The sequence below is a fragment of the Shewanella sp. LC6 genome, from assembly GCF_006385735.2.
Lineage (GTDB): Bacteria > Pseudomonadota > Gammaproteobacteria > Enterobacterales > Shewanellaceae > Shewanella > Shewanella xiamenensis.
This window is the reverse complement of sequence record NZ_CP043902.1, coordinates 4,737,501-4,795,171: the sequence shown is the minus strand read 5'-3', so window position 1 is coordinate 4,795,171 and position 57,671 is coordinate 4,737,501. Positions and strand designations below refer to the sequence as shown.

General features: G+C 46.9%; 45 protein-coding genes, 1 rRNA gene and 1 pseudogene (2 of these 47 cut by a window edge). 23 read left to right on the top strand and 24 right to left on the bottom strand.

Annotated elements, in window-relative coordinates:
* Window positions 1-437, top strand: the end of a protein-coding gene (locus FJD32_RS21395; protein WP_037423563.1) for a multidrug effflux MFS transporter. 772 nt of this gene lie to the left of the window's left edge; the window shows 437 of its 1,209 coding nt (coding positions 773-1,209); the start codon falls outside the window, past its left edge; it ends in the stop codon at window positions 435-437.
* Window positions 438-509: 72 nt separating this feature from the next.
* Here the strand turns inward: FJD32_RS21395 and FJD32_RS21390 are convergent, their stop codons facing one another.
* Window positions 510-1,346, bottom strand: coding sequence for a putative porin (locus FJD32_RS21390; RefSeq protein ID WP_099457259.1), 837 nt, complete (start codon window positions 1,344-1,346; stop codon window positions 510-512).
* Between the two features lie 199 nt (window positions 1,347-1,545).
* Here FJD32_RS21390 and FJD32_RS21385 point away from each other — a divergent pair, with 199 nt between their 5' ends.
* Window positions 1,546-2,139 (top strand): tRNA-uridine aminocarboxypropyltransferase, encoded by a 594-nt coding sequence (locus tag FJD32_RS21385; protein ID WP_099458482.1) that lies wholly within the window; start codon window positions 1,546-1,548, stop codon window positions 2,137-2,139.
* Window positions 2,140-2,438: 299 nt separating this feature from the next.
* Here FJD32_RS21385 and pdgA read toward each other — a convergent pair whose 3' ends face one another.
* A complete protein-coding gene (gene pdgA / locus FJD32_RS21380; RefSeq protein WP_099457260.1) occupies window positions 2,439-4,556 on the bottom strand; it encodes a diguanylate cyclase PdgA in 2,118 nt (705 codons plus the stop codon).
* Window positions 4,557-4,838: 282 nt separating this feature from the next.
* On the opposite strand from pdgA, the gene FJD32_RS21375 reads away from it, so the two are divergent.
* Both FJD32_RS21375 and FJD32_RS21370 read left to right on the top strand, forming a co-directional pair.
* Window positions 4,839-5,186 carry a hypothetical protein gene (locus tag FJD32_RS21375; protein ID WP_099457261.1) on the top strand — a complete coding sequence of 116 codons (348 nt, stop codon included), beginning with the start codon at window positions 4,839-4,841 and terminating at the stop codon, window positions 5,184-5,186.
* 66 nt (window positions 5,187-5,252) lie between these two features.
* On the top strand, window positions 5,253-5,888 hold the full coding sequence (locus FJD32_RS21370) for a class I SAM-dependent methyltransferase (protein ID WP_099457262.1): 636 nt from the start codon (window positions 5,253-5,255) through the stop codon (window positions 5,886-5,888).
* 20 nt (window positions 5,889-5,908) lie between these two features.
* Here the strand turns inward: FJD32_RS21370 and FJD32_RS21365 are convergent, their stop codons facing one another.
* Window positions 5,909-6,265: a hypothetical protein gene (locus FJD32_RS21365; RefSeq protein WP_226770055.1), complete on the bottom strand. Its 357-nt coding sequence runs from the start codon at window positions 6,263-6,265 to the stop codon at window positions 5,909-5,911.
* A 93-nt stretch (window positions 6,266-6,358) separates the two neighbouring features.
* On the opposite strand from FJD32_RS21365, the gene FJD32_RS21360 reads away from it, so the two are divergent.
* The 6 genes and pseudogenes from FJD32_RS21360 to FJD32_RS21335 all read left to right on the top strand — a co-directional run bounded on the left by FJD32_RS21360 (window position 6,359) and on the right by FJD32_RS21335 (window position 11,238).
* Entirely contained in the window at window positions 6,359-7,336 is a 978-nt protein-coding gene (locus FJD32_RS21360) for a hypothetical protein (protein WP_055647308.1), read from the top strand.
* A gap of 228 nt (window positions 7,337-7,564) precedes the next feature.
* A pseudogene (locus FJD32_RS21355) lies at window positions 7,565-7,732 on the top strand (transposase); the annotation flags it as partial.
* Window positions 7,733-8,255: 523 nt separating this feature from the next.
* Entirely contained in the window at window positions 8,256-8,756 is a 501-nt protein-coding gene (locus FJD32_RS21350; protein ID WP_099457264.1) for a hypothetical protein, read from the top strand.
* A gap of 186 nt (window positions 8,757-8,942) precedes the next feature.
* Window positions 8,943-9,227, top strand: coding sequence for a hypothetical protein (locus tag FJD32_RS21345; protein ID WP_088585668.1), 285 nt, complete (start codon window positions 8,943-8,945; stop codon window positions 9,225-9,227).
* Between the two features lie 2 nt (window positions 9,228-9,229).
* The gene (gene tnpB / locus FJD32_RS21340) at window positions 9,230-9,586 is read left to right on the top strand and encodes an IS66 family insertion sequence element accessory protein TnpB (protein ID WP_057786146.1); all 357 of its coding nucleotides are present in this window, start codon (window positions 9,230-9,232) and stop codon (window positions 9,584-9,586) included.
* 92 nt (window positions 9,587-9,678) lie between these two features.
* The gene (locus FJD32_RS21335) at window positions 9,679-11,238 is read left to right on the top strand and encodes an IS66 family transposase (protein WP_088585667.1); all 1,560 of its coding nucleotides are present in this window, start codon (window positions 9,679-9,681) and stop codon (window positions 11,236-11,238) included.
* A 238-nt stretch (window positions 11,239-11,476) separates the two neighbouring features.
* Here FJD32_RS21335 and FJD32_RS21330 read toward each other — a convergent pair whose 3' ends face one another.
* Window positions 11,477-12,367, bottom strand: coding sequence for a LysR family transcriptional regulator (locus FJD32_RS21330; protein WP_050991407.1), 891 nt, complete (start codon window positions 12,365-12,367; stop codon window positions 11,477-11,479).
* A 280-nt stretch (window positions 12,368-12,647) separates the two neighbouring features.
* On the opposite strand from FJD32_RS21330, the gene FJD32_RS25290 reads away from it, so the two are divergent.
* The 4 genes from FJD32_RS25290 to FJD32_RS21310 all read left to right on the top strand — a co-directional run bounded on the left by FJD32_RS25290 (window position 12,648) and on the right by FJD32_RS21310 (window position 22,104).
* A complete protein-coding gene (locus FJD32_RS25290; protein ID WP_099457265.1) occupies window positions 12,648-17,543 on the top strand; it encodes a S8 family serine peptidase in 4,896 nt (1,631 codons plus the stop codon).
* A gap of 205 nt (window positions 17,544-17,748) precedes the next feature.
* Window positions 17,749-19,161 carry an amidohydrolase gene (locus FJD32_RS21320; RefSeq protein WP_055647310.1) on the top strand — a complete coding sequence of 471 codons (1,413 nt, stop codon included), beginning with the start codon at window positions 17,749-17,751 and terminating at the stop codon, window positions 19,159-19,161.
* Between the two features lie 136 nt (window positions 19,162-19,297).
* Complete coding sequence (locus tag FJD32_RS21315; RefSeq protein ID WP_037423533.1) at window positions 19,298-20,629, top strand: pitrilysin family protein; 1,332 nt, start codon at window positions 19,298-19,300, stop codon at window positions 20,627-20,629.
* A complete protein-coding gene (locus FJD32_RS21310; RefSeq protein WP_055647311.1) occupies window positions 20,626-22,104 on the top strand; it encodes a pitrilysin family protein in 1,479 nt (492 codons plus the stop codon). The genes FJD32_RS21315 and FJD32_RS21310 overlap by 4 nt, the downstream gene beginning before the upstream one ends.
* Before the next feature lie 136 nt (window positions 22,105-22,240).
* Here the strand turns inward: FJD32_RS21310 and FJD32_RS21305 are convergent, their stop codons facing one another.
* A complete protein-coding gene (locus FJD32_RS21305) occupies window positions 22,241-24,268 on the bottom strand; it encodes a S9 family peptidase (protein ID WP_099457268.1) in 2,028 nt (675 codons plus the stop codon).
* 244 nt (window positions 24,269-24,512) lie between these two features.
* Here FJD32_RS21305 and FJD32_RS21300 point away from each other — a divergent pair, with 244 nt between their 5' ends.
* Window positions 24,513-25,067: a hypothetical protein gene (locus FJD32_RS21300; RefSeq protein WP_099457269.1), complete on the top strand. Its 555-nt coding sequence runs from the start codon at window positions 24,513-24,515 to the stop codon at window positions 25,065-25,067.
* A 987-nt stretch (window positions 25,068-26,054) separates the two neighbouring features.
* On the opposite strand, the gene trmL is transcribed toward FJD32_RS21300, so the two are convergent.
* Window positions 26,055-26,519 (bottom strand): tRNA (uridine(34)/cytosine(34)/5-carboxymethylaminomethyluridine(34)-2'-O)-methyltransferase TrmL, encoded by a 465-nt coding sequence (trmL, locus tag FJD32_RS21295; protein WP_099457270.1) that lies wholly within the window; start codon window positions 26,517-26,519, stop codon window positions 26,055-26,057.
* A 196-nt stretch (window positions 26,520-26,715) separates the two neighbouring features.
* On the opposite strand from trmL, the gene FJD32_RS21290 reads away from it, so the two are divergent.
* Together FJD32_RS21290 and FJD32_RS21285 are read left to right on the top strand one after the other, a co-directional pair.
* Window positions 26,716-27,570 (top strand): EamA family transporter, encoded by an 855-nt coding sequence (locus FJD32_RS21290; RefSeq protein ID WP_037423508.1) that lies wholly within the window; start codon window positions 26,716-26,718, stop codon window positions 27,568-27,570.
* The gene (locus FJD32_RS21285; RefSeq protein ID WP_037423506.1) at window positions 27,571-28,506 is read left to right on the top strand and encodes a LysR family transcriptional regulator; all 936 of its coding nucleotides are present in this window, start codon (window positions 27,571-27,573) and stop codon (window positions 28,504-28,506) included.
* On the opposite strand, the gene FJD32_RS21280 is transcribed toward FJD32_RS21285, so the two are convergent.
* Together FJD32_RS21280 and FJD32_RS21275 are read right to left on the bottom strand one after the other, a co-directional pair.
* Window positions 28,499-29,371 (bottom strand): patatin family protein, encoded by an 873-nt coding sequence (locus FJD32_RS21280; RefSeq protein WP_099457271.1) that lies wholly within the window; start codon window positions 29,369-29,371, stop codon window positions 28,499-28,501. The two genes, FJD32_RS21285 and FJD32_RS21280, sit on opposite strands and share 8 nt — an antisense overlap.
* A gap of 80 nt (window positions 29,372-29,451) precedes the next feature.
* Window positions 29,452-30,414, bottom strand: coding sequence for a LysR family transcriptional regulator (locus FJD32_RS21275; RefSeq protein ID WP_099457272.1), 963 nt, complete (start codon window positions 30,412-30,414; stop codon window positions 29,452-29,454).
* Window positions 30,415-30,535: 121 nt separating this feature from the next.
* On the opposite strand from FJD32_RS21275, the gene FJD32_RS21270 reads away from it, so the two are divergent.
* On the top strand, window positions 30,536-32,527 hold the full coding sequence (locus FJD32_RS21270) for a ligand-gated channel protein (RefSeq protein WP_099457273.1): 1,992 nt from the start codon (window positions 30,536-30,538) through the stop codon (window positions 32,525-32,527).
* 56 nt (window positions 32,528-32,583) lie between these two features.
* Here FJD32_RS21270 and FJD32_RS21265 read toward each other — a convergent pair whose 3' ends face one another.
* The 4 genes from FJD32_RS21265 to FJD32_RS21250 all read right to left on the bottom strand — a co-directional run bounded on the left by FJD32_RS21265 (window position 32,584) and on the right by FJD32_RS21250 (window position 36,763).
* Complete coding sequence (locus FJD32_RS21265; RefSeq protein WP_099458551.1) at window positions 32,584-33,966, bottom strand: IS4-like element ISUnCu8 family transposase; 1,383 nt, start codon at window positions 33,964-33,966, stop codon at window positions 32,584-32,586.
* A gap of 136 nt (window positions 33,967-34,102) precedes the next feature.
* Window positions 34,103-35,044, bottom strand: coding sequence for a DUF4424 domain-containing protein (locus tag FJD32_RS21260; protein ID WP_099457274.1), 942 nt, complete (start codon window positions 35,042-35,044; stop codon window positions 34,103-34,105).
* Window positions 35,045-35,074: 30 nt separating this feature from the next.
* The gene (locus FJD32_RS21255) at window positions 35,075-35,308 is read right to left on the bottom strand and encodes a hypothetical protein (RefSeq protein WP_037423496.1); all 234 of its coding nucleotides are present in this window, start codon (window positions 35,306-35,308) and stop codon (window positions 35,075-35,077) included.
* 117 nt (window positions 35,309-35,425) lie between these two features.
* The gene (locus FJD32_RS21250) at window positions 35,426-36,763 is read right to left on the bottom strand and encodes a coproporphyrinogen III oxidase family protein (RefSeq protein WP_037423493.1); all 1,338 of its coding nucleotides are present in this window, start codon (window positions 36,761-36,763) and stop codon (window positions 35,426-35,428) included.
* 386 nt (window positions 36,764-37,149) lie between these two features.
* Here FJD32_RS21250 and FJD32_RS21245 point away from each other — a divergent pair, with 386 nt between their 5' ends.
* Complete coding sequence (locus FJD32_RS21245) at window positions 37,150-38,076, top strand: bile acid:sodium symporter family protein (RefSeq protein WP_055648485.1); 927 nt, start codon at window positions 37,150-37,152, stop codon at window positions 38,074-38,076.
* Between the two features lie 844 nt (window positions 38,077-38,920).
* A complete protein-coding gene (locus FJD32_RS21240) occupies window positions 38,921-40,978 on the top strand; it encodes a TonB-dependent receptor (RefSeq protein WP_037429215.1) in 2,058 nt (685 codons plus the stop codon).
* 79 nt (window positions 40,979-41,057) lie between these two features.
* On the opposite strand, the gene FJD32_RS21235 is transcribed toward FJD32_RS21240, so the two are convergent.
* The 12 genes from FJD32_RS21235 to FJD32_RS21180 all read right to left on the bottom strand — a co-directional run bounded on the left by FJD32_RS21235 (window position 41,058) and on the right by FJD32_RS21180 (window position 54,756).
* On the bottom strand, window positions 41,058-42,041 hold the full coding sequence (locus FJD32_RS21235) for a formate dehydrogenase subunit gamma (protein ID WP_037423443.1): 984 nt from the start codon (window positions 42,039-42,041) through the stop codon (window positions 41,058-41,060).
* A gap of 76 nt (window positions 42,042-42,117) precedes the next feature.
* Window positions 42,118-42,687, bottom strand: coding sequence for a formate dehydrogenase FDH3 subunit beta (gene fdh3B / locus FJD32_RS21230; protein WP_099457275.1), 570 nt, complete (start codon window positions 42,685-42,687; stop codon window positions 42,118-42,120).
* A 29-nt stretch (window positions 42,688-42,716) separates the two neighbouring features.
* Complete coding sequence (locus FJD32_RS21225) at window positions 42,717-45,569, bottom strand: molybdopterin-dependent oxidoreductase (RefSeq protein WP_037429193.1); 2,853 nt, start codon at window positions 45,567-45,569, stop codon at window positions 42,717-42,719.
* Between the two features lie 17 nt (window positions 45,570-45,586).
* Entirely contained in the window at window positions 45,587-45,787 is a 201-nt protein-coding gene (locus FJD32_RS21220) for a twin-arginine translocation signal domain-containing protein (protein WP_037423451.1), read from the bottom strand.
* 380 nt (window positions 45,788-46,167) lie between these two features.
* On the bottom strand, window positions 46,168-47,196 hold the full coding sequence (locus FJD32_RS21215; RefSeq protein ID WP_037423454.1) for a formate dehydrogenase subunit gamma: 1,029 nt from the start codon (window positions 47,194-47,196) through the stop codon (window positions 46,168-46,170).
* 49 nt (window positions 47,197-47,245) lie between these two features.
* Window positions 47,246-47,842 (bottom strand): formate dehydrogenase FDH3 subunit beta, encoded by a 597-nt coding sequence (gene fdh3B / locus FJD32_RS21210; protein ID WP_007651894.1) that lies wholly within the window; start codon window positions 47,840-47,842, stop codon window positions 47,246-47,248.
* Window positions 47,843-47,868: 26 nt separating this feature from the next.
* Window positions 47,869-50,718: a molybdopterin-dependent oxidoreductase gene (locus FJD32_RS21205; protein ID WP_037429190.1), complete on the bottom strand. Its 2,850-nt coding sequence runs from the start codon at window positions 50,716-50,718 to the stop codon at window positions 47,869-47,871.
* A gap of 17 nt (window positions 50,719-50,735) precedes the next feature.
* A complete protein-coding gene (locus FJD32_RS21200; RefSeq protein ID WP_011074127.1) occupies window positions 50,736-50,933 on the bottom strand; it encodes a twin-arginine translocation signal domain-containing protein in 198 nt (65 codons plus the stop codon).
* A 166-nt stretch (window positions 50,934-51,099) separates the two neighbouring features.
* A complete protein-coding gene (locus FJD32_RS21195; protein WP_037429186.1) occupies window positions 51,100-51,777 on the bottom strand; it encodes a molecular chaperone TorD family protein in 678 nt (225 codons plus the stop codon).
* A gap of 10 nt (window positions 51,778-51,787) precedes the next feature.
* A complete protein-coding gene (locus tag FJD32_RS21190; protein WP_088586298.1) occupies window positions 51,788-53,464 on the bottom strand; it encodes a 4Fe-4S binding protein in 1,677 nt (558 codons plus the stop codon).
* A 171-nt stretch (window positions 53,465-53,635) separates the two neighbouring features.
* On the bottom strand, window positions 53,636-54,292 hold the full coding sequence (locus FJD32_RS21185) for a DUF3306 domain-containing protein (protein WP_037429184.1): 657 nt from the start codon (window positions 54,290-54,292) through the stop codon (window positions 53,636-53,638).
* Window positions 54,292-54,756 carry a DUF3305 domain-containing protein gene (locus FJD32_RS21180; protein WP_037429183.1) on the bottom strand — a complete coding sequence of 155 codons (465 nt, stop codon included), beginning with the start codon at window positions 54,754-54,756 and terminating at the stop codon, window positions 54,292-54,294. The genes FJD32_RS21185 and FJD32_RS21180 overlap by 1 nt, the downstream gene beginning before the upstream one ends.
* Before the next feature lie 298 nt (window positions 54,757-55,054).
* On the opposite strand from FJD32_RS21180, the gene FJD32_RS21175 reads away from it, so the two are divergent.
* The 3 genes from FJD32_RS21175 to FJD32_RS21165 all read left to right on the top strand — a co-directional run.
* A complete protein-coding gene (locus FJD32_RS21175; RefSeq protein WP_055646686.1) occupies window positions 55,055-55,951 on the top strand; it encodes a formate dehydrogenase accessory sulfurtransferase FdhD in 897 nt (298 codons plus the stop codon).
* 38 nt (window positions 55,952-55,989) lie between these two features.
* The gene (locus tag FJD32_RS21170; RefSeq protein WP_037423474.1) at window positions 55,990-56,895 is read left to right on the top strand and encodes a helix-turn-helix transcriptional regulator; all 906 of its coding nucleotides are present in this window, start codon (window positions 55,990-55,992) and stop codon (window positions 56,893-56,895) included.
* 720 nt (window positions 56,896-57,615) lie between these two features.
* Window positions 57,616-57,671: ribosomal RNA gene (locus tag FJD32_RS21165) — 16S ribosomal RNA — on the top strand; it runs 1,487 nt beyond the window's last position.

The window sequence follows — 57,671 nt, the reverse complement described above, 5'->3', positions numbered from 1 at the left end:
CTTGTTTTGTTGCGCCAGTAGTGATCCGTAAATTAGGTAATCGTCCCACCGCGATCTTCGCATTAGCACTGCTGGTGCTCTCGGCGATATTAATTGTCACAGCGCAAGCCTTTGGCCCGAGTGTAGGAATGGCTGCTGCTTTTGCCTTTATGTTGCCTATGATGTTGTTGTGTATTGGTTTTGCATTCTTGTTAGGCCCAGCAACCAGTATGGCGCTTTCTGCCTTTGGCGAGCGAGCGGGAACGGCAACGGCAATGTTAGGTTTTATCCAAATGAGTGGCGCATCAGTGATCGCAGGCCTAGTTCAGCAAACAAGCCTGACTGCACCCTATGCGGTGGCGTTAGTGATGGGATTTTTCTCTATCGGCTTACTGTCAATGATGGCGTTAAGCCGATTCGACCACTGGCACCAAGAGCAATTAGCCGCAGAGCATTAATACGCCCTAAACGGCTAATTAAAGAAACACCCTTTGCCCGTAGCTTATTTGACCATAGCTACGGGCATTTTTTTAGAAGCGACCGTTAATTCCCAAGCTTAAACTAACGCCATCTTCATCGGGCTCGAAGGATTTTGAGGCGCGGGCGATGGCACTAAATGAATCGCTAATACGCCAATGATATGTTGTGTTGATACCGTAAGGGTCGGTTTCTTCTTGGACGCTATAATTGGCGCCTACAGACCAAGATCGTGTGAGATACCAATCTGCTGACAACATAAGCGCTGTGGTTTCATCGCTGTCCCTGACATCGCCGTTAGGGGTATTCTTTACCGTGAACTCCGATTGGCCAAAATAGAGTTGTGCGGTTAAATCTACGCCTGCGGTGCTTTGTAATGGAAGAAAACTTCGAACACCGAGGCTCAAGGTATCAAGGTCTGCACTCGCTCTGTCATCAAAGCCAATATCATAGTCTTTGTCGCTCTTGGTATAACCCAAGTAAACGCTTGAAGTTGAATTGAAGTAATAACCTACTGAGACACCATAAGTATCACTGTCAAATAAGTCTGTGCCTAGATTTTGGTAATTCGCACCTACAAACCATTTGGAGGTAAACACGTATTGGCCGTTCATTCCATAAGCATCTAAGTCGCCCTCAAAACCAGCATATTTGGCACCAATATTAGATGTTTGCGCTAAAAATCCGCTAAGTGCATAGGGAGTCGTCTCTTGGCTCACCGCGGTAAAGTAATAGCGGTAACCCGCATTCCAAGTACCCTCACTGAATTCTTCCGTTGAGCTAACGTAATCTAAGCTTGCATCGTGCTGATAAATATTATCTGTTGCGGCGAAGGTTGTTGAGCTGGCAAGAGCAAATAGAAGGGCGAGGTTAAGTCTTTTAATAAGCATTGCATTTCCTTTTGTTATGCTGACTGAGAGCGGTTTCCGGCAGTAGTGGAGACTTTTATCAGTCGTTGCGTCCTGTTAGCGGAAGATACACTTTGTTAATTTATTGTCAATAATGCTTTAGATTCAACCAGTAAACTGGATGTGATTCTTGATAATTCAAGCTGCTATACTGCTAGAAATTGTTTATCGAGAACTCGCTTTGAGCCGCCACTATTGCCCTACTTGCTGTTATCCAATCAATGCGTGCTTATGCTCCCATGTACAGCAGATAAAACCGCAGACGCAGTTGTTGGTATTACAGCACCCCGCTGAAGTCGAACATAAAAAGAATAGTGTTAGGGTGTTAAGCCTAGTGATACCCAATACTCAAGTGTATGTGGGTGAGTCTGAAGCGGATTTTGCCTCGCTGCGAGAGCAATTAAGCCGATGTCAGTGCCCTGTTTATCTTGTATATCCCTCAGAGCGGAGCGCGAGTGTTGAAAGTCAGTCTATATGCGCTGATTGTGTGTTGCTATTAATCGATGGAACCTGGCGAAAAGCCTTTAAAATCTTGCAATTAAATCCATGGTTAACACAATTTCCGGCAGTGCATTTGGCCGAAGGCTATACGTCAAGATACAAGATCCGCAAATCAAGCCGCAGCGATAGTCTCTCAACCTTAGAGGCGTGTGCTTACATGTTAAAAGCGCTTGATGAGGGTTTAGATGTGAACCCGTTATTGGTCGCCTTTGATGCTATGGTTGCGATGCGATTGCAGTCGATGCCCGCAGAGGTGAGGTTGCGCTATGATTAATTTCACTTTTTAGAATTGCGACAAGTGATTTTCATTTTTTGCATTTTTGAGACTCTGTACGAATTAAAATAGTTAAAATCTTATTCAGATCACGCTAACGTAACGTAAAACAAGGTTTAATAGTGACGATTCATTTGCACGGCAAATGATGAGATAGCTTTGCCAGCCAATTGCTTTGCAGGGGAGTGATTCCATATTTTATGGTGTGCTGGCAGGGCTATCGAGCCTATCGATAGCCAATCTATATTATCTTAATAAACAATCAGTCACTGTGTTTAAGCGCCTTTAATTGTCTCTATTTAAGCAATGTATTTCTCGGCTAAATAGGACTGAGTAAACTGCTCAACATAACTTGGATAACCAAATAAAAAGCCTTGGGCAAAGCCTTGTCCCATATGGGTAATAATGTCTTTTTGTTGTTGTGTCTCAATGCCTTCTGCCACAAAGTGGATGTTGAGCGCCTGTGCTAATTGCACAATGGCATGGCAGAGTTTTTGGCCTGATACATCATTCAAACGTAGAACAAACTCAGCATCAATCTTGACACTATCAATGGGCAAGGTACCTAAGCGGCTTAAAGAAGAAAGGCCAGTACCAAAGTCATCAATGGCAATGCCTACACCTAAGGCTTTAATACGTTCTAGCGTATAGCGAGCCTGTTCTGGTTGGCGTAGCAGTGCAGATTCGGTGATTTCTAAAATTAAGGCTTCAGCGGGAAGGGCGACCATTTCCAGCGCACTGACGACTTGGCCGACAAAGTCTACATGCTCTAATTGCAACGGAGAGACGTTAACCGAAATCTTAAAATCGGGCTGATATTGTGCGCGCCATAGTGATGCTTGCTTGCAGGCTTGTTCGAGTACCCATTGTCCTATGCTGACAATGAGCCCCGTTTCCTCCAATAAAGGCACAAACTCAGCTGCCTCATAATGCTCGCTGGGAGACTTTTGCCAGCGCAGTAGTGCCTCTGCACCAATGGGGGTGTTGGTGTGCAAATCCACAATGGCCTGATAGGCGAGTTTAAACTGCTTTAAACTGTGGGCATGCCTGAGATTATTGATGAGTTTTAATTTAAGCTCAGCGGCTTGGCTCATCGCTTTATCATAAAACACTAAATGAGGCTGGTTCTTCTTTGCGCAATACATGGCGGTGTCGGCCAAACTAATCAGTTGGCCAGCCTGATCACCGTGTGTAGGAAACAGCGCGATACCAATACTGGTACCGAGGAAAAACTTTTGCCCTTCGATTTCGAACGGACTGTCGAATAAACTTAAAATTTGCTCTGCGAACTCTTGTATTTCTTCCTTACAACAACAATCTTGTAGTACTAAAGTAAATTCGTCCCCACCCATACGGGCAATATCTGCTTTTTCGATGCAACCCGCTTCTAAGCGTGCAGCAACCAGTTGCAATACTCTATCGCCCATTGAATGACCAAAACTGTCATTGATATTTTTAAAGCCGTTGAGGTCTAAAAACATCAGTGCGCCGAGGGCGAGAGGATCGTCTTTTAATTTCTCAAGTGCGCCATTAAGTATCTGTTTCAGATGAAAACGATTTGGTAACCCCGTTAACGTGTCATACATGGCACGGGTGGTAAGTTGCGTCTCGAGCAGTTTTTTGGTGCTGATATCACTAAAGATATTCACATGATATTGAATGCCATCCGCAGCGATGCGCCGACTACTCTGCCATGCGGGAAACGTGCTGCCATCTGAGCGTTGTTTTAAGGCTTCACCCTGCCAAAACCCGCGCTGTTTTAAGGCTTGCAAACACTCGCTTTGTTCACTGAGATTAAGCGGGTTGGCTTCTAAAAAATCGGGCGTTTTATTGATTAATTGTTCCGCGCTATAGCCACAAATACGACACATCGCCTTATTGACCGCCAATACCTTATTGTCGGTGTCGGTGATATAAACGGCCTCGGCACTTTCTTCCAAGGTTGTCGAGAGGATTTCTTTCGGGATATGGGCAAAACCATCGGCAATGGCTGGCCTGACTTGAGTTCTACGGTTTAATGCTTGTAACTCGACCAGTACAACAGGTTGTTGCTGTAAATAACAACGATAGAGGTTTACTCGGGTGGGCAGTTCATTCCCTTGATGATTAAGGTGGAGCCAACTGAATTCGACATTAACCCCCGAGACGGCTTCAAGGATCATCTCCCGCGCAAATTCAACACTGTTACGCCCAGATGATTGAATTCTAGGGGAAAAATCATAAGGTGTGGCATTGACAAAGGTGTCATATTCAGTACCAAAGTAGTCTAAGGTGGCACTGTTTGCGCTAATAAAACTAAAGCCTTGGATCAGCGCGAGGGGTGTTTTATGGGGATGGGCTCGCCAAATAGAGATTTTCTCTTGCAACAGCGGATCATCTGTTGTGAGTTTATTTAGCAAGTGCTGCCATCGAATCATTAGGATACTCCCTCGGTGACACAGATTAAGGTCACATCCTTTCCCTTAGTTTTTGTTTATATCAAATCGTACATCATTCATATGGGGTTAAAAATAAACCGAATCGATGTTTTGCTCAAATATAAATTAAAAAATAACAGTTTAAGATAGGTTCATTTGATTTACTTCAGCGAAAATCATGCTAACTCATCACGGCAAAATAATGTTTTATGCTATGTTTTGCCATGCAGGCTCAGTTTGGCCTGGCCATTTGTGAATTAAGGACTCTAGAGAAGGTGTAGGATGCAAAGACTAGTCAAAACTATCGTTTTAGGTATGTGTCTCGCCGCGGTGTTCTCCGTGGCGGCTGAACAACCCAAACCTCGGTTAACCTTGGAGCAAAGGGCTGATAAGGCGCGTATCGACTCTGAGCGGATTGAACAACTGCAACTTGAAAAGGCGCGCCAAGCAGCCAAAACAACCTCAGCACGGGAAGAAACAATAAAACAGCAAACCAATCCGCAGGATTGGGAAGTGCAACAAAAGCTCAAGGCGCAAAAGCAATTTGATGAAAGGGAAAGCCGTGAGCAAAAATATCTGCAAGAAGCCAAGGAAGCTGCGGCCAAAGAGCGTAAAATCCCTAAACCTTAGCTGTTAATCGCGATCTATTTAAAGGCAATCTCTGCCGTTTGCCTTACGACTTTTTAGGAACTGCTGTTGAATACCTGTCCGCTGTGCCATAGCACCGATTTAGTGGCTTATCATCAAGATAAACGTCGTTGTTACCAACAATGCCAGCGCTGTGCTTTGGTGAGTGTCCCCGCCGAGTTTTATCTAAGCTCTGAAGCCGAAAAAGCCGAATATGACAAGCACGAAAATCACCCACAGGACCTCGGTTATCAGCAGTTTTTAGATAGAACTCTCGCTCCTTTGTTGACCCGCTTTACCCCATCGGCGTTAGGGCTCGATTTTGGTTGTGGTGAAGGCAAAGTCTTAAGTCTGATGGCCAAAGCGCGGGGTTATCGGGTCGAGAACTACGATCTTTATTACGCTAACCACCCCGAGTTACTGACTCGGCAATACGATTTTATTACCCTGACCGAAGTTATTGAGCATGTGAGTGATGCCTATGCTTTGCTGACTCTGTTGAAGGGGATGCTCAAACCTCAAGGCATTTTGGCCGTGATGACCAAGCGAGTGCTTAATCCCACGGCATTTAGCGCTTGGCATTATAAAAATGATCCCACTCATATTAACTTTTACTCCGAAGCCACCTTTCAATGGCTCGCCGAGCATTACGGCTGGCGGCTCGAAGTGATAGATAAAGACGTGGTGTTTTTGCATCATGCATAATTATCCCGAGTTCAGGTTAATTAATGCGTTGAAGGCTTTTGCTGGCGTAGATAAGTTGGGATTTGCAAATTATCCACATCGTATTTAGCTTGCAGCGGTTCTGGCGCATATAGGGCTGGACGTTTAATAAAATCATGCACATTGATATAGCTATCATCAACAATCTGCACAGGATCAGGCTTTGCTGTCTGCTCTAATCCAATTCCTGTTGCAATCACCATGATTTCGAGCTCTGACTCGAGTTCAGGATCTATGGTAAGCCCAATAATAACAAGCGCATCCTTGGGTAATTGCTCATGCACTGTCGCACCGATTTGGTTGTATTGACTGAGTTCGATGGTGTCTTTCACCCACCAGGCAATCGGAGACGCAGGCACGCAGACAATCGGACACCCAACCTTAATCGCGCGAATCGCGCGGTAGTTAATCTCCGACTATGCTTTGGTTAAGCATTAAACAAGGAGGTTTGTATGCCGCGCCCTCGTAGAACCCAGATAAGCCTTGAAGACACGCCTTATTACCATTGCTGTAGCCGAGTTGTTCGGCGGGCTTTTTTATGTGGCGATGATAGTTACTCGGGTAAAAACTATGACCATCGCCGCGCTTGGGTAGAATCGCTACTGTTTGAACTTGAAGCGGTTTTTGCTATTGATGTGGCGGCCTTTGCGGTGATGTCGAATCATCTGCATCTGGTGCTACGAGTCGATATCGAGACGGCAAATCACTGGACTGACCGCGAAGTGCTTGAGCAGTGGCATAAGTTGTTTAAAGGCGATGCGTTAACGCAAAAGTTCGCAAAAGGTGAGTTGGTTGAAGCGCATGAGGTGAGCAGATTAAAGCATTCAATCGCCCTTTATCGTAGTCGTTTGTGTGATATTTCATGGTTTATGCGCTGCCTCAACGAACCAATTGCAAGACAAGCAAATCAAGAGGATAACTGTACAGGTCGTTTCTGGGAAGGTCGTTTTAAATCTCAAGCCCTACTCGATGAAGCTGCGGTATTAGCCTGTATGGCCTATGTTGATTTGAATCCGATTCGAGCGCAACTTGCTGATACACTAGAACAATCCGACCATACCAGTATCCAACTACGTATTCGGGCCGCATTAAAAGGTGAGCAGCCGAGCAATCTCCTGCCATTTATTGGTAACGAGTGCGACAACCAACCCAATGGCATTGCGTTTTCCTTAACCGATTACCTTCAATTGGTGGATGATACAGGCCGAATTATTCGCAACGATAAACGTGGAAGCATCAGTGAAAGTAGCGGTAAGATACTGAACAGATTAAATATCCCCCATGATAATTGGCTTAAGCTGACAACCGAGTTTGGCAAGCTATTTTACGGTCCTGTGGGAACCTTGCAAGAACTGACCGATTACTGCGAACATCTCGAAAAGCGACGACGGCACTTTGCTGCAAGTTGTCAGCATTTTCACAGTAACTGATAACTGCTTATATTACTTCGAAAGCAATGCTTACCTTGCATCCCAAAAACACGATGGGATAACTTACCTCGTCTAAAACACTCTATTTTTGAAAGAATTAACTCAATTTATTGCCTCAGATACTGCCCCTGTGATTTTTGCACTCTCATTTAGGCAATTTTTAGATCTTACAAGTTGTAGACAAACGTAAAGTACATTATGTTGTTGATTTATATTGGGTGGCTAGATTTATTGGCTAATATCCCCCATAAGAACTGGCTCAAACTGACCACCGAGTTTGGCAAACTATTTCACGGTCCAGTAGGCACATTGCAAGAACTGAGCGATTACTGCGAACATCTCGAAAAGCGACGACGGCACTTTGCATCAAGCTGCCAGCACTTGCGCTGCAACTGACAACGACTTGTATAACTTCGAAAATAATCACCGCCTAATATCTCTCAATCACTATGGGATGGCTTGCCATGCCTGAAATGCACCATTTTTGAATGAATTAGCTCAATTTATTGCCTCAGATTCAGTCCTAGCCACGTTTGATAGCTCTTGTTCAAACCATTTGAGCCAGAACGGGTTGTAGGTAACCTAAAAGTGTATTATGTTTTTGATTTAAAATGGGTGGCCGACTTATTTTTCACAAAAACACGATGGGATAACTTACCTCGTATAAAACACTCTATTTTTGAAAGAATTAACTCAATTTATTGCCTCAGATACTGCCCCTGTGACTTTTGCTCTCTCATTTAGGCAATTTTTAGATCTTACAAGTTGTAGACAAACGTAAAGTACATTATGTTGTTGATTTATATTGGGTGGCTAGATTTATTCTTTTTATACTCATGAGTTTGCGTGTTTTCATTGTTCTAATGAGGTAAATGCGCATGCGAAAAAATACTAAGACCTTAGAGGCTAAGGAAAGCATATGCAACATTTGGATTCGTTTCAGGAAAAAACGATTGGAGCTATAAACCTTCTACATCAGCATGGATATGTTGAAGCGATGCTTACGCTAACTTTCGCAGCTATTGACCAGATGGCTTGGTTAACGTTTGCTGGCAATGAATCAAATGGAGCACATTTCAAGGATTGGGTTAAAAGATATATTGACCCTGATACAAATCTGGACTGCACTGCTGACGATTTATGGGCTGCGAGATGTGGTTTAGTGCATACAGCAACTGCTGAATCACGACACAACATAAAAGCGACTGCTAGCGCAAAGAAAATTTTTTATACAACTGGGTCTGCAAAATGCAGTGTCAGTAAATCTTCAGATGTAATTTTTATTGATGCTGATAAATTAGTTAAAAGGTTTATATGTTCCTGGCTTCAATATAGGCTTGATATAGCTTCCGATCCTAAGCTTAAAGATTTAGCGATAAATAAAGCAAATAAAATTTTGAGTTATGTTCAAAGCTTCTAACGGTCGCCATCAAAAATGCGCCCGTAGGGCGCTCGACTGGCAACAAGTTGCTCGCTTTTGTCCAAAATCTTGTCCGGTAAGGATATCTATTCCTCGTTGTCTGTAAGCGTAACGCCAACCACACATTCCAATCCTAACTGATCAACTTTACCCTGTCTGCCATTATCAACTGCCAGGGTAATCATCATGCACCGTACCAAAGAACAATGGCTGGCCTTGTTTGCCGAGCAAGCCCAAAGTGGTCTCACCCAAACTGAATTTGCAAAACGTCAGGGCATCATTCCTACATATTTTAGTTATCGCAAGCGTCAGTTGTTGGCGTTTCAGGATGATGACGGTGGCTTTGTTGAGCTGACGCCACAGGGTTTGCAGCTGAATCAATCCATTTTGCTACGCAAGCGCGATATCGAATTGCAGTTTCCAGCCGGCACCGATGCACAGTGGTTAGCAGCCTTGCTAAGAGCGCTCTGACCATGAAAATGTTCCTCGATGTGCCTAAGGTCTATTTGCATAAACAGCCGGTCGACTTTCGTAAATCCATTAATGGCTTATCGTTGCTGGTCGAGCAAGAGATGCAGCTCTCGCCATTTAGCGGCGCACTGTTTGTGTTTTGTAATCAGCAGCGTACCCGGTTAAAAGTACTGTACTGGGATAGCACCGGGTTTTGCCTGTGGTACAAACGGCTTGAAAAAGACAAGTTCCGCTGGCCACGGCAGATGCCTGGCAAAATACTGTCTATTAGCGAGCAGCAATGGCATTGGCTGTTGCAAGGTGTCGATATCCAAAAAATCACCGCCCATCAGCCACTGCATTACCAGAGTGTGGGCTGATATGACGATCGGCTATAAATCCTTATGATCGCATCCAAAACAATCTAAATTTTACCAAGCACTTAGCTAAATTGGCCGTTACAATAGCGGCCATGAAAAAGACACCTCAATCCTTACCTGATGACGTTGCACTGCTCAAGAAAATGCTGCTTGAGCAGACGCAAAAGCTTGAGCGCAAACTGGCGCAAAAAGATAAACGCATCGCCAAATTAGAGCGGGTTAACCAGCAACTGTCGGACAAGTTGCAGCAGTTGCTGGAGCGTTACAACCTGAAGAAGTACCAGAAATTTAGCCCCAGCAGTGAAACCTATGAAGGTGAAGGCGAGGTGTTAAATGAGGCCGAACAGCTTATTGAAGACGAGTCAGTAGCGACAGAGCCAGATACTCAGACGACCGAGAGCGCTAAGAAAGCTGCTAAGCCACGCCGCCCACGGATTGCCCCTGAGCTGCCGCGCGTTGATGTTATCCATGACATTGACGATAAAACCTGTGCTTGCTGTGGCCATGCGCTACATCAAATGGGTGAGGAAGTCAGTGAGCAAATCGAGTTCGTACCGGCACAAATCCGGGTGCTCAGAAACGTGCGGCTGAAATACAGCTGCCGGCAGTGTGAAACCACGGACACCAAGGTCGACATTAAAATTGCCGATGTGCCACCGGCGGTTATCCCTAAGAGCATGACCACACCGAGTCTGCTTGCCCAAATCATCAGCAGCAAAATGCACTATGGCTTACCGCTTTATCGTCAGGAGCAGTTGTTTAATCAGGCCGGTATTGAGCTTAGCCGTCAAACGATGAGCCGCTGGCTGATAAGCTGTGCAGAGAAACTGAAACCGTTACTGGCGTTAATGAAAGCTGAGCTTCTGAAACAGCCCGTGCTGTGGGCAGATGAAACCACGGTTAATGTGCTGGATGTTGAGAAAAGCACCTGTTATATGTGGGTATATGGCTGTGGCTTAGAAAAAAGTACCGGCCCCAAGCTCGTGCTGTTTGATTATCAGGATAGTCGCAGCAGTAAACATCCCACCGACTTCCTGGCGGGGTTTAACGGTTATCTGCAGGTCGACGGTTATGCCGGATATGAGAAAACCCACGCAACCTTAGTCGGCTGCTGGGCGCATGCCAGACGCAAGTTCGTCGAAGCCCAAAAAGCGCAGGGCAAAGGCAAAACGGGTAAGGCCGATGTGGCCCTTAACCATATCCAGAAACTCTATGCGCTGGAGAGTAAATTAAAAACTGCGCCGCCTGATAAGAAATATGAAGCCAGGCAAACGCTAGCCAAGCCGTTGCTCGCGCAATTCAAAAGCTGGTTGGATAAATCAAGCGAGAGTGTCACGAAAGAAAGTTTACTGGGAGCGGCTATTACGTATAGCCTGAATCAGTGGCCCAAGCTTGTCCGCTATCTGGATGATGGCTGTCTGAATATCGACAACAATCGTGCGGAGCGCGCCATCAAACCGTTCGTGATTGGTCGCAAGGCGTGGTTGTTCGCTAATACCAAGACGGGAGCACAAGCCAGTGCGGCACTGTACAGCCTGGTCGAGACCTCAAAAATCAACGGACTGGAGCCGTATGATTACCTATGCCGCTTATTAACCGAGCTACCCAAAGCCAACACCCAAGAGAAACTACAGCAACTCCTGCCTTACTGATCACCAGCCACACCGCAAGGTGTGGTTGGCGTTACGCTTACCGTTGTCTGATCATTTAACTGAGCGTAACTAATTCTGCATTCGTAATAAATGCCAAGGTTAATAAACTATATTTGACAGAATGTATGGCTAAAAATTATCTATAGCTTAATCGAGTGTTATCTTGTTTTTAACGCTCATTTTAATACTCATTTTAATGTCAGTGCGCTGTATCTTCCGTAGTAAATCCAAATATCACTTAAAGTAGCAAACTTAAAAGGCGTTTTGCGGGAGCACTGATTTGGTTTTTAAGCATTACCACACTAAAGAATACGTTTAGTTTAGGCATATCGATGGGGGTTATCACTCGTACCGCATGCTTAATATCATCATCAAATAAGGTGATTTGTGGTGTTAATGCGACAATTTGAGAGTGTAATAGGGCGCCTTTTATCGGTGGGAAAGAATCGTAATGTAATAATCCCGAAAAGTCATTGCGATATTTATTAAACAGATCGCCAAATTGTTCACTGACGCCATAAGGTAAGTTTTTGGGTATGGCGAGTGGATATTTACGAATATCTTCTAGGGTTAAGCGATCTAAATACGTCAACGGATGTCCAGCTCTGGTACAAAAAACCGCTTCAAAAGAAGGTAAATTAAAGGATTGTATCGAGCTTTCGTGGCCAATAATCTCACCTTCAACATCAGTAATTAATAGTGTGAGTTCTCCGCGTAGCAATTTTTCCAGTTGTTGTTGCCAGGTACCAACTTCGAGATCGATATGAATGTCTGGGTATTGCTCAAAAAAACGTCCGAGAATCGGCCCTAGAATGGTATTTGCCGGTACAGGGCTTGCACCTATTGATAAATAGCCACTGCTCTTACCCTGCATATAGTGTAATTCTTTTCGAAGGGCTTCGACGTTTTGCAAAATATGCTGACTATGGCTGAGAACGAGCTCCCCAGCAGGGGTTAAAGAAGTTGATTGATTTCCCCTCAGCAACAGCTCTGTACCCAGTATATGTTCGAGTCGTTGAATGCTTCGGCTTAATGAAGGTTGAGCAAGATTTAATTTTTGGGCAGCTTTTTGAAAATTACGCTCTTTGGCTAAAATCTGGAAATTTTTAAGATGCTTAAACTCAATCACAAGTTATTTGTCAAGTAATTACAACATGTGTGCAACATACCCTTGTGGCTCAGTATCGACAAGTAGACGTTGGTGACAATTTGTATCTTTATCTTCATGTGAATAATTAACAATTATGAGTAAGTGTTTGTTTTGATTTTTTAATTATTTGGCGCTGTTCTCGTATAGTTTTTTGTCATCAACTGATACGTAAAATGCATTGGCTTTAAAGTATTGCTGACGGTAACTATTCATTCTGCAAATAACAAATTTGCAACATAAATCTAACAAGGAATGAGTAATGAAATTGAAGAAGATCAGCATAATGACCTTTGCGGCGCTATATGCGACCGGAATAGGGACGTTAGTTGCCAATCCTTTAGATAGGAACCAAGCCGAGCAAAAACTTATTGGTATCAAGCTGGCACCCGAACAAATATTAGCCAATAAAAATAAACCAACCCATCCGGCTTTGAATCGCGCTAATAGACCGGGTCAAATTGGTATGAACGTCCATCGCGCTGTAAATGGGAGTAGCAATAAGGCGCCATTTGCATGGGAAAAGGACATTGATGGAACGCATACCTATATTATTCAATTAATGGATGCTCCTGTTTCACTTTATCAGGGTGATAGACCTGAGTTTGCCGCCACGTCGCCTCGTAGCAATCAGCCCGCAATACGTTCTAATGAGCGTTTTGGGACAATCGATTTAAAGAGCAAAACCGTTAAAAACTACCAAGCTTTTTTAACGCGCTCTCAGGATGAAACCGCTAGCCAAATCAAGCGTGTTGCACCAGATGCTGAAATAAAGCGTCGCTTTAATGTGGCACTAAACGGTATGACCATGGTGTTAACTCAGGAGCAAGCCGCTGAAGTGGCTAAGCTGCCCAATGTTAAAGCGGTGACTCGGGCGAAGGAATATCAATTATTCACCGATGTCGGCCCTAAGCATATTGGCGCTGATATGATTTGGCAGGGCACGAGCACTCCCGACGGCGTTGCGATGCGTGGTGAGGGCATTATTGCCGGTATTATCGACACTGGGATTAACTCAGATCACCCCTCTTTTGCCGCAGTTTCGGCAGACGGTTATAAGCACGTCAACCCATTAGGCGAAGGCAATTATCTGGGCGACTGCCAAGAATATCCTTTGATGTGTAACAGTAAGCTTATCGGTGTACGTTCTTACGATATGATTACCGATACCTATAAAGATCCGATTTTCCAACCCGATCTGCCACCGTGGGAAGTGGATTATAAACGCCCACCCAATGGTGAAGATTACAACGGCCATGGTTCACATACTGCCAGTACTGTTGCGGGTAACGTGCTCTACAATGTGCCCTTTAAACTGAGTGGAACTGATGAAAAATCAGATGGTTTTGATACCTCTTTAGTCTTCCCCGAAATTTCAGGCGTTGCCCCAAGAGCCAACATTATTGCCTACCAAGTGTGTTATCCCGGTGGTGGTTCGTATGGCGAAAACTACGGTGGTTGTCCTGGCGATGCATTAGTCGCTGCTATTGAAGATGCCATTATCGACGGCGTCGATGTAATTAACTTCTCTATCGGTGGACTTGAAAGTCTGCCTTGGTACGATGCCGTTGAAATGGCGTTTTTAGCTGCGCGTGAATCGGGGATCTCTGTTGCTGCTTCGGCGGGTAACTGGGGACGCTATGGCCCAGGCTATATCGACCATGTCTCGCCTTGGTTAACATCCGTTGCTGCCAGTACCCATGGTCGCCAAATTGAACCTGTTGAAGGCTCGCTCACTTTTGCAGGTGAAAACGCACCTAATAAAATGGCAGGTTATGCCGTAACGGGAGATATCACTGGCCGTTTAGTTGATGCCGCAACCTATAGTGATCCACTGTGCTTGGCTCCTTTCCCAGCTGGCACATTCAATAGCGATGATATCGTGTTATGTAAGCGCGGTGAAAATGCTCGCGTACAGAAAGGTGTTAACGTTGCTGCGGGCGGTGCAGGTGGGATTATTTTATATAACGCCGTATCTTGGGACGATGGTACTGGCGCGAATAGCCTAAATTTAAACCCTTTCCCTATCCCTGGAATGCACATCGACGCGGCATCAGGCAATCAGCTTGTTGAATGGATTGCCAACACCACAGAGCCTAAAGTCACCATCACTGCGGGTAAGATTATCACCACTGAGCGCGAAGCCGATGTGTTAGCTGACTTCTCCTCCCGTGGTCCAAGTAGCACTAACCCCAATGTAATGGTGCCAAACGTGTCAGCCCCCGGGGTGGACGTGTTTGCTGCTTATTCTGACGAAATGCCTTTTAGCTTGTATCCCTCACCGAGTGATTATGAAGCCATTAGTGGTACTTCTATGGCAGGTCCACATGTGGCGGGCGCTTTAGCGTTATTAACCCAAGCGCACCCACAATGGACGCCTGCGATGATCCAGTCGGCACTGATGACCACCGCCGTGTTAGGTAAAGCTCCAACCTACGATAATCCGCCAAAATTAGTGGATGCAGCTTTCTACGATATGGGTAGCGGAGTGATTAACGTAGCCAGAGCGGTAAAAGCGGGTCTGGTGATGGATGAAAATGGTGATAATTATCGCGCCGCCAACCCCATGGAAGGTGGCGATGTGACCGCGTTAAACGTGCCTTATTTAGTCAATGCGGAATGTAAAAGTAGCTGCACTTGGATGCGTACCTTTACTGCCACGACAGACGGTGAGTGGAACGTGAGTGCGACCGAAATTACCACAGAAGGCGCGCCTTTCCTTGAGCTAAGTGTTTATCCGCAAACGATTAAGTTAAAAGCGGGTGAGCAGCAAAGTATTATGGTAACGGCGAAAATCCTCGATGTAACCTCTGTCAACGCTAACTCTTCCTCAAACGAAGTGTTTGGTAAAATTGACCTGAAACCGACGGATGCCAGTTTGCCAGATCAATACTTGCCCGTAATGGCACGTTTTACTGGCTCTAGCTTGCCTGAAATTGTCGCAGGAAAAATCCACCGCGATACTGGCACTATGTTGACACCAGAGTTGATGACCAAAGAAATCAGCGCGCTGAATGTCAAAGTGAGTGGCTTAACCGCAGGTACAGTCACAGAGCACAAACTTAATGCCGCCTATGTTGACTTTACAAAGCCTGAAACATTGGAAAATAATCCGGGTGTTTCGGTGCATTTCTTTGACGTACCAGAAGGCACTCGCCGCATCGTATGGGAAGAAGTCTCTGCAGATAATGCTGCATCAACGTCTTTAGATATTGGTATGGACTTGAATAGCAACGGCAAAGTGGAATGGTATGACGAGGCGATTTGTTACTCCTATACCGATGTTACCGACTATTGCGCGATCAATGATCCAACGCCAGGCCGTTACTGGGTGATGTTAGGTAACTTTAAGCGCCCATGGGGAGACGAGATTGATACCAAAGACAGCATTAAAGCGAGTCTGGCTATTATCTCCGACACTGATACTAAGCAACTGAATGTAACAGGGCCAGCAAGTACCAATGGTATCGATCCTTACCAATTGCAAATGAACTGGTCTGTCACAGGCAGTAAAGCGGGTGATCGCTTATACGGCTTGGTTGAAGTCGGTAATGGTGCGCAAAACGTTGGCAACATTGGCAAAATGGCCGTGCATTTAGTGCATGAGGGCAATGATGTCAGTATCACGACCAGCCAACAACAAGCCAAAGAAGGCGATGTTGTTGAGGTTAAGATGCTGATGGCACCAAACCTACTCGGATTAGAGCGCGATGTGAATATTGCCTTAACACTGCCCGAAGGTTTGCAATTATTGCCTAACACGCTAAAAGCGAACAGCAATAACCAAGATCTTAAAGCCGGCCTGACTGTTGCTGCACAGCAAATCACCCTGAAAGCGATGCAACAGGCGAGCAATGCGCAAAAACGTCAATATCTCTTCACCACGAGCGATACCGATGAGAGCTGCCGAATTCCAATCGGTTCAAATCCTTATTATTTGGATTTATTTACCGAGGCTGGAATCGCGTCTGAAGCGGCAATTGCTGGTCGGGTGAATGATACGGTAACTGTGCCATTAAGCGCATTTGGTATTGATCGTATCCCGCTGTATAACAATCCAGAAGAGTATTCACACAAAGATACCTTAAGTATTTCTCCTGGTGGATTTATTCAGCTCGATCAACTACCACTGTTCTGGGCTGCTCACTATCCAATGGAAGAGCAATATTTCCCCGATACTGTGATTGCTCCGTTATGGCGTGGAGATGGTGTTACCATCCCAGAATATAATTTGGATACCGAAAGCATGGACGGCGTATCGCTTGCTGTTACCAATGACCGACGTTATCTGATTGTTGAATGGGACAATATGCGTCAGGATTTTGCCTTTGGTATTAACCATGATCCTGATTACGATGCCCGTTACAGTTTTGAGCTATTAGCCTCAACTCAGCTTAATTTTGCCCCTGGTGAACATGAGTTTATTTTTGCCTATGACAAATTAACCGGTAACAAAGCGCATTTAGGCTCAATTGGTTTACATGGTTACTATGGACCACGTGGCACCTTTGGCCCTGCGTATGGTTATATCGGTGATGGCTTTGCCTTTAACGATCTGGATAAGAAAATTGCAGAAGGCTTAGTGGTCTGTGCTAACTACACAGGGCCTGAAGCGACAGCAATCGAACTATCATTCTCGGCTCGTGTTGGCGCCAAAGCGGTAGGTCAAGATCTGCAGATTATTGCTAAAAGTGATTACACTGGCAGCAGTAGTGTGACCTCTAGCGGAAGCCTCAAAGTACCTTCAAACCTTGCGATAGGTGCACTCGGCAATATGTCTGTTGCTGAAAACACCAGCATCAGTTTTGAGGTGCTAGTGCAAGACAAAGAAAATACCGCTAATGGTATCCAAGTCACAGGCGCGCATATCACCTCAGTTGTTAATGGTAACCAAGTCACCATCACTCCCGAAAAAGATTGGCACGGTACAACCACTGTCACAGTGAAAGCCTTTGATAAGGTTTATCAAAATGACATGGTGCAAACGAGCTTTAACTTAGTCGTGAACTCTGATGGTGTAGAACCTACGCCACCAACACCTCCAACACCACCTGTTGAAGAGACTAAAGAGAGCGATGGCGGTAGCTTGGGTTGGCTTGCCATCCTGATGCTTGGCTTGATGGCCGCATCACGTCAAAAATGGAATGTTAATAAGTAAACTTCACCTTTAAGTAGTACCTTGTCTTTGGGCCTTCTAACGGAGGCCCTTTTTTATGCGTCCAAGTGTGGATTGTCATCGGCCATAAATGATGTGTTTATCCCACATTAATTCTTCGTTACAAGCCTTGCTATTAAATCTATTAACAATTCTGTGATGTGCGTGTAGTTTAGATAGCTTATAAAAACAACAATAGGTTATCGCTATGACTGTATCCTCGGTATCGCGCGCTTTATCAACATCTTCTGTCGCCACATCCTTTGCACCTTATGTGAGTTCATTCGGTGTGAGTACATCAAGATTCACCAAGAGCTTACTCGCCTCTGCTCTAACTTTGAGCTTGCTGGGGGCAGGGTTAAGTTCTGCCTATGCGGCGCAGCCCGATGCGGCTAAGCTGGCGGCGGGTGTGGAGCAAAAGGTGCTCGACTGGCGCCGAGATTTACACCAGCATCCAGAGCTATCTAATCGCGAGTTTCGCACCAGCAAAATTATCGAAAAGCATCTGAAATCCCTCGGATTAGAAGTACAAACGGGCATCGCCCATACCGGGGTTGTTGCTATCTTGAAAGGCGAAAAGTTAAAGGGCGGTAAGCCCGGCCCTTTGATTGCGATCCGCGCTGATATGGATGCCTTGCCCGTGACCGAAGTCGTCGATGTGCCCTTTGCCTCTAAAGCGACAGATACCTATCGCGGTCAAACCGTAGGGGTGATGCATGCCTGCGGCCACGATACCCATGTGGCCATGCTGATGGGCGTGGCCGAGAACTTAGTGAAAGTGAAGGATAGCCTTGCCGGCGATGTGATGTTTATCTTCCAGCCTGCTGAAGAAGGTGCGCCCGATGGCGAAGAGGGCGGCGCGGAATTAATGCTCAAACAAGGGCTGTTTGCCAAGCGTAAACCCGACCAAGTGTTTGGGATGCATGTGACCTCGAGTATGCCAAGCGGCATGATTGGGGTGCGCAGCGGCCCAGCAATGGCGAGTGAAGATTCCTTTACGATCAAAGTGAAAGGTCGCCAAACCCATGGCTCGCGTCCGTGGAATGGTGTCGACCCTATTGTGGCCGCGGCGCAAATTATTACCAATGTGCAAACTATTGTCAGTCGTCAGGTGGATATTACCAAAGCGCCTGCCGTGGTGAGTTTTGGCGCGGTCAATGGCGGCATTCGCTCGAATATTATTCCTGATGAAGTCGAGTTGATTGGCACCATCCGCACCTTTGACCAGCCTATGCGTGCCGATATTAAGGTGCGCTTGGCCGAAATCGCCGAATTATCGGCAAAAACCTTAGGCGCCACCGCGACAACCGAAATCCATCAAGGTTATCCCGTAGTGGTGAACAATCCTGAATTGGTCGCCAGTATGCGCCCCGTGCTTGCCAGCGTGGTCGGCGATAAGATGCTGATTGAGCCAGGATTAATCACAGGTGCCGAGGACTTTTCCTTCTATGCCCTAGAGTCTCCTGGGATGTTTTTCTTCCTTGGGGTAACGCCAAAGGGAACAGATCCTGAAACGGCGGCCAGTAACCATTCGCCCGCATTTTATGTGGATGAAAGCGCGTTAAAAGTTGGTGTTGAGGCCATGACTAAGGTTGCCCTTACGGCACTGAAGGCGCAATAAACCGCTTAAGCCTTATTCCGTCAGCTTTTCGGTATAACTTGAGCTTACAAAAAATTGGGCGGGAAGATCTTTTCGCCCTTGATTTGTTAATCAATATGCCCTCTTATGTGAATTTTTACAGCAAGGAGCGAACAAGATGAAGCGCACGCTATCGGCGCTGGTATTGGCGATGGGACTCTTTAATCCCCTAAGCCAAGCACAGGCCACCACGGCAGAAGATATTAAGAGTTTCACGCTAGATAACGGCATGAAAATCATGGTGCTAGAGGACTCTTCTATTCCCAATGCCAACATGTATCTATTTTGGAAAGTCGGTTCCCGTAACGAAGTCCCGGGGATTACCGGTATTTCACACTTTTTCGAACATATGATGTTTAATGGCTCGAAAAAATACGGCCCGAAGATGTTCGACCGCACTATGGAAGCCGCGGGCGGGGCTAACAATGCCTACACCACAGAGGATATGACGGTTTATACCGACTGGTTCCCAGCCAATGCGCTGGAAACCATGTTCGACCTTGAGGCTGACCGTATCGCCAACTTAGATATCAATCCCGCTATGGTGGAAAGCGAACGTGGCGTAGTGCAGTCGGAGCGTTCAACTGGGCTTGAAAACTCTAACTGGAATACCCTTGAAGGCGAAGTTAAAGGCGTGGCCTTTTTAGCGCATCCCTATTCTTGGTCTGTGATTGGTCATGAATCGGATATCGCCGCTTGGACCTTGGAAGATTTAGTGCAATACCATAAGACCTATTACGCGCCAAACAATGCGGTCGTGGTGATTGCGGGTGATGTGAAGCTTGCCCAAGTAAAAGCCTTGGCCGACAAGTACTTTGCGCCTATTCCTGCGCAAACACCGCCAAAGGCCGTGCGTACCGTGGAGCCTGAGCAAAAGGGTGAGCGCCGTACCTTTGTTCAAAAAGCCTCGGTCAGTACGCCTAATGTGATGCTGGCTTACCATATTCCGGCAGCGACTCACGCAGATTTTTATGCGCTGGATTTATTAAGTTCGATTTTAAGCCAAGGCAATAGCTCGCGTTTATATCAAGCGCTGGTGGATAAACAAGTGGCCTTAGAAGCGCAAACCTATATGCCGATGTCGGTCGATCCCAATCTCTTTTACGTCATGGGTGTAGCTACGCCAGAGGTGAAAGCATCGACGCTAGAGCGGGCGCTGATTGAACAAATCGATGCCATTGCGACCCATGGCGTTAGCCAGCAAGAGCTAGATAAAGTTAAAAATATCAAGTTGATGGATTTTTACCGCGCGATGGAAACCATTAATGGTAAGGCCAACACTATCGGCACCTATGAAATGTATTTTGGCAGTTACGACAAGTTATTTAATGCGCCAGAGGCCTATAACAAGGTAACGCCTGCGGATATCCAACGTGTTGCCCAAACCTATTTACGCAAATCGAATCGCACGGTCGCGGTATTGGCGGCAAACGAGGAGAACTCTCAATGAAATCGATAGCAATGAAACTCTCCTTTGTAAAATCATCCTTTGTCAAATCATCTTGGCAACCGACGAAGTTAGTGGTCGCATTGGCCCTAGGCACTAGCTTAGCCTTATCCGGCTGCGCCTCCACCACTGCATCCAAACGCGTCGATACCGGCAGCTTTGCCATGCCAAGTTACGACAAGTTAGTGCTAGATAACGGCCTTACCGTGTATTTAATGCCACAGCGCGAAGTGCCGTTAATCACCCTAAACGCGGTCGTGCGTGCCGGGGCGGTTAACGACACCACAGCAGGTATCGCTCAAATGACCGCTCAAGGTTTACTCCTTGGCGCGGCGGGTAAATCCAAGGCCGAGATTGAGCAACAAGTGGATTTTCTCGGCGCTAGCTTAGGGGCAGAAGCCGATAAAGAAGGCAGTTATCTGGCCGCCGATTTTATGGCGAAAGATACCGATGTGATGCTCGGCCTATTCAGCGCCGCGTTATTAAGCCCCGACTTTGATTCGGCCGAGTTCGATAAGCTTAAACAGCGCGCCATTGCGGGTTTACAGCAGGATAAAGAAAGCCCGCGCGCCGTGATTGGTCGCTACTTCGATAAACTGGTGTTCGGTGCTCATCCTTACGGTAATGCCTCATCGGGTAATCGCGAGTCTCTTGAGCAAGTCACAGTGTCGCAGCTGCGCGCCTTCCATAAGAGCTACTATCAGCCCACCAATACTGCATTAACTGTGGTGGGGGATTTTGATGTGGCGGCGATGAAGGCCAAGCTAACCCAGACTTTTGGCCAGTGGAAAGGCAGCGAAAAACTCGTTCAGCCCGACTTAAACCAAGGTTTACCTAAGTTAACTGAGGCCAAAGTGCTGCTGGTGGATAAGCCAGATGCGATGGAAACTACCTTTGTTATCGGTGGTTTAGGCATTAGCCGTGATAACCCTGACTATGTGGGGCTAACGGTAGTGAATACTATTTTAGGTGGTCGCTTTACCTCTTGGCTGAACGATGAGCTGCGGGTGAATGCGGGGCTAACCTATGGCGCGCGCTCCGGCTTTAGTCCTTATACCGACTCGGGCGTGTTTACCATTAGCACCTTCACTAAGACGGAAACCACTCAACAGGCGATTGATTTAGCCCTGAAAACCTATGCTCGTTTATGGGAAAAAGGCGTCGACCAAGCGACTCTGGATTCGGCTAAAGCCTATGTTAAAGGTCAGTTCCCGCCTAAGTTCGAAACCTCGGGCCAATTGGCAGGACTCTTATCTGGCATGTATCTGTACGGCTTCGATGATAAGTTTATCAATGAGTTCCAAGCTAAAGTGGACGGTTTAACCTTAGAAGAGACTCAAAGGTTAGTGAAAACTTACTTCCCGCAAAAGGACTTACAGTTTGTGCTGATCGGCAACGCCAGCAAGATTGCGCCGATAGCTGCCAAGTATGGCCAAGTACAAACCGTCGATATTAATGCGGTGGGTTTTGGTCAATAACTACTGGCGTTAGTTATTTTGCCCAATAAAAAGGTCTGCAGAGTGCAGACCTTTTGTTTTTCTGTTCTAGGTTCTAGGTTCTAGGTTCTAGGTTCTAGGTTCTAGGTTCTAGGTTCTAGGTTCTAGGTTCTAGGCGTTATTGCGCACCTGGCTTAGCGTAGTGAGCCATCCAATCTTTCACTTGGTTATACCAATAGATGGAGTTGTTAGGCTTCATAATCCAATGGTTTTCATCGGGGAAATAAATCATCCGCGATTCAACATTACGGGTTTGTAGAGTACGGAATAGCTCAAAACCTTGGCCGACAGGCACACGGTAATCGAGCTGACCATGGCTGACTAAGGTTGGGGTGTTAAAGTTGGCGGCAAAGTAATGGGGTGAAATCGCTTTATACAGCTCAGGATTATCCCAGTAGTTACCAAAGCGGGTGCTGTGGACGGCAAAGTCCGCCGACATTTGTGAATACATGTCGTATACCGCGGCATGGATCAGCAGCGCTTTAAAGGGATGTGGCTGGCCTAAAATAATCGAGGTTAAGTAGCCCCCATAACTGGCGCCGCCGGCGACCATACGATCGCTATCGATCCAGCTTTGTTGCTTAAACCAGTCTGCCGCTTTGAGTACGTCTTCGAGGGATTTGTTTTTCCAATCTGGGTTAATGGCATCGGCAAACTCTTGTCCAAAGCCGCTAGAGCCATGGAAGTTTGGCCACGCGGTAACATAACCCCAAGAGGCAAAGGTTTGCGCATTCCAGCGGTAGTGGAAACCATCGCTAATGGCGTTGTGCGGACCGCCGTGGATTAACATAAACAGCGGATACTTTTTGCTGCGGTCGAACCCGGGAGGATAGTGCACCCACATTTGAATGTCTTGGCCTTGGTAACCTTTGTAGGTGACCGACTCATAGGTGCCTAAATCGACATCCTTTAAAATATCATCGTTAAACTGTTCTAAACGCTCGGTTTTACCATTGCGAGGATTGATGCTGACTAAACGCGCTGGATACAAAAAGCTTTGATTGGTCGCAATCAACTGGCCATCTTTAGCGATAGCAGGTTGGCTAAAGTCGGTAGCTTGGGTGATGGCCTTGGCCTTACCGCTCTTGGCATCGATATGGTAAATACGGTTAGTGGCGGCATCATCAATGCTGGCATAGAACCCCTTGCTGTCGGGTGTCCAGTTGAAGTCAGACACTGAGCGATCCCAATCCGCGGTGAGCGTGGTGAGTTTGCGACTGCTTACATCCAGCAGCATTAGCCTTGCGGTATCGGCATAAAATCCGGTAATTTTTTGGCGAGTAAAGGCCAAGGTTTTACCGTTAGGACTAAAGGATGGATTGAGATCCGGCGCGGGGTTTTCTGGAGTGATGTTTTCAGCCTTGCTGCCGCCTATAGTGGCGAGGAACAAATCTAACTTAGGATCAACCCGATTATCCGAACCATAGGCGCTAAAGGCGATTAAGCTCTCATCGGGGGAGATATCATAGCTTGAACTGCTTTGGCTTGAGCGTGGCAGTTCATGGCCTAAAGGCTGAGTCACGGCTTCAACCGCGCCGCCTGTGGCTGGGATCCTAAATACATGGGCCTGACGGCGCTCATCTAACCAATGATCGAACTGCGAATAGGGCAGTGCATTCCACTGGCGGGCGGAGACTTTATTATCTTTATCTGTCTTGAGCTGGGCCTTCATTTGCTCCCAATTCTGTTCAGGAAAGATATTGCTAATAAAATACAAATGCTTGCCAACCCACTTGATGCCATTGACGCCGGTGGGAATGTCCGTGAGCTTGCTGGCTTCTCCCGGACCATCCATAGGTAGTAGGTAAATTTGGCCCGCGTCATCATCGTTACGTTCGCTGATAAAAGCCAAGGTTTTACCATCTGGCGAAAACACCGGCTCGCTGACTTTTAAGCCTTTGGCGGTAATCGCACGGTTATTTTTACCTTCACCGTCGAAGCGCCACAGTTGGGTTGAACCCTTGTCTTCCTTAAGGTCGTATTCAGTCACAGGCGCAATAATATGCTCGCCCGTGGAGGACACCACTGGGTTACCTATGCGTTTGAGTTGCCAAAGTAATTCGACTGAGAGTGGTTTGCTTGCTTCTGCAAATGCCGTGCTGAAAGGCATGAGTAAGCTAAGCAGTAAAATGCCTGCCTTCTTCACTAGATGTCTCCTTATCATTCAGAGTGTTATCGTTATTTTTCCCGTAAAACATCACAGTATAGAAACTGAGCATGAAATCAAACTGAGTCTATCGGTGGCAAGAGTGACTTTTATGTAAGTAACTGTAACCACTGAGGACATTTTGATGGCAAGGTATGTTGGGTATGGCGCAAAGTGTTATGGCGTATTTGTGGCTAAGGTGTTTTAACGCTAATGTATTGGGAGATCGAAATAGGACTTGAATATGGCGTTAATCATCCCGCAAAAACTGGGCAAGCTATTGATCAAAAATGTATTGATACTCGCCTTGGGCAGCTTGGCTATCTTTCCTGCGCAAGCCGCTAAGGTCAGTTTTAAAGCTTTTTGCCCGCAAATGGTGGGGCAGTGGCAGGGCAATGCTGCTAAGGCAAGTGACACCCCTAGACAAGTGACGGTCAATGGATTTTGTTCCCATGATCAGCGGCAGTTGATCCTCTCCGTAAGTGTAGGAACGCACGCTCCCTACAGCGAGACATGGTGGTTTAGGGAGCAAGGCGAGCAAGTGCTGTTAACCTACTACGACGGTGTCTCGCAGGAAAAGCAGCAAGTCTTTAGTTTATATCAACAAAATGGCGATTATTCCCTGCTGGGCGAGGGAGTCGTGAATGCGCGCGCCGCCTTAATCCAACTGTTATTCGAAGCTAAATCGCCCCAAGGGGCATGGCAGTGGACGCAAAATATCCAATATTTAGACGATGATATAGACCGCTATCAGCTCTTTCGTGGGATAGAAATGACGCCTGTCGCGCCATCTTATTAAGCCGACTAATTTATACCCGAACGGGCAGTTTTGAGTATGTTGTATGATCTTGGCTGGATACCCATAAAATTCACTTCTGAGCGTAGGAGTGACATTCAAAGACAAGTATTTTTAGTTAGTACTTGTTATAAATAATTTTCAGCTTTTCCTTAAGCTCTTTGGCTGGCCGACTTCTGTTGAGCACAAAAATACTAATAAGCAAACTCGGGACATACAAAAATAGAACGGCCCCTGCGAATGCGTTTTTAGCTTCAGGAGATATTGCTACGATAACTAATGTTACTGATAACAAAATACAGCACCACACCATCCTAGAGATGAACCCCTCTACAGTGCGAATGATCTTTGAACTACGTGAATAACAATACAGAGAAAAGCAAAAAATACTCAAAAGTATTAATGCCTTATCTATATTTCCTTCAATAAGACAATAAAGAATAAAACCTGGCATCAATACTGGTATGAAAGTGATTAAGATATAATTTCTCTCAAACGCTCGATTACTCAAATAATACCTCGATGGAAATTAAATCTAGCCACCCATTTTAAATCAACAACATAATGCACTTTCAGTTTGCCTACAACTTGTACGATTTAAAATGGCTTAAACAAGAACCATAAATCGCCGCATGGACAGCATAGGGGTAATAAATTGCGCTAGTTCCTTCTAAAATGGGGTATTTCAAACGAGGTATATCGTCCCATAGTGATTGGGAGTTGCTGAGATAAGACTACTTTCGGAGTGATGTAAGCCGTTGTCAGTTGCAGTGAAATTGCTGGCATATTGTCACAAAGTGTGGTCGTCGAGCCTATAGGGACAACTCTGTTAAATACAACTGCGGCGTGTTACGGGAGAAACAATGACAACTCACACCTAGTGGCAAAGGTATCTGGCTTGGTGTGAATTGAGTTAAAGCAATCTTTCTGCGTGGATGGCTGTGTGATTGGAAAATTGGCTGGTGAAGTCCAGCCTAATCCTCCTGCGTATTAAATTGCGCCTTCAAATCCGAGCTGACGCCAAGCTTCGTAGCTGATAATCGCCACGGCATTGGAGAGATTGAGGCTGCGGCTGGTGGCCGCCATGGGGATGCGTAATCGCTGCTCGGTCGGGATCGACTCGATAATCGACATAGGTAAACCGCGGGTTTCAGGGCCAAATAGCAGCACGTCATCCTTAGCAAAACTGAGTTCAGTATGCGGGCGGCTGCCCTTAGTAGTACAGGCCATAATGCGTTTGCCAGCCATGGCCTCGAGGAAGGCCTCAAAGTTTTTATGGCGAGTCACATTGGTTAAATCGGCATAGTCTAGGCCCGCGCGGCGCAGTTTTTTCTCTTCAAAATCAAATCCAAGTGGCTCAATTAGATGAAGTTGGCTGCCGTTGTTTGCGCAAAGGCGAATTATATTACCCGTGTTGGGTGCGATTTCTGGCTCATAGAGTGCGATATGGAACATGCTTGCCCGCCTATAAAAAATGACGCCCGATTATACGGCAAACAAGGCTTAAGCACAGCTCTGCGTGCGCATATCTACAGCGGCATAAACGCTAGTCCCTTTTCTTTTCTCCCTATTAACCTTATCTCAGCACTTGCCTGTTTTATTCTCTCAAAGTAATATATCTCAATATCAAGATACTTTTTAAGAAGTCATTATGCCGTTTGTGATTGCGTTACTCGCCCCAGTGTTTTGGGGGACTACCTATGCATTGGTGAGTCTTTACTTACAGGATATGTCGCCCTACTGGGTGGCGGTTTGGCGCGCGCTGCCTGCGGGCATATTGCTGTTGATGCTGCGCCCACGTTTGCCGACGCTGGCATGGTCTAAATTAAGCTTGCTGGCGTTTTGTAATATTGGCGCCTTCTTTGCGCTGCTGTTTATTGGCGCCTATCGGCTACCCGGCGCCGTCGCGGGTACGCTGGGGGCGACTTTGCCATTAATCTTTTTGATCCTCGCTTGGCTGATCGATAAAAAACGTCCGGGGATGAAGTGGTTACTGCTCGGTTTGATGGGCCTTGCAGGAGTGATTTTATTGCTTAATCCCTCGGCGGATCTCGACCCGATTGGTGTCCTGTGTATGTTGAGTGCGACGACTCTGATTGCCTTTTCTTCCCGTTGGATGCAGCGCTGGGATGTGGGCGATTTTTTAGTGCTGACCGCTTGGCAATTACTCTTGGGGGGATTGATGTTGATCCCGTTGGCTTGGTTTATGGCGGGGCCGCCACAGATACCGAATATGGATGTGGTTCCCTCGTTAATCTGGTTGGCTACCGCCAATACCGCGGTGGCTTATTGGGCTTGGCTGTGGTCAATGCGAAATTTAGGGCCAGAAATCATGGGGATGGTGGCTTTAGTCAATCCCGTGGTTGCCGTATCATTAGGCGTATTGATTGTGGGTGAAACCTTAGATATGCGGCAGTGGGCGGGGATTTTAGTGATTTTACTGTCGCTGCTGCTGATGAAGTTGCCGCAAAAATTGAGGTGGAGTCCCTTAAAAGCGAGGGGTTAAATGCTAAAACACTTAGACTTAAACTTACTGCCCGTACTAGAAATCCTCCTCGAGGAGCAGAGTGTCACGGCCGCAGCGGCACGGCTGCATTTAAGTCAGTCGGCGGTGAGTAAGCAATTGACTCGCCTGCGTGAAGTGTTTGATGACCCTTTATTCGAGCGCACCGCCTACGGGCTAAAGCCGACGCCCAAGGCGTTGTCGCTGGCGCCCGACTTACGCCAATGCTTACAGCAATTAGCGCAATTTACTCGGCCCGATAGTTTTGAGCCCGCCTTAAGCCAAAGACAATTTCGGATGCATCTGGTCGAAACGACCTATTCGCTGACGTTCCCACACTTTATGCCTTCGCTATTGGCGCAGGCGCCCGGTGTGAGCATCAATTGCCAAACCTGGCGGCTGGATACCATGGAAAGATTGATGCGCTGCGATATCGATCTCGCCATAGGTTGCCGCGAATGGGATGAACGTTCGCCCATGCATGTAAACCATATTCCGGACGATATCCATTATGTTGAATTGGTTCAGGATTACATAGTGTGTCTGATGCGCAGTGACCATCCTGCACTATCGCAGGAATGGAATCTCGATACCTTTTTAAGCTATCGCCAATTACAGGTTGCCTTTGGTGGCTTGGAATATTGGTTGTTAGACGATGTGCTGCAAATCCAAGGGCGTAAACGAGATATTGCGGTCAATATGACCGACTTCCAGAGTGCGCTTGCCCTGTGTGAGCAAAGCGATTTGATTCTCTGCGCTCCTTCCCGTTATGCCTTAGCGGTGATGAAGTCGTTTGATCTTAAGTATTTACCCTCGCCGATTAAACTGATCCCCGGTGCATATTTACTGATGTGGCATAAGCATTTCGAACACGATCTCAGCCATAAATGGTTACGGGAGCTGATTATTAACAAAGTCAGCGCTTCGCTCACTAACTGATATCTGCCCCAGTGTTTAGCCAAGCTTGCAATTTGGGCAAAATCGCCTGACCATCCGCCAGTCCTTGGTGATATACGGCGGTCACTTTATCGATATTGCGGTCAAGTCGTGAGAGATTAAGTGGTGCAGCAGGGCGGATCACAAAGGTATGGCCGCTGGCAACACTTTGGGCGAGTTCATCGAGGGAGTGGTTATAACGTTGGTGGCGTACTTTGAGCGCAGCGGCCACTGCTGGATATGTTTGATAACGCTTGCGAGCTAACCAATTGAACTTCATCGGCGATTTTCGATAGTTTGCGTCCTGAGTCAGGATCACCACCTGCCGCTTATAGCCCTCTTGCTGCGCCTTCGCTACCGGAATGGGCGCGGCGATACCGCCATCGAGGTAGGTTTGGTGGTTTATCCGATAGGGATTGGCCATAAAAGGCAGGCTAGAGGAGGCGATCAGCACGTCGAGCAATTTGTCGTGCTCCTGAAAATCGGCCATGCCAAAGTAATCGGTTTGTCCTGTCTGGCAATTAAATGCCCCGACCTTAAACTCGGTTCCACTGGTTAAAAAGGTTTTAAAATCAAAAGGCAGTAGCTCATAGGCCATGCGCTTATAGGTAAAATCGGTATTGACGTAATTACCCGTGGCCAACCAGTGGCGTAGCCCCATGTAGCGCTTATCCCGCAGATATTGCTGCTGAATTTTTAAATTGCGGCCAAATTGGCGTGAAACATAAGAAGCGGGATAAATCGCCCCCGCCGATACACCTATCACATAGGGGAAGTGCAATTGTTGCTGCAAAAAGGCATCTAACACGCCGGCGGTATAAATTGCCCTCAGGCCGCCGCCCTCTAACACTAAGGCCACATCTTGCATTGCGTTACTACTGCTTAATCAAATCGATAAAACAGCATACCCTAACTCACCTGATAAATGAAACGCATGCCTACGAGTACTTAGGCGGGGATGGCTAATCTCGGCGTGCGCTCGCTGGCGCTGGGTTGAGTCAGTAATGCTGGGCTCTGGCTAAAATCCATCTGGCTAAAATAATGGCTGAGCGCAGTGATGGCTTCTTTCACCTTGGCGGGCTGTTTATCCCGCGCCGAGGTCACGCTATAAACGCTGTAGGTGCGTAGCGACCATTCGGGTAAAAGTGTTACCAGTTGGCCAGATGCAAGGTATTGATGCACCTCGGGCTCTGGCAATACGGCATAGCCCAATCCATCGAGAGTGAGTTGGATAAGCGTCTGCATATTATTGACGTTGATGCGCTGGGCTGAGAGTTCGACTCGCTCTTGAGTCTGTAAATGGGTTAAGAACTCGGGTTTAGCATAGCTATGGCTAATACGGTTGAATCCTTGTAAGTCGTCAGGGTGTTGCAGGCTCTGATGCTGGGGAATATAGCTCGGAGCCACACACAGCAACATGCGCCAATCCGCCAAGGGGCGAGCGATAAGGTTTGAATCCGACAGCGGGCCGATGCAAATTGCCAGATCGATTCCTTCATTAACTATATCAATTGGGCCGTCCTGCAATTGCAGATTGAGGCTGATCTGCGGATGAGCCGCCAACAGGTGCGCTAATGGCAGGCTGAGTAAACCACCACCAAAACCGACTGGCGCGGCGATTTTAAGCTCCCCCGAGGGAGTGCCCTTTAATGCATGCAGCTGATGTTCAGTACTTTCTACTATTTTTATGATTTTAATGCAGTTTTCATAAAATAACGTGCCCGCCTCTGTGAGTGTCAGGTGGCGGGTATTACGGTGAAACAGACTAATTCCCATATCCATTTCAAGCTTTGCGACTTGTTGGCTCACCGCCGATGAACTCAGATTAAGCTGTGTTGCCGCAGCGCTCATCGAGCCTTTTTCCGCGATGGCGGCAAACACGATCATGCCCTTGACCATATTTCTATTCATTCTTAAGCAACTCTTACAAGTGATTACTCAAAGTCTAACTTGAGCCGATTGTAACATAGGGATACATTGGCGTATTGAAAATTATTATCATTTACAGACGGTCAAGGGAGATTTGTTGGTTATGTTGTTACGTCGTAAAAAGATCCTCGCACAGCTAGTTTCTGCCGCATTATTGCTACCAGCCACTCAGGCTTTGGCGGATGCCGTACTCGATCAAGACAAGATGATGGAAAGAATTGTCGTCACCGCATCGGGCTTTGAGCAGCAAGTGCGTGACGCGCCGGCATCGATTAGCGTGATTACCCGTGAGGATCTCGATACTCGTTTTTACCGTGATTTAACCGACGCAATGTTAGAGGTGCCTGGCGTGGTGGTGACTGGTGGTGCCGACCGTCGGGACATTAGTCTGCGGGGCATGGGCAGCCAATACACGCTGATCCTCGTCGATGGTAAGCGTCAGTCTTCCCGCGAGACACGCACCAACAGCGATGGTCCTGGTGTTGAAGGCGCTTGGACACCGCCGCTCGCCGCAATCGATAGGATTGAAATTGTCCGCGGCCCCATGTCATCGCTTTATGGCTCTGACGCCATTGGTGGGGTGATCAACATCATTACCCGTAAAGTGCCCAATGAGTGGCAGGGGGAACTGCGCCTCGACACCACGCTGCAGGAAAAGTCGGCCTCGGGCAATGTGTATCAGGGCAACTTTTTTGTGAACGGTGGCTTGATTAAAGATCTGCTCGGCGTGCAGTTATACGGCCAATATACCCAGCGTGAAGAAGATAATATCTACGGTGGTTACCGAGGCCGTGATGCGGATAATCTCACCGCCAGATTTGCCCTTACGCCGAATCAAGACCATGACATCATGTTGGAAGTCGGTATCGCCAACCAAGAGTTGGATAGCACCTTAGGGAAAACCGTTGCGCCATTAGCGCCGGGGGCCAGTTGTGGCCGCAGTGGTTGCCCTGCATCGTCGACAACCGAGTATGAAAACAGCACGATTTCGCTATCTCACACCGGACGTTGGGACTTTGGCACCTCGGATACTTATATCAAGCACGAAGTGTACGATAACAAGTCCCGCAAGATGAAAATCAAGAATACCGATGCTCAAACCAGTGTGATCGCCACCCTAGGTGAAAGCCATACCGCCACCTTTGGTGCTGCTTTCAATTATCAAGATCTCACCGATGAAACTGGCAATCAGGTCAGTGACTTAACCGATATTAGTCGCCGTCAATGGTCGGTGTTCTCAGAGGATGAATGGCGTATTGTCGATAATTTTGCCTTAACCTTGGGCCTGCGTTTAGACGATGATGAAAACTTTGGTGACCACCTTAGTCCACGGATTTATGGTGTTTGGGGGCTGACCGAGCACACTACCTTAAAAGGCGGTGTGTCGACGGGCTTTAGGGCACCGAGCCTAAGGCAAACCGTGCCAGATTGGGGGCAGGTGAGCCGAGGCGGCAATATGTATGGTAATCCGGATTTACAACCCGAAACCTCAGTAAACTATGAGCTAGGGATTTACACCGACCTTACCGATTCCATCACCACCAGTGCTGGCGTGTTCTATAACGAGTTTGAGGACAAGATCACCCGTGTCGCTTGCCCTGCGACTCAATGTACTGATGGGCCGAATCAGTTTGGTTCCGACCCAACCACCTATGTGAATATCGATGAGGCAGTCACCCAAGGGGTTGAGCTGAGTATCGACTATAAAATCCTCAGCAACTTGGCGCTCACGGGTAACTACACTTATACCGATTCGGAGCAAAAAACGGGCGCTTACAAAGGGAGTCCATTGAACCAGCTACCTAAACATCTGGTGCAATTGTCGGTTAACTATGAGCCGATAGATAAGTTAAGCACTTGGCTGCGGGTTAACTATCGTGGTGAAGAGAGCCAACCAACCACAGGGCCTTCCTCAAGCAGTTTGATTGCGCCGTCCTATACGCTGTTAGATTTGGGTGCGAACTATCGCGTTAACGACAGCATTAAGTTCAGCGCAGGTATCTATAACGCCTTCGATAAAGAGATTACTCAAGATGAGTACGGCTATATTGAAGATGGTCGCCGTTACTGGTTAGGTATGACCTATAGTTTTTAACCGCGCTTAAAATTAGTCGCTTAATACAAAAAGCCAGCTTTTAGCCTGTCTCTTGATCACAAGTCTTCGTGATTGAGAGACATGGCCAATTCGTAACCCTCAAGGATGGTTTGTAACCTAAACCATCCTTCCCACAATACCTCTACACAAGCTCGACCTGTCCGCTTGGTATCTTTCCAACCCCCTAATCTGGCCAGACGCTCGTACGCCCACTGCATATCGGGTGCCTGTTGAGGTAACGGACGTCCCTCCATTTTCAGCCAAAGTAATTTCCACGCTTTCTGACCCAATAGCGTTTCACAACATTGTGCTGCCACTTCCGCTTTGGATACCTTCATAAAGCGAAGCTGGAGTAAGCGTGTGGCGATAAAAGCCAGTATCACACTCATACGCTCCAGATTCTCACGGCACTGCATTCTCAGCTCTTCCACCGCGGTGCCACTGCTTTTCCATACCTTGTGGTAATCTTCAATCAACCAACGGCGCTCGTAATAGCCGACAACCTCCAGTGCCTCCTTCGAGCATGTGATAGGTTCGGAGGTGAGTAAGTGCCATGCCAGTTTTTCTTCACGATGACTTTGCTCTACGACACTGACGTAATACAGAGGGATGTCTGCCTGAGTGCGTTTGTTGGCTGGAGCTTTAAGGGTCACTCGGGCATATCTCATTTCCAGCGTCACCGCCCGGGCTTTCCTTCCGCCTTTCTGAGGAATGAGGAGAGATTTCGTCGCTGCAAGCGGTAATGTGTTCGAGTAGTCATAGAGTTTGTGTGCATGCTCTTGAATGCATCGACTCTGCATCGAGCGGACGACAAAGCGCTGTTGGTGCTGGGTTTTATAGGTCAGATATTCAAACAAATCAGCCTCACGGTCACAGACGGAAATCACCTTGTTGATATGCTCGCCTAAACGGGCAGACATATTGGCGGAGGCTTGTTCCCATTTGTAGCTCTCTTTTTCCTCGTAAGGGCGAGTAGCATGTTGGCGGCGTTGCCCGCGCTTAGTGATATCCCGCGTCCAACGCTGTTGCTCAATCAGCCCAACGACTTGCTGGCTTTGCGGTGAAAACAGCAAGATTGAATGCGCCAGAATGGCACGGTTTTTATCCCCTTGATTGGTATGACCTAACTCCTCCCTGACACTGTCATGCTTGTAAGTCAGCGAGGTGGTATCCTCTAGTGCTAACAAGATGTCATGCTCTCGAGCTTGCTGCGCGGTGGCTTGAAAACCCGCTTCAGCAATATCACTGGCTTGAATATTCTCATTGCGGATAAATCGGTAGGCCCCTTCCATCTCAGCGGGGGATAAGGGAAGTCTGGACACGGCAACTCCGGGTTGTTGGGTAATAGAGGTAGCCAGTGAAACAAGTCTTTGTGTACGTCTTGGGTCGTTGAGGTTTGCGTGCCCAAATTGACATTGCGCCCACTGCTCTGGATCCATCATCTTCATCATAATCGCCTCGAATATTTAGCCCTAGACGATCTGATCACAATGCGGGGAATGAGTTCAAAAAAAATCCCTGAGCATTGTTCAGGGATTTGTGTATGAGAGACAGGCTTTTAGCTGGCTTTTTCGATTATTCAAAATCCGGTTTACGGATAAATAGGATGCTGAGATCCTGCGTTGGCGTGAATTTTTTTTGCTGAAACTCAAAGGTGAGTGAATCGGTTTTTTTAAGTTCACCATCAAAACACAAACTGACGAGATCAGTCGGTTGGGATTTTTTCAGCGTCAGTTTAAAGTCCTTAATCGCTCCTTGCCAGTTATTGGCCGTGACCAAAATATAGCTAAGGTGGCTCCATTCCACGCCATATTCAACATCTTCGCCGTCTTGTTTAACGACGAGATTACGCTTCTTAATACCTTGCTTAGCACTTTCATCTAAACAGGCAAGTTCAGTGTAAGTATCGATAATACTATTGGCAGTATCGGGGATGCCTGTTGAGAGGCTAGGCGTGTAACTGTGGCTGATGGAGACAGATTGGCCCGCGGGAAAGGTTTGTTCCCACACAAAGTAATCGCTTAGGGTAAAGGCGATTTGTTGCTCCTCATCCAACCATTCCTTGGGGAGCGCAGGTTTGCCCTTGGGGACTTTGCTATATTCGGCAAAATAGGCGACTTCCTCTACACCCCAGCCGAGTTTTTTAAGCTCGGCAGAAATATCCGTCTTATCGGCAAGTTGGGCGACGAGCCTGTGCTCGGTTGGCTGGGGTTTGCCATTCACTTTAAGGGTGAAGTTATCGATGCTGCTGTGATCGGCGGAGCCAAAAAACATCGGCGGCATGGGGAAGGCGATAGGGACGATAAGATCCTGCGAACTGGTGTTGGTAAACACATAATCGACCCTGATTTCGGCCTCGCTGATAAAGAGTGACTCTTTGTCCATACTGATATGCGGCTGATATTTAAGGGTGATTGAACCATTGGCATCACCAAAACTGCTGTCGTTGGCAAAAACCGATGTGCTAAATAACAACGCGGTTAGAGTGCAAGCTAAGATGCGTAAATAAGATGGCATAAATATCTCAACGAATTGGAAATCAAAAGATTATTGATGGCGGGCAAGTTCGATGGCTGCGGCAATAGCATTGCGTGCTTGCGGGCTGTTTTTCCAGCAAGTGGTGCGTAACATGCTAGCGACGAGGTTGGCGATATCCTCGACCTCATGCTCGGCCAACTGCGCAAGTGAGCTAATACCGATTTCTTCAAAGCGTTTAATGACAGTCGGGCCAACGCCCTTAACGGCGAGTAGTGCTTGTTTTTCTTGATCAGTAAAACCCATAACGAATACTCCTTTATTACTGGGTTGGTCACGAATGCGAATAAACCGAGGCAAGAGTAGCGCGAAATCACCTTAACAAAAAGGCCCATAAAGGGCCTTTAGTGGTTTTACTCTTGCTTACATATCGCAGGGTTTGAGCGGTTTACGCAATTGCGCGCGCACGTTATCCATGCCAGCGTAGAACTCTTTCATCATTAACAGGCCCATCATCTTGCCGTTATCTGTGATGATCAGATTATCGGGATCGGTGGGGTCGTTCTTGATGGCGCCAATCAGCTTCATCGAGGTCATTTCCTTAAACAGGGCTGTGTCTAAGTTAACGCCAAAGGTTTCGCGGAAATATTTACGCGATAGGCGACCGGAGAACATCCCCAGCAGAAAGCGATATTGCATCACATCTTTTTTGTTGTAGTTCTTCTGTTGCTCGACGCCCATCTTGCCAGCGGCGATCCGCTCTTGGTATTTACGTAGCGAGAAGGTGTTAACGTATAAAGTGTCATTCAAAAAGCTAAATGAGCCTGAACCCACCCCTAAATACTCATCGTAGTCGATTACATATTCATCAAAACCTTCGTCATTTGCTTTACCAAATGCCCATGCAGATAACTGATTATATTGACCATTTAAGCTGTTTAAGATCTGGCGATATTGGTTGGCCATATCCGCCTGTGGTGCGGCCAGTTTACCTTTAACACTCTTACGCGTTTGGTGCGTAATCATCAGTGGATAGGTGGTGATCTGTCTTGGGTCGAGGCGTGAGGCCATGTCTAAGTCGTGCTGGATCACTTCATCGGTTTGGCCGCGGAAGCCAAAAATCAGGTCGACGTTGATAATGGGGAACAGCTCTTTAGCCGCCATGATCTTGTCGAAGGTTTGTTGACCTGTGCCGAATTTTTCGAGGCGGTCGGTCATTTTTAAAATGTCATCGTTAAAGCTTTGTACGCCGATGGACATACGATCCACTAAGCCCTTGAGTTGTTTAAAGCCTGGGCTGTCTAAATGCTGTGGATCGGACTCGCAAGACACTTCTTTAATGCTTGGGAATAAGGTCTTTGCATGCTCAATGGTGCGGGCGAGTTCGTCTTCTAATACTGTGGTGGTGCCACCGCCAATGTACATAGATTCAAAGTCATAGCCTAAGGCTTTGACCATCTCCATCTCTTTACGTAGGGAGATAAAGTAAGCGCGCGCCTTGTCTTCCTTAAACATAAAACGGTGGAAGGTGCAGTAAGAACACAAGGTATGGCAGAAGGGCACATGGGCATAAAGCATGTACTTTTTACCTTCGACCGGAGCGGGCATGATGTCGGCGGAGAGCGTATCAAGGCGAAGATTCTTATCGACATAATACTGCATGACTCGTTCCATCGAGCTGAGCATCCAGTTAGGGACGGTAATATTCGCTTGATAAGGCGTTGCGATCGCGCCGCTGAGCGTTTGAATAACTGAAGACATAACGATTCCTATCTGAGAGTGCTAACCGTAAACACCAAAATTGCTTTAGGTAATTCACGACCACCTAGCGCAATTAGACTACCTCGTATGGAGTAAATAAAACGTGAACTGGTTATAAGTTACGGTTTCCTAACAAGGAAATCACGGGCTTTTTGTTAAGCAGATCATGTTTTAGTAAACATAGATGCATATTTACTGAGGTTTTTGGCTCTTTGTTATTGAATTTGAGCGATTAACTTAAGAGCTCAATCGAAAGGCTGAAATGATAAAAAGTTGAGCTTCTTACTTGTGGACGCTTTGGCTTGTGCTGAGGGAGTCAGGCTGTCATTATCCCTGCGGACATTGCTTAATTTCCTCAAATCGCCTGAAATATCGGAGGATCCCCATTGGTTAATATCAACCGCTTTTTTCCGCTATTTGCCTTACTCGGGGCGGGTACGGCGTATTTGATGCCCGCATGGTTTAGCGGATTAAAAACCAGCATAGTGCCGTTGCTGGTGGTGATTATGTTATCCATGGGATTGACCTTAGATTTGCAGGATTTTACCAATGCATTTAAGCAGAAACGCGCCGTTATCACTGGCTTAATCTTGCAATTTACCCTAATGCCCTTAAGTGCCTTAGTCATCAGTTTACTGTTAGGGCTCAATCGGGAGTTGACCATAGGCATGGTGCTGGTGGGGAGCGTGGCAGGCGGCACGGCATCGAACGTGATCTGCTATTTGGCCAAGGGTGATGTCGCCTTATCTATCACTATGACGGCGCTATCCACCTTAGTGGGTGTGGTGCTCACCCCGTTGATTATCCAGCTATTAATCGGCGAGATGGTCGCTATTCCTTTAGTGGATATGCTAGTCAGCCTCGTTAAAATCGTGCTTATCCCAGTAACTGTGGGTGTGGTGTTGAATCACTTCTTTAAACCGCGGGTGGCTAAACTTGCCCCTGCATTACCCATTATTTCTATCGTGGCGATTGTGCTGGCCATCAGCATTATTGTGGCCTTAAATGCGGGGCAATTTGCGCAGGTGGGGCCTGTGATTTTACTCGCGGTGTTTCTACATAATGGCTTAGGACTCGCCTTGGGTTATACCTGTTGCCGCTTGCTCGGCTTTAGTCACACCGTGTGTAAAACCATTTCGATTGAGGTGGGGCTGCAAAACTCTGGTCTCGCAACTGCTCTGTGTATCAAGTTTTTTAGCCCAGTCTCCGCCGTCCCCAGCGCGATTTTCTCAATTTGGCATAATCTCTCAGGCGCCATGCTGGCAGGATATTGGGCGAGCCGAGTACAGAAACAGGCAGATGTATTGAAATAATTCCTGTAATGGTAGCGCTCGATTTATGGATTGATAAGGCGAGAGTTACTGAGGGAAGATTTTTGCTCTGATTAGGGAAAACTTTGGTATCTATTGCGTTTAACCTCGGGACGAACAAGCAGAATATCAACTGCATTCAAAAAGATTTGTACCCGCGGAATAACCGTCCGACGCCAGTGTTGGTCATGAATTTACGACTGACTATTAGCTTCACGACTATCACTTCATTCAGTAAGCATGTGATCGAAACCCTTATCGCCAATACAGGACAAAAATATGGCCACTAGGCGCTTAATTGGACGTTATATAAATCCACCACGACACAGGTAGTAGGCTGATTGATATAAAGAAAGTTGCAATTCGAAATTGATGACTATTAGAGGGAGGAATTCCGACCATTAGTACTAACCAGCCTAATATGGATGCAATTCCTAAAAATAAATTGCTTATCGATAGTGATAGGTTGCCAATAATGATCCCCATGAACACTCCTATCGCTAGGTACATCAATTTTGCTTTTGAAATATCACCCATGGTTTCCGTGTTTCCGCTAATCCTCCTATTAGCAACTTAGAATATAGGCAGAAACAGAAGAACGCTATAGGGTGACTGCTTAAGTCTTTGTGGCCGAATATCTGTAGATATAAAGTTATTGTAACTGACTTATCTTATTAACACTTAAAGTGTTTTTCCTTTCAATACCTAATGTATTTGCGTTATATCACAAAGTGATTTGTTGAATGTAAATGATATCGATTATCAATTGTGGTTAAGGTTGTTTTAAGATAAATTGTCGGCATTTTTAGTTAACACCTTTTTATCAATGAGTGCCGTCGAGGTTTTTATGAAATGCAGGGCGTTTAAGAAAAGTGCAATTGCCGCAATAGTTTCGAGTTTACTGGTCTCTTCCGTTTATGCTGGTGTGGATGCGGAATCTTCAGAACCGATTGAAAAAATTACTGTTTATGGTGAAAAGATTGAGCGTAGCCTGAAGGATACGACGTCATCTATTTCAGTGATTGATAAGGAAACCCTCGATAGCGGCCAATACCAATCAACCTCAAGTGCCTTATCTGAGGTGCCGAACGTGGTGGTGTTATCCGGCTCTGTGCCCGATATTCGTGGGGTTTCTGGTAATGGTTCGGCCTCCGGATTTAACTCTTTCACCGGTGGGGCTCGTGCGCGGGTATCAACCTTAGTCGATGGTGTGGCGGAGCCTTTTGTTGCTGATCTTACGGGTGATACTGGGCTGTGGGATATTCAACAAATTGAGGTTTTCCGTGGTCCGCAATCGACGATTAATGGTCGTAACAGCATTGGCGGTACGGTATTTATTAAAACCGAAGATCCGACCTTCGATTGGCAGGGCGCGGCTCGCGTGGGTTATCGCAATCAAGATAACTTTATCGACAGTGCAGTGATGCTCTCAGGCCCCATCCTCGATGATGAGTTAGCATTTAGGGTGAGCGGGCAAAATGTGACGGGCGAAACCTACAATAAAGGCTTGGAATACGAGACGAATCCCGCCACATTTGATCAAAATGAACTCATTACCAATCGCTGGCGCGGCAAATTTTTGTGGCAACCGAGCGCAATTGAAGACCTAAAAGTGCTCTACAGCTTTTCATACAATGATGAGAAAGGTGACTCAGGGCGTAACTATTTTACCGGTGACGATCCATGGGCATATAAGCCGATTTCCCAACGTTATATCGAGACTAAATCGACAACTCACTCAGTGAAAGTGGATTATGACCTCGGGGAAGGGCAAGCCCTCGATCTGATAGTCGCCTATATGGATTACGATTGGGGCTTTGAAACCTATGAGCCTCTCGTGACTGCCCAGCAATATGTGGATATGGAGGACAAGAGTTATACCGTAGATGGCAAATATAGCTTTGGCCTCAAAGACAAAGATTTCAACGGTTTTGTTGGTTTAGCCTATTTTAAACGTAGCCAAGATTTTGGTAGTACTGGCAGCTCAATCTATAGTGGTGATGACAGCACTAAGTCAGCCTCCGTTTATGGTGAAGTCACCTATGGGCTCGCCGACTCGATCTGGATTACTGTTGGTGGCCGCGTGATGCGTGAGGAGCAATTACGTAACTTCAACATGCGCTATCAAGGTAGTCTACTTGAGGAAAAACTCGATGACGCCAATACCGTTACCCTGCCGAAGTTAGTGCTGCAATACGCGCTGAATGATAATACCACCTTAGCGGCCAGTGTTCGTCGTGGTTATAACTCGGGTGGTGGCGCGCTGTCTTTGGTGGAAAGCGAGTATTACTACTACGATGAAGAGTTTGTAAATACCTATGAACTGAGTAGCCGTAGCGCATTTGCCAATGGCGATGTCAACTTAAGTGCTAATATCTTCTACAACGATTTTGATGGTTATCAAGCGTCTAATAGCGCCCGCAAAATTACCAATATCGATAAAGCCGTCAGTTACGGTATTGAAGCCGAATTCAGCGCCATGTTAACTGAAAACTGGCAGTTTATTTCGGGCGTAGGTTTACTCGATAGCGAAATCAAGCAAGCCGACCCTAGCTATGGGGATATTATCGGTAATCAGTTGAACTCAGCCCCGCACATCACTGCTAATGCTGGATTCAAGTATTGGATGAATGATGCGTTCTCTTTCGGTTTTTCAGGCAACTATGTTGGCGAGTATTTTGCGGATATTAATAATACCGAATCTAGAATAGCGGGTGATTATGTCGTGGCGCGTGTGAGCCTTGATTATCAAACCGATAGCTGGAGAGTTAGCGGCTTTGTCAACAACCTGTTTGATGAGCAAGCGTTGACGGTAAATGAACCCGCCAGCCGCAGTTACCCCGATGGTTATGCCGCGATTATCGATCCCAGAAATATCGGTGTCTCTGTGATGTATCGCTTCTAATCGCTCGAGTTAACGCACTTATTTTACCCATAAAAAAACCTCCACAAATACAGTGGAGGTTTTTTATTTTCAGCGACTTTTACTCTTTATATTTCAACGTGCCGTTAGCTTTGATTTCGTCGTACCACAGGTTGTGGTGTTGGGTTGCCCAGTTTTCATCACAATAACCAGACACCATACACTCCATACCGCCTTCTGACATTACCGTTGCCATGAAGATATGCACGATAGAGAAAGCACAGATCACGATGGCGCTCACTGAGTGCAATACCAGCGCGATTAAGCTTAAGGTGCGGCTTGGTTCGAAAAGATTTGGGAACAGTAACAACATGCCAGATGCTGAAATGATTAACCCGAACAGGGCAAAGGCCCAGAACCACATTTTTTCACCGGCGTTGGCAAAGCCTGCATCAGGGTGTTTACCTTTGAATGGACCAAAGTTGATGTAACCACCAACAACCAGGAACCACTTCACGTCGTACATTTTTGGCAGCTGGTTCTTCGCCCATAACACTGTCATCAATGCCCAGCCGATCATAAACGGAATCGCCATCACATCATGGATTTGCTTAGCGCCATAGACGATAGCTTCCCAGATGCCTTCGCCCAACCAAGGTTGGAAGAAGAAGCGACCTGCTAATAAGGTTAAGCCCGTTAATATCAATAGTAAGCACGGAATCGCACCTAACCAGTGAATAGAAACGTCGAATTTAGACCAGCGATGCACTAACTTGCCTGAAAAACCATGGTGTAGCTTAGAAATGCCGTTCACCTTGATAAATAAGACAAAGATAATGATCATGCCGAATAGCGCTGCCATTAAAGCCGGCGCTAACCAGTCGCTACGTAGCTCCAACACCCGTAGATCATAAGTATTGATCGGCTGTGCGTGGAACTCGCTTTGTGAGGTAGTGTATCCCGTCGCGCCATCCTTCAGCTGTGCCCAAATTTGGGCATCAGAGGCTTGAGGTTGGATCGCCTGTCCATCACCACCATTGGCTAGACACACGGCACTAAATAGCAGTGCTATGGCTAAACCTATGTGTTTGAACCATTTGTTCATCATACATCCTCTCTCGCTTAGTGGCGCCTGCAAGCAGGCACCAAGCTAAGTCTGTGGACAGATCCTGTGACCTGAATTAATTCCAAGCCGCGTTTTTAGCACCACGGTAAGCCACGCGCTCACGGAAGATGTTCGAAACAACTTCTGCATTACCCGCTAATAAGGCTTTAGTGGCGCAGAGTTCTGCGCACATTGGCAGTTTGCCTTCAGCAATACGGTTTGAACCGTACTTCTGGCGCTCTGCCTCTGAGTGGTTTTCTTCTGGGCCACCGGCACAGAAGGTACATTTATCCATCTTACCGCGGCTACCAAAGGCACCTTTTTTCGGGAACTGTGGTGCGCCAAATGGGCAGGCGTACAAGCAGTAACCACAACCGATACAGGCATCTTTGTTATGTAGCACAATGCCGTCATCGGTTCTGTAGAAGCAGTTTGCTGGGCAAACCGCCATACATGGTGCATCTGAGCAATGCATACAGGCGACAGAGATTGATGCCTCACCTGGTTGACCATCGTTGATGGTTACCACGCGGCGGCGTTGGATACCCCACTCGAGAGCGGAGTCGTTTTCGTTTTTACATGCGGTGACACAGCCGTTACATTCGATGCAGCGCTTGGTATCACACAAAAATTTCATTGTAGCCATAGTGGCAATTCTCCTAGCTTAAGCTGCACTTACGCTTTAACGATCTGACAGAGCGACGCTTTGGTTTCCTGCATTTGGGTCACAGGGTCATAACCATAGGTCAGTGCTGTGTTACAGGATTCACCGATAACGTAAGGCACTGTGCCCTCAGGGTAGTTAGGCGCTAAGCTTTCGCCGTGCATCACACCCGCAAAGTGGTAAGGCATAAAGGTCACACCTGGTTTAACGCGTGGCGTTACCATGGCTTGTACTTTAATGCGGCCACCTTCGGCGCCCTCTAACCATACAAACTCACCGTTGCGGATACCGCGGTCGGCAGCGTCGCCTGGGTTGATTTCAACAAACATTTCCTGTTGAAGCTCAGCCAGCCATGGGTTAGAACGAGATTCTTCACCACCACCTTCATATTCCACTAAACGACCAGAGGTCAGTACTAATGGATATTTACCGCTGAAGTCTTTCTCTTGGATTGACTTGTACAGTGTTGGTAGACGATGAACTTGCATATCGTCGTAGGTTGGGTACTTAGCGACTAAGTCACGGCGTGCGGTGTATAACGGCTCGCGGTGCACAGGTACTTGGTCTGGGAAGGTCCAAACGATACAGCGGGCTTTGGCGTTACCAAATGGGATACAACCGTGCTTAATTGCCACGCGCACGATACCGCCTGACAGGTCAGTCTTCCAGTTTTTACCTTCGGCTTCGGCTTTTTCCTCGGCAGTCAGATCATCCCACCAGCCCAATTGCTTGAGCATATCGGCAGTAAACTCAGGATAACCATCTTGGATTTCCGCACCTTTAGAGTAAGTGCCATCCGCCAAAATGCTTTGACCGTTGTATTCAACACCATAACGAGCACGGAAGTTACCGCCGCCGTCTTTTACGTGTTTGGCTTGGTTATACAGAATTTGGGTACCAGGATGTTTAGCTTCTGGTGTACCCCAACATGGCCAAGGTAAACCGTAGGTTTCGCCCTTCGCAGGCCCCCCTGCGGCTTCAAGCGTTTTATTGCTGAAGGTGCCCCAGTTTTGGGTGTGTAACTTGATACGCTCAGGGCTTTGACCTGTCATACCGATAGTCCACATACCGCGGTTAATTTCGCGAGTAATGTCTTCGATTACTGGTAAGCCGTTTTCTTTGGCGATGCGTTTAGTGTACTGCTCGTCAATACCGAGTTTTTGCGCTAAACGGTACATGATTTCGATGTCGGTTTTTGACTCGAATAAAGGTTGGATAACCTGCTCACGCCATTGGATAGAACGGCCTGAGTTAGACACTGAACCTTGTGTTTCAAACTGAGTCGCAGCAGGTAACAGATACACGCCATTCTTACGACGGTGCATAACACCTGCCATTGTTGGGAATGGGTCGACAACGACGACTGTATCCATCTTGTCTAAGGCATCACGCACTTCACGTTGACGGGTTTCAGTGTTGACCGATTGACCCCAGAAGAAGGCCATACGGATATTGTCTTTCTGAGCCAGTTTGCTCTTGTCTTCTAACACGCCATCGTGCCAGCGAGAACAAGGAATGCCTGGAGTGGTCATTGGATCTTTGCCTAAGTAGGCGTTTTGATCGAAACGGCTCTTCACCCATTCCATATCCAGATCCCACACGTGGGTCCAGTGAGTCCAAGCCGCAGAGGTTAAACCGTAGTAACCTGGTAAGTTATCGAATAACAGACCTAAGTCAGTCGCACCTTGTACGTTATCGTGACCACGGAAAATGTTAGTACCGCCACCAGATACGCCCATGTTGCCTAAGGCTAATTGCAGAATACAGTAAGCACGAGTGTTAGCGTTACCGACGTGATGCTGAGTACCACCCATACACCAAATCACAGTACCAGGACGATTATCGGCCATCAGTTTAGCGGCTTGATAAACCACTTCTTCGCTTACGCCAGTGATATCCGCCACTTCTTTTGGCGGGAATTTTTTCACTTCTCTGCGGATACTTTCCATCTCGAATACGCGATGTTTGATAAAGGTTTTATCTTCCCAACCGTTTTCGAAAATGTGCCATAACATACCGTAGATAAACGGAATATCAGTACCAGGACGAATTGCACAGTGCAGATCTGAGTGCGCTGCAGTGCGAGAGAAACGTGGATCAACGACGATGATTTTCGCGTTGTTTTTCTCTTTAGCGATCAGAATGTGTTGCATTGAAACCGGATGCGCTTCCGCTGGGTTTGCCCCGATCAGGAAGATAGCATTGGCATTCTGAATATCGTTGAAAGAGTTAGTTTGCGCACCGTAACCCCAAGTGTTAGCAACACCGGCTACCGTGGTAGAGTGACAAATACGAGCAGAGTGGTCGACGTTGTTTGTGCCCCACATGGCCGCCAGTTTGCGGTACATATAGCAGCCTTCGTTAGAAAACTTAGCGCTACCCATGAAGTACACTGAGTCTGGGCCAGATTCTTTACGAATGTTGAGCATTTGGTCGCCCACTTCGTTAATCGCATCTTCCCAAGAGATTTTTTTCCACTTGCCATCAACCAATTTCATTGGGTATTTCAGGCGTTTTTCACCGTGGCCATGCTCACGCAGTGCAGCACCTTTGGCGCAGTGACCGCCGGCGTTGAATGGGTGATCAAATGCAGGTTCCTGACCTGTCCATACACCGTTTTGTACTTCGGCATATAGACCGCAACCGACGGCACAGGCACTACAAATCGTACGTTTAACTTCGATAGGCGCATCGTGCGGTACATCTTTGGCTTCTGCGCGGCGCATCATGCCAGTACCCATCAGAGAAGCGGCTGCGATACCACCAGTAGCAATACCAGCTTGCTTCATAAATTGACGACGGCTAATGCCTAACGTCGGTTTGTCGGCCACTTTGGCGACATCGGACTTGCGAGTTAACTTCATCGCTGACTTCTCCTAGATTAGCTACGCAGGCTATCGTAATAGCTGATAATGTGCGCAGTTTCGTGGTAACCCTTAGGTTCTTTAGTTGTTACCTTGCTGCTCTCGCTGGCTTGGGCTGCACTGATGCCGGTAGCGGCAATTGCGGCGCCGGCTACGCTGCCAACGGTGAGTGCTTTAAGCAAAGAACGGCGAGTTAAATCGCTAGGTTGTTGCTTCATGCTGACTCCTGAAATAGGGGTTATGGTTCTTGGGATGGCGCGACTTTTCGAGGAGTGGTGCTTGTTATCAAAAAGTGAAGATTAGAGGTGAAAAAGATAATAAAATCATCTTGCTTGCCGTTAATCATCGCGCGTGACGGCAATATAGTAGGAAAAGATTGAGTAGGATTTGATCTAGAACAGTTTGCGGTAACAGAAGATGATACGCTAATCCAAAAGCGTTAACTTGCTCATGCTTTGGCGGTTTATTTGAGATGACAAAATTGCCCGATTTCTACTTCAAAAATAAAATGCTTGTTAATAAGTTGTTGCTTTTGTTTGGATAAAAAAACACCCCGCAGTGCGAGGTGTTTTTATCGGGTTAAGCATAACCCCTTGCGTTAGTCTTTATAACGCAAACTGCCGTTGGCTTTGATTTCGTCATACCACAGGTTGTGATGCTGGATAGCCCAGTTTTCATCACAATAGCCTGACTTCATACACTCCATACCGCCTTCACTGAGTACGGTCGCCATCCAGATATGCACTATGGTAAAGGCAATCAGGATAACGGCACTGATCGAGTGGATCAGCAGCGCGCCCATCGAGGCTTCACGGGGTAGGTCTAAGCCGGGTAATACCAACATGATGCCAGACACACTGATAAACAGCCCGAATAGGGTCAGTGTCCAGAACCACATTTTCTCACCGGCGTTGGCAAAACCACTGTCAGGGTGTTTACCTTTGAATGGGCCAAAGTTGATATAGCCACCGACCACTAAGAACCATTTAAGATCGTACATCTTAAAGGTTTGAAGTGGCATCCATTTCACTACGCAGACAATCCACGCCATGATAAAGACGGGGCCAGCCCAGTCATGTACAGTTTTACTACCGTAGATCAGTGGTGCCCAGATATCTGGCCCAAGCAGTTCCTGCACGACATGCTTACCGAGCATAATAGTTAAGCCAGTAAACATCAGTGCAAGACAGCTAATTGCCATGATCCAATGGATCCACAAATCTGCCTTTGACCAACGTACAACCATCTTGCCCGAGAAACCGTGGCTGAGTTTTGAAGGACCATTCACCAGATAAAACAGTAAGAAAGCACCAAACACACCCGTCACGGCCAAGGCCATAATCGGGGTGATATATTGATTCCTTATTTCTTTACCTTGGTTACCGGCAACGTTAATCAATACCCCAGTTTCGACCCCTTTGGCCGTGGTATAGCCAGTTTCACCTGACTTTACCGCACGCCACAGATCGGCTTCGCTGGTTTGCGCTTTCGCCTGCTGTTGGCTCGATTGCTGATCACTTGCCAGTACTGAGCCTGCGCTCATGACTGAGCCAAGTCCCAATCCCATCACGAGTACCATCAGAGCAAACAGACTGCGCAGTGATTTGTTTAACTGTTTGTTTAACATTTTCACTCCTTGCCAGAGGTTAGGGATCACTCCCTAACCTTCACTCTGCTTAGTTAATCTCACCGGTTTTTGGGTTGTAGCCCCAAATCACGTTAGGATTGCCTCGAGATGCCATACGTTGACGGTAAATGTTTGATACCACTTCCGCATCACCCGCGAGCAGTGCTTTAGTTGAACAAAGCTCTGCACACATAGGTAGCTTGCCTTCAGCAATACGGTTGGCACCGTATTTCTTGTGCTCGGCTTCGGAGAAGGTTTCTTCTGGGCCACCGGCGCAGAAGGTACACTTATCCATTTTACCGCGGCTACCAAAGGCGGTTTTCTTCGGAAATTGTGGTGCACCGAATGGACAGGCATAGAAGCAGTAACCACAACCGATACAGGTATCTTTGTTGTGCAGCACAATGCCATCGTCAGTACGGTAGAAACAATCTGCCGGACATACGGCCATGCAAGGAGCGTCGGTACAGTGCATACATGCGACTGAAATCGATGCTTCACCTGGTTGACCATCGTTAATTGTCACCACGCGGCGACGTTGAATACCCCACTCCAGCGCGGAGTCGTTTTCGTTTTTACATGCTGTGACGCAGCCGTTACACTCGATGCAGCGTTTGGTGTCACACAAAAATTTCATGACTGCCATAATGGCTTATCTCCTCATCAAGTTGGTTAGGCTTTGCTTATCTGGCACAAGCTGGACTTCGTTTCTTGCATCTGAGTCACAACGTCATAGCCGTAAGTTAAAATGGTGTTTGCCGACTCACCTATCACATAAGGCACAGTGCCTTCTGGATAGTTTTTCGCTAGGCTTTCGCCTTCAAATACCCCTGCGAAGTGGTACGGCATAAAACATTCACCCGGTACAACCCGTGGCGTCACCATTGCCTTCACTGTGATCTTGGCGCCTTCAGGGCTATGAACGAAGACATTGTCACCGTCACGAATACCACGGTCAGCAGCGTCTGCCGGGTTCATTTCGATAAACATTTCTTGTTGTAGCTCGGCTAACCAAGGGTTAGAACGAGATTCTTCACCACCACCTTCGTATTCCACTAAACGACCAGAGGTCAGTGTCAGTGGGAAACCTTGGGTAAAGTCCTTATCCTGAATCGACTTATAAAGTGTCGGTAGACGCGCAACCATACGATCTTCGTAGGTTGGGTACTTAGCGACTAAGTCACGACGAGGAGTGTAGAGTGGTTCGCGATGTAGTGGGATATCATCTGGGAAGGTCCAAACGATACAACGTGCTTTCGCGTTACCGTAGGGAATACAGCCATGTTTAATGGCAACACGTTGAATGCCGCCAGAAATATCTGTCTTCCAGTTTTTGCCTTCGGCGTGTTTTTTCTCTTCTTCGGTTAAATCGTCCCACCAACCCAATTGCTTGAGCATATCGGCGGTAAATTCGGGGTAACCATCTTGGATTTCACTACCCTTAGAGTAAGTGCCTTCAGCAAGAATATTGACGCCATTGTGCTCAACACCATAGCGGGCACGGAAGTTACCACCACCATCTTTAACGTGTTTGGCTTCGTTATACAGAATTTGGGTGCCAGGGTGTTTCATTTCTGGCGTGCCCCAACATGGCCATGGTAAGCCATAGGTCTCACCCTTGGCTGGGCCTCCCGGTGCTTCTAGGCTGTCAGCATTAAAAGTACCCCAGTTTTCTTGGTGCATTTTTAAGCGTTCTGGGCTATGACCTGTGTAGCCGATTGTCCACATACCTTTGTTAAATTCGCGGGTAATATCTTCAATCAATGGCTCATCACCGTTGACTTTGATTTGTTTGAACAGTTCTTTATCTATGCCTACTTTCTTAGCGAGTTTGCACATGATCACGTGATCTGGCAGTGATTCGAACAGCGGCTCTATCACCTTCGAACGCCATTGAACCGAGCGGTTTGTGGCTGACACTGAGCCGTAGGTTTCAAACTGAGTCGCAGCGGGTAGCAGATACACCCCATCCTTACGTTGATGCATCACGCCTGCCATGGTTGGGAATGGGTCCACAACCACCACAGTATCCATTTTATTCAGTGCTTCACGTACTTCGCGGCCACGGGTTTCAGTGTTGACTGATTGCCCCCAGAAGAACGCTAAACGAATATTGTCCTTTTGCGCGATTTTGGTTTTATCTTCAAGTACGCCATCGTGCCAGCGAGAGCAGGGAATACCGGTTGAAGTTTGTGGTGTTTGACCTAAGTATTCGCCTTGGTCGAAACGGCTTGCCACCCATTTAGGATCGAGATCCCACACATTGGCCCAGTGGTTCCATGCTGCAGTGGTTAAACCGTAATAACCGGGTAAGTTATCGAATAACAAACCAAAGTCAGTTGCACCTTGTACGTTATCGTGGCCACGGAAAATGTTAGTACCACCACCAGGAACCCCCATGTTACCTAAAGCTAATTGCAATAAGCAGTATGAGCGGGTATTGGCATTACCGACGTGGTGCTGAGTACCACCCATACACCAAATAATGGTGCCGGGTTTGGTTTCAGCCATCATCTTGGCAACACGATACATTTGTGCCTTAGGTACGCCCACTACGTTTTCAACTTCTTCTGGGGTGTACTTTTTCACTTCTTCGCGGATACGTTCCATGCCGTAAACACGATGCTTGATAAATTCTTTATCTTCCCAGCCATTTTCAAAAATGTGCCATAACAGGCCATAAATGAACGGAATATCGGTACCTGGGCGGATATGCACGTACTCATCAGACTTAGCTGCAGTACGGGTGAAACGAGGATCAACGACAATAATTTTGGCGCCGCGCTCTTTACCAATCAAAATATGTTGCATTGCAACTGGATGAGCTTCACTTGGGTTTGCCCCAATAAACATGATGCACTTAGAGTTGCGAATATCGTTAATCGAGTTAGTTTGCGCACCGTAGCCCCAAGTGTTTGCAACACCGGCTACTGTGGTAGAGTGACAAATACGGGCTGAGTGGTCGACGTTGTTCGTGCCCCACAATGCGGCAAATTTGCGATATAAATAAGCCTGTTCATTTGAGAACTTAGCACTACCCATAAAGTAGATAGAATCTGGACCTGATTCTTGACGAATCGCCATCATCTTATCGCCCACTTCATTGATGGCTTGATCCCAAGAGATCTTCTTCCACTTACCGCCTTCTAACTTCATTGGGTATTTCAGGCGTTTTTCGCCATGGCCGTGCTCACGCAGAGCTGCACCTTTAGCACAGTGACCGCCTTGGTTGAATGGATGGTCAAATGCGGGTTCTTGGCCTGTCCACACACCGTTTTGTACTTCAGCATAGATACCACAACCCACAGCGCAGTGAGAGCAAATGGTACGCTTAACTTCAGTCGGTGCATTGTGGGGGATATCTTTGGCTTCTGCTTTACGCATCATGCCAGTACCTAGCATTGACGCTGCAGCAATACCACCAGTGGCAAGACCTGCCGATTTTAAAAATTGGCGACGATTGAGACCGAGGGCGGGCGCTTTAGGCTCGACAACTTGGTCTGTTTTGCGGGTTAATCGCATCACACACACTCCTCTGGTTAGTTGTTCAACGACGCATAGTAATTACGGATATGGTCGGTTTCGCGATAGTTGTCACTCTTAGGTTCGCTTGGGGCAACAGTGGGGGTCGCAGCCAATGCTTGGCTACTCACAGTCGCTACCGCGCCAGCCGCACTGCCGAGTGCTAATGCTTTGAGCAGTTGACGGCGGCCCATGTCGGAAGCTTGCTTCTTCATAGTGTCTCCTTGTGTTACTAAATGAGGTGATACAAACCACGACCACCTCGGTTACTGTGGAAGCCTAAGCTTCCTTTTTGTGGCAAAGGTGAACGTTAAGTCCACCTTTGCCTATCAAACTTATATGCGATAGACAGCAAGATACTGCTCGCAAATTAGCTAAAGTTTAGTTCATTAATTCCGCTTGTTTTTCGATATCGCTGGCAGCGGGTTGTAGCTCCGCACTGCCAGGGCAATTCACAGGAATGTCTAAACTGAGTTGCTCAAACTCGGTGGCTTCCATCTCGAAAAACGCTTTAGCAAGCTGAGCGACCGTAGCGTAAAAGGCGGCACTAGGTGCTTTACCTAGGTTGTCGCAGAAGCGCTGAATCCAACTGCCAATATGGCGTTGGTAAAACGCTAGTTGACGATAACCTGGAGCCTCAAGAATTAATGTGCCCATCACTTCACACAGAGCAGCCACATGATCTTCGGGCTCTTTGACGTTTTCTTCGCGCTCAAAACCGAGTTGCATCAAGTCTTGGCGCAGCAGTGCTAAGGGTTTGTCCATTAATGAGCCAGTCATAAACCAACTGCCATAGGGCAAGATTTCGCCACAACCCACACCGAGGAACAGTGCAAAATACTCATCTTCTAATTGTTCACTGCTGAATTGCTTTGCAGCCAGTTGTACAGATAACCAAGCCTTGGTCATCTCATTGTCTTCATTGGCATCGATTTCAAGGTTGGCCAAAAATTGCAGCAGCTCAGGGCTAGGATGGCGACGCAAAAGGGCGGCTAACAGTTGATAGATATCGGCTCTCAACTGATCGTTTTCTGATACTTGTCTTACTGATTCGGTCATAGCGGATCTCTTATCGCAGTTGCTTTTCAGGATCTTGAAGAATGTCTTCAAACATGTCTTTTACCCGGCAATCACCACACATTTTCAAGCGTTCAATATTGGCTGAAAATGCACTGTGCGCGCCGACCATATCCAGCATCCGATGCACCATAGATTGGGTCGCAAAAGGAGAGCCGCAGCGAATACATTCGAACGGGGCTTCTTCTTTCAGGGTTTGTAATTGCTGACGAGCAGCTTTATCAAAGTTAATTTGTGGCGTCAGGCTGATGACCTTTTCAGGGCAAGCCGCCTCACATAAGCCACATTGCACACAGTTTTGCTCAATAAAGTGTAGTGCAGGTTTGTCGCCACCATCTTGTAATGCCATGGTGGGGCAAATCGCCACGCAGGACATACAGAGCGTACATTTCTCGACATTGACGCTGACGTTGCCGTAGGGAACGTTGTTGATACTTAAACAGCTGTTGATTTCACCCGCTTGGCTGTTTAGATGGTCAATCGCATCAAACAGAGTGTTACGTTTGCTGGTGGACGCAAAAGCGCCGGGCACAATCACTGGCCAATCGAGGCTGATGTCGAGCACAGGCTCCAAATTCGCCAGCATGCTTGGGTCGATAAGACTCAAGCGCTGCGGTTGACCCATTTCATCTAAAATGCTGTTGGCTAAAGCCAGTTCACCTTTCAACATTTGTGTGAGCGTAGGGGCAGTTGCCTCGGTATTGAGGATTAACACTTGGCGTGCGCCCCAAGCTAGTGAAGCTAACCAATGGTCAATGCTGGCAACGGTGATTTCTTCGAGGGCGACAGGGAGCACATCCCCGGCTAAGTCGTCCCCTATCAAGCTCGCGCCAACCGCGTTGTCGTGGAACAATATCACTGGTGCTGTTTGCGCTTGCTCACGGTAACGACTGATGATTTTATTCAGGTAAGAATGCAGTGCCTGTGGGGTCGGTAAGTCATAACTAATGGCCCCCGTTGGGCAGGCACTCGAGCAGCTGCCAGCGCCGTGGCAAAGGTAGGGGTCGACCTCAATTTTTTTAGCGACACTACTAATCGCATCAGCTGGGCAGAAGTTGAGGCAACGGTTACAGCCGTTGATACCGTTGCGGTCATGGGCGCACAGGTCGGCATTAATTTTGACGTAGCGAGGTTTATCAAATTGGCCAACCAGTTCGGGGAGTTGCTCTAGTGCATCGGCGAGCTTTATGTCGTCTTGGCCAACATAGAAATACCCCGGTGGTAGCATTTCGAGATTCAAGCAAGGTGTGCTGCTTAAATCGAGTATCAAATCAAAGTGCGGTTTACGAATGGCGACAACACTTAATTCCGCTGCACCGTTTTGATGCTCAACGCTAACTTGGAACTGCCCTAAAAATCCTTTAATACCGATCAGTTTGTTGTAGTAACTTTCGACATTCGTGGCGGCAGCCATCACCTGCTCAAGGTGTGCTTCATCTTGGCTGGTAATGGCTTCGTTCGCTAAAATGACGCGGCTTGCCATAGTGGACAATTTGTCCGCTGCGAGGCGTGCGAGATCCTCAGGGCCAATAATTAGCACTGTGCCTTCAGTGGTGTAACTCACTGTTGGCGGGATCAGATTCTGTAAAATCTGTGTTTGGGCTAACACATTTTGCCGCGCTTGTTTTAGCGCAGCCTGGGTTTGATTGGTTGTCAAATGAGTGCTCACATTGCGTTCCTGAACAGTACGTTGGCTGCTCTTTTATCGCTGTTTTGTTACAGATTCAGGCATTGATTTGATACTAAGTCATTGCCTTTTCTGCTTTTATCTAAGTTTTGTACTCTTAGTACAGCAATTCACATACCAAAGTTATAGACATAAAAATTAGCTAAACTGACATTAAACAACTGGCTTTTGCATCTGAGCTAATGGCTCTGGTGCATTTTGGGGTAGGTCATCAGTCTCCCCATCCAAATTGTCCGCAATCGGTATGGTGGCTAATTCGGTTTCGATATCACTGTTTTTTGATTCGATGGTATTTTCTGCACCGATCACTACATCGTCTGGTGTTGAGGTCGGTTCGATCTCTGATTCTTCACTGTCTTTGGTGATATAGCGGAATACTTTCTGGGCTAATTCAGCTGAGACTTCGCGTGTTAGTTTCGGTTGGTTGCTGTAATCAAGAGCATATTCCAAAAGACCATCTATCTCATTGAAATGCGGTTGTTTCCAAAGGGCGCGTAGCGCTGCCGTTTTTGCTGCTGGGTCAACATTCGCCCCCATAAACTGAGCGAAACTGCCACCAATCTCAATCTCGTCAGGATTAGGGAGATCTTCTGCCGTGAGGATGCGATGAGGGTCTTCATTTGCCTGGCTAAGCGCATCTTGTGATTCTTGCGCAGCGGTAGGCTCTTGAGTGATCTCTTCTGCCTTATTATCAACAAGTTCTTCCGCAGTCGTTTGCGTTTTAACAGCGGCTTCTTCAGCTGCCACTTGCTCACGACGTTGACTCCAACGGCTAAAAAAACCGTTTGCCTTTGGGGTTGAATCAGTCATTAGTCCCTCCGCAATGGATCGTGGCTTGGACCTTGATTTTTACGGTGATCGACATGCTTACGACGATAAGCAGCGATTTCAACTTCACCATATTGAGTGATAAAGGCTTCGATCCAACAGGCAATCGCTTCAGGCATTAGCGTGTTGATTACGGGCGTATTGCCTTCAAGACAGCCCGCAGCAACATTTTGATCTGCCGAAAGTAACGCGGGTACCCAAGTACCGTCTGCCATTTCATCACAGACTAAGTACAACATCGCATTGTCCATATCGAGGTTGATGCGGTAACTGGCGCGCTCATCTTTGTGCAGCTCTAGCAGTACTAAGGTCGCTCCTTCGGGGGCTTCGTGGGTTGTGGGAAGTAAATGATCGATTTCCCATTGTACTGAGGTCCAACGACCCACCTGTTTCTCTACTTTTTTGAGTGAAACGTACATGGGCCAAACACTAGTAGTATGTTGCATTGTCTCTCCGTTTCAACCGTAAGGGAGATAAGCCTTAGCATCCGGCGCTATTTCCCCTGCTTATCGTGATAAAAGGTCACTGCAATATTAATGCCATTAAACAGGGGGAATTAGTTTGAAGTGGATCATCAAAATAGGGTTAAAAGCGAGACATTTTGTCTGAGTGGACATTTTGTCTGAGACATTTTGATGCGCCAGAATGTTTCGTATTGCGACGGATCACGCATTTAGCCCTGAGTTTTATACCTAGGTATAAATATTGCTATGCTGATGCCATCACTCGTAAAGCGGTAACATTATGATTTCTGATAACAGTTCTAATATTGCTCAGCAGATGCTCGCCAATGACCATCCTTCTCTACCCAAGCGAAGCTTTTCCTTTGTAAAAACTCAAGCTGAAGTGCCGTTAACTATTGCCGTCAAAGCAGTGGATGAGTCAGGAGTGGTTATTGATAAGCATGTTGCCTGTGAGCGACCTTTAACGGTTTATCTGAACTGGCGCCCGATAGTGACCCTGATGACATTGGGGGCAAAGCCTGAGTCATTAGCTCTTGGTTATCTTAAAAATCAGGGTTTTATCTCGGATGTTGCTCAATTAGAGTCTGTAATTGTTGATTGGGATGTGAATTCTGCCGCGGTATTAACGCATGAGCACACCGCCGATCTCGAACAAAAGTTATCTGAAAAAACCGTTACTTCCGGCTGTGGCCAAGGGACTGTATATGGCAGTTTTATGCAGGATTTAGATGGTATTCAGCTACCTACCCCAAGCCTTAAGCAGAGTACGCTCTACAGCTTGCTCAAAAACATCAATGAATATAATGAGACCTACAAAAATGCAGGTGCAGTGCACGGCTGTGGTGTTTGTGAAGCTGACCAGATCCTTGCTTTTGTAGAAGATGTTGGCCGTCATAACGCGGTGGATACCTTGGCGGGAGATATGTGGTTAGCACAGGATCGGGGCGATAACAAAATCTTCTATACCACAGGACGGTTAACCTCGGAGATGGTGATTAAGGTCGCCAAAATGGGGATACCCGTATTGCTGTCGCGAAGTGGTGTAACGCAAATGGGTCTGGAGCTTGCCCAAAAACTTGGTATCACGATTATTGCTCGGGCCAAAGGGCGTCACTTTTTGGTCTACCACGGTAGTGAAAATCTCGAATTTGATGTGAATACCAACTCCGATAAATAGCGACCGGACTCAAAAGAGATAGACGACAAGGATATAAGATGACATCCGCCAGTGAATTGATTTACATGAGCGCGAAGCAAGTTGCTGAGTATTTAGATCTTAATGAGAAAAAGGTTTACGCGATGGCGAATGACCGAATTCTTCCCGCAACAAAAATCACCGGCAAATGGTTATTCCCTAAGGTGCTGATTGACCGCTGGGTGATGGACTCCTGCCATAGCGGTATGTTAACTGACAGACTATTGATTACTGGTAGTGATGATCCTCTGTTGTCAATGTTAGTGGCGCGTTTGATGGCGCAGGTTGGTAGTCGTGAGCTTATTAGTTACAGTGCAACAGGCTCTCGTTTGGGGTTAGAGTTATTAGCTAAGGGCTATGCTGATGTGTGTACCTTGCACTGGGGGAGTATGGAAGATAGAAATATCCGCCATCCAGCATTGCTTAAAGGTTATCAAAACCACCAACAATGGATCATGGTGCACGGCTATTCCCGTCAGCAAGGCTTGATCATGCGTACCGATATGCACCACAGATGTCAAGAGGAGGATAAAGTTCTCAGTTTGCCTTGGCGCTGGGTCAGTCGCCAAGGCGGCGCTGGCAGTCAGCAGCATCTAGAGCAGTGGCTATTAAAGCAAGGTGCACGTTTAGATCAGCTTAATATCATACTCACAGCTTATAGTGAGCGTGAACTTGCAGGCTATATTGCACGTGGAGATGCAGATATTGGTTTTGGTTGCCAGTCTGTTGCTTTAGAGAGCGGTTTAAGCTTTGTGCCACTGATCAGGGAGTCCTTCGACTTTGTGATGCCACAAAGTATTTACTTTCGCAGGCAGCTACAACAACTGTTTACTATGTTAAGCAGTGGGCATACTCGGCAAATGGCGGCTCTTTTAGGGGGATATGATCTTACCGATTGCGGACAGCTTCTTTGGAGTGCAAGTTAAGTACCTATATATGTACGTATAAGTGAATCACTACACGCTACTTTATAGCTTATATATGTATAAAGTAGCGGCTGACACCAATAGCCTTCATCTTGCTTAATAATGTAGAGCTCCAAATTTACCGCCTCATTTAATTCTTTTTTCTATCTTTAGCACACACTCGTTTACTCAATAAAGGCTCGCTGTTAGGTTTGTTTTACGCATAAATCCAGCGTTTGTGGATAACTCTGGGTATAACAAGTGTGTAGGTTGTGGCTAGCTTGGGTGTAACAATCTATTTGAAAATTAATCATAAAAACCTGAAAAAAGCGCTTGCACAAAAAGTTTCGCTGCCTATAATGCGCATCCACTGACACGGCAGACAGCGAAAGCGAGCGCGGTTACAGTGCGAATCGAATGCAGAATGTGCAGTTGATTCGAAAGCCTCAAGAAGTTTGTAAAAACGCCTTGACGCGACAAGGGAAATGCGTAAAATACGCAGCCCTGACCCAGTGAGCGGTAACGCAAGCGATGAGGTCAAACGCTCTTTAACAATCTAAACAAGAAATCTGTGTGGACACTCACAGGTGTTGAGTTAATCGAAATTACTCTGCCGTTTGGCGAGTAATCAAAGAATTAAATCAATGAATGAGTGTTCATAGCAATATGTACAACGACTTATTAAGTTAAGTCGATTCAGAATTCATTGAGTCGTTTAACGCGAGTTAAACAAAAAACTTTTAATTGAAGAGTTTGATCATGGCTCAGATTGAACGCTGGCGGCAGGCCTAACACAT

What these genes read in the sequence shown, in the direction of transcription:
- FJD32_RS21390 (WP_099457259.1), bottom strand. Translation starts at nt 1,346, where the DNA reads ATGCTTATTAAAAGACTTAACCTCGCCCTTCTATTTGCTCTTGCCAGC.
- pdgA (WP_099457260.1), bottom strand. Translation starts at nt 4,556, where the DNA reads ATGATTCGATGGCAGCACTTGCTAAATAAACTCACAACAGATGATCCG.
- FJD32_RS21375 (WP_099457261.1), top strand. Translation starts at nt 4,839, where the DNA reads ATGCAAAGACTAGTCAAAACTATCGTTTTAGGTATGTGTCTCGCCGCG.
- FJD32_RS21360 (WP_055647308.1), top strand. Translation starts at nt 6,359, where the DNA reads ATGCCGCGCCCTCGTAGAACCCAGATAAGCCTTGAAGACACGCCTTAT.
- FJD32_RS21350 (WP_099457264.1), top strand. Translation starts at nt 8,256, where the DNA reads ATGCAACATTTGGATTCGTTTCAGGAAAAAACGATTGGAGCTATAAAC.
- FJD32_RS21345 (WP_088585668.1), top strand. Translation starts at nt 8,943, where the DNA reads ATGCACCGTACCAAAGAACAATGGCTGGCCTTGTTTGCCGAGCAAGCC.
- tnpB (WP_057786146.1), top strand. Translation starts at nt 9,230, where the DNA reads ATGAAAATGTTCCTCGATGTGCCTAAGGTCTATTTGCATAAACAGCCG.
- FJD32_RS21335 (WP_088585667.1), top strand. Translation starts at nt 9,679, where the DNA reads ATGAAAAAGACACCTCAATCCTTACCTGATGACGTTGCACTGCTCAAG.
- FJD32_RS25290 (WP_099457265.1), top strand. Translation starts at nt 12,648, where the DNA reads ATGAAATTGAAGAAGATCAGCATAATGACCTTTGCGGCGCTATATGCG.
- FJD32_RS21320 (WP_055647310.1), top strand. Translation starts at nt 17,749, where the DNA reads ATGACTGTATCCTCGGTATCGCGCGCTTTATCAACATCTTCTGTCGCC.
- FJD32_RS21315 (WP_037423533.1), top strand. Translation starts at nt 19,298, where the DNA reads ATGAAGCGCACGCTATCGGCGCTGGTATTGGCGATGGGACTCTTTAAT.
- FJD32_RS21310 (WP_055647311.1), top strand. Translation starts at nt 20,626, where the DNA reads ATGAAATCGATAGCAATGAAACTCTCCTTTGTAAAATCATCCTTTGTC.
- FJD32_RS21300 (WP_099457269.1), top strand. Translation starts at nt 24,513, where the DNA reads ATGGCGTTAATCATCCCGCAAAAACTGGGCAAGCTATTGATCAAAAAT.
- trmL (WP_099457270.1), bottom strand. Translation starts at nt 26,519, where the DNA reads ATGTTCCATATCGCACTCTATGAGCCAGAAATCGCACCCAACACGGGT.
- FJD32_RS21290 (WP_037423508.1), top strand. Translation starts at nt 26,716, where the DNA reads ATGCCGTTTGTGATTGCGTTACTCGCCCCAGTGTTTTGGGGGACTACC.
- FJD32_RS21285 (WP_037423506.1), top strand. Translation starts at nt 27,571, where the DNA reads ATGCTAAAACACTTAGACTTAAACTTACTGCCCGTACTAGAAATCCTC.
- FJD32_RS21280 (WP_099457271.1), bottom strand. Translation starts at nt 29,371, where the DNA reads ATGCAAGATGTGGCCTTAGTGTTAGAGGGCGGCGGCCTGAGGGCAATT.
- FJD32_RS21275 (WP_099457272.1), bottom strand. Translation starts at nt 30,414, where the DNA reads ATGAATAGAAATATGGTCAAGGGCATGATCGTGTTTGCCGCCATCGCG.
- FJD32_RS21270 (WP_099457273.1), top strand. Translation starts at nt 30,536, where the DNA reads ATGTTGTTACGTCGTAAAAAGATCCTCGCACAGCTAGTTTCTGCCGCA.
- FJD32_RS21265 (WP_099458551.1), bottom strand. Translation starts at nt 33,966, where the DNA reads ATGGATCCAGAGCAGTGGGCGCAATGTCAATTTGGGCACGCAAACCTC.
- FJD32_RS21260 (WP_099457274.1), bottom strand. Translation starts at nt 35,044, where the DNA reads ATGCCATCTTATTTACGCATCTTAGCTTGCACTCTAACCGCGTTGTTA.
- FJD32_RS21255 (WP_037423496.1), bottom strand. Translation starts at nt 35,308, where the DNA reads ATGGGTTTTACTGATCAAGAAAAACAAGCACTACTCGCCGTTAAGGGC.
- FJD32_RS21250 (WP_037423493.1), bottom strand. Translation starts at nt 36,763, where the DNA reads ATGTCTTCAGTTATTCAAACGCTCAGCGGCGCGATCGCAACGCCTTAT.
- FJD32_RS21240 (WP_037429215.1), top strand. Translation starts at nt 38,921, where the DNA reads ATGAAATGCAGGGCGTTTAAGAAAAGTGCAATTGCCGCAATAGTTTCG.
- FJD32_RS21235 (WP_037423443.1), bottom strand. Translation starts at nt 42,041, where the DNA reads ATGAACAAATGGTTCAAACACATAGGTTTAGCCATAGCACTGCTATTT.
- fdh3B (WP_099457275.1), bottom strand. Translation starts at nt 42,687, where the DNA reads ATGGCTACAATGAAATTTTTGTGTGATACCAAGCGCTGCATCGAATGT.
- FJD32_RS21225 (WP_037429193.1), bottom strand. Translation starts at nt 45,569, where the DNA reads ATGAAGTTAACTCGCAAGTCCGATGTCGCCAAAGTGGCCGACAAACCG.
- FJD32_RS21220 (WP_037423451.1), bottom strand. Translation starts at nt 45,787, where the DNA reads ATGAAGCAACAACCTAGCGATTTAACTCGCCGTTCTTTGCTTAAAGCA.
- FJD32_RS21215 (WP_037423454.1), bottom strand. Translation starts at nt 47,196, where the DNA reads ATGTTAAACAAACAGTTAAACAAATCACTGCGCAGTCTGTTTGCTCTG.
- fdh3B (WP_007651894.1), bottom strand. Translation starts at nt 47,842, where the DNA reads ATGGCAGTCATGAAATTTTTGTGTGACACCAAACGCTGCATCGAGTGT.
- FJD32_RS21205 (WP_037429190.1), bottom strand. Translation starts at nt 50,718, where the DNA reads ATGCGATTAACCCGCAAAACAGACCAAGTTGTCGAGCCTAAAGCGCCC.
- FJD32_RS21200 (WP_011074127.1), bottom strand. Translation starts at nt 50,933, where the DNA reads ATGAAGAAGCAAGCTTCCGACATGGGCCGCCGTCAACTGCTCAAAGCA.
- FJD32_RS21195 (WP_037429186.1), bottom strand. Translation starts at nt 51,777, where the DNA reads ATGACCGAATCAGTAAGACAAGTATCAGAAAACGATCAGTTGAGAGCC.
- FJD32_RS21185 (WP_037429184.1), bottom strand. Translation starts at nt 54,292, where the DNA reads ATGACTGATTCAACCCCAAAGGCAAACGGTTTTTTTAGCCGTTGGAGT.
- FJD32_RS21180 (WP_037429183.1), bottom strand. Translation starts at nt 54,756, where the DNA reads ATGCAACATACTACTAGTGTTTGGCCCATGTACGTTTCACTCAAAAAA.
- FJD32_RS21175 (WP_055646686.1), top strand. Translation starts at nt 55,055, where the DNA reads ATGATTTCTGATAACAGTTCTAATATTGCTCAGCAGATGCTCGCCAAT.
- FJD32_RS21170 (WP_037423474.1), top strand. Translation starts at nt 55,990, where the DNA reads ATGACATCCGCCAGTGAATTGATTTACATGAGCGCGAAGCAAGTTGCT.